Origin of the sequence: Meiothermus sp. (genome assembly GCF_025056915.1) — a bacterium.
Classification (GTDB): domain Bacteria; phylum Deinococcota; class Deinococci; order Deinococcales; family Thermaceae; genus Meiothermus.
Genome location: NZ_JANWVH010000005.1, coordinates 1 through 56,611, shown reverse-complemented (window position 1 = coordinate 56,611; position 56,611 = coordinate 1). Strand labels below are relative to the sequence as shown.

At 62.4% G+C, this 56,611-nt stretch carries 52 protein-coding genes and 1 tRNA gene (1 of these 53 cut by a window edge); 23 read left to right on the top strand and 30 right to left on the bottom strand.

Annotated elements, in window-relative coordinates; genetic code table 11:
• Both NZN28_RS01840 and NZN28_RS01835 read right to left on the bottom strand, forming a co-directional pair.
• Nucleotides 1-974: the 5' portion of a hypothetical protein gene (locus NZN28_RS01840; RefSeq protein ID WP_295395064.1), read on the bottom strand. Its footprint begins 598 nt before the window's first position; the window shows 974 of its 1,572 coding nt (coding positions 1-974); the start codon lies at nt 972-974; its stop codon lies off the left edge, out of view.
• Between the two features lie 132 nt (nt 975-1,106).
• Nucleotides 1,107-1,730: a hypothetical protein gene (locus NZN28_RS01835; RefSeq protein ID WP_295395063.1), complete on the bottom strand. Its 624-nt coding sequence runs from the start codon at nt 1,728-1,730 to the stop codon at nt 1,107-1,109.
• A gap of 242 nt (nt 1,731-1,972) precedes the next feature.
• Between NZN28_RS01835 and NZN28_RS01830 the strand changes: the two genes are divergently transcribed.
• A complete protein-coding gene (locus NZN28_RS01830; protein WP_295395062.1) occupies nt 1,973-3,052 on the top strand; it encodes an N-acetylmuramoyl-L-alanine amidase in 1,080 nt (359 codons plus the stop codon).
• Here NZN28_RS01830 and NZN28_RS01825 read toward each other — a convergent pair.
• Complete coding sequence (locus NZN28_RS01825; protein ID WP_295395061.1) at nt 3,038-3,721, bottom strand: HAD family phosphatase; 684 nt, start codon at nt 3,719-3,721, stop codon at nt 3,038-3,040. The two genes, NZN28_RS01830 and NZN28_RS01825, sit on opposite strands and share 15 nt — an antisense overlap.
• A 309-nt stretch (nt 3,722-4,030) precedes the next feature.
• Between NZN28_RS01825 and NZN28_RS01820 the strand changes: the two genes are divergently transcribed.
• From NZN28_RS01820 to phnE, 3 genes are all read left to right on the top strand, one after another.
• The gene (locus tag NZN28_RS01820) at nt 4,031-4,906 is read left to right on the top strand and encodes a phosphate/phosphite/phosphonate ABC transporter substrate-binding protein (protein ID WP_295395060.1); all 876 of its coding nucleotides are present in this window, start codon (nt 4,031-4,033) and stop codon (nt 4,904-4,906) included.
• 91 nt (nt 4,907-4,997) lie between these two features.
• The gene (gene phnC / locus NZN28_RS01815; RefSeq protein WP_295395059.1) at nt 4,998-5,756 is read left to right on the top strand and encodes a phosphonate ABC transporter ATP-binding protein; all 759 of its coding nucleotides are present in this window, start codon (nt 4,998-5,000) and stop codon (nt 5,754-5,756) included.
• Entirely contained in the window at nt 5,753-7,384 is a 1,632-nt protein-coding gene (phnE, locus tag NZN28_RS01810; protein WP_295395058.1) for a phosphonate ABC transporter, permease protein PhnE, read from the top strand. The genes phnC and phnE overlap by 4 nt, the downstream gene beginning before the upstream one ends.
• Nucleotides 7,385-7,575: 191 nt before the next feature.
• Here phnE and NZN28_RS01805 read toward each other — a convergent pair whose 3' ends face one another.
• Both NZN28_RS01805 and NZN28_RS01800 read right to left on the bottom strand, forming a co-directional pair.
• On the bottom strand, nt 7,576-8,022 hold the full coding sequence (locus NZN28_RS01805) for a DUF2214 family protein (RefSeq protein ID WP_295395057.1): 447 nt from the start codon (nt 8,020-8,022) through the stop codon (nt 7,576-7,578).
• Nucleotides 8,023-8,191: 169 nt separating this feature from the next.
• Complete coding sequence (locus NZN28_RS01800) at nt 8,192-8,881, bottom strand: TetR/AcrR family transcriptional regulator (protein WP_295395056.1); 690 nt, start codon at nt 8,879-8,881, stop codon at nt 8,192-8,194.
• Between the two features lie 196 nt (nt 8,882-9,077).
• Between NZN28_RS01800 and NZN28_RS01795 the strand changes: the two genes are divergently transcribed.
• Nucleotides 9,078-11,885, top strand: a complete 2,808-nt coding sequence (locus NZN28_RS01795) for an NPCBM/NEW2 domain-containing protein (RefSeq protein ID WP_295395055.1) — start codon at nt 9,078-9,080, stop codon at nt 11,883-11,885.
• 51 nt (nt 11,886-11,936) lie between these two features.
• Here the strand turns inward: NZN28_RS01795 and NZN28_RS01790 are convergent, their stop codons facing one another.
• The 6 genes from NZN28_RS01790 to NZN28_RS01765 all read right to left on the bottom strand — a co-directional run bounded on the left by NZN28_RS01790 (nt 11,937) and on the right by NZN28_RS01765 (nt 17,646).
• Entirely contained in the window at nt 11,937-12,884 is a 948-nt protein-coding gene (locus NZN28_RS01790) for an acetyl-CoA carboxylase carboxyltransferase subunit alpha (RefSeq protein WP_295395054.1), read from the bottom strand.
• Nucleotides 12,885-12,925: 41 nt separating this feature from the next.
• Complete coding sequence (accD, locus tag NZN28_RS01785) at nt 12,926-13,780, bottom strand: acetyl-CoA carboxylase, carboxyltransferase subunit beta (RefSeq protein WP_295395053.1); 855 nt, start codon at nt 13,778-13,780, stop codon at nt 12,926-12,928.
• 108 nt (nt 13,781-13,888) lie between these two features.
• Complete coding sequence (locus NZN28_RS01780; RefSeq protein WP_295395052.1) at nt 13,889-14,860, bottom strand: M23 family metallopeptidase; 972 nt, start codon at nt 14,858-14,860, stop codon at nt 13,889-13,891.
• Between the two features lie 312 nt (nt 14,861-15,172).
• Nucleotides 15,173-15,565 (bottom strand): polymer-forming cytoskeletal protein, encoded by a 393-nt coding sequence (locus tag NZN28_RS01775; RefSeq protein WP_295395051.1) that lies wholly within the window; start codon nt 15,563-15,565, stop codon nt 15,173-15,175.
• Nucleotides 15,566-15,716: 151 nt separating this feature from the next.
• Nucleotides 15,717-16,619 (bottom strand): M23 family metallopeptidase, encoded by a 903-nt coding sequence (locus NZN28_RS01770; RefSeq protein ID WP_295395050.1) that lies wholly within the window; start codon nt 16,617-16,619, stop codon nt 15,717-15,719.
• 259 nt (nt 16,620-16,878) lie between these two features.
• Nucleotides 16,879-17,646 (bottom strand): nucleoside phosphorylase, encoded by a 768-nt coding sequence (locus NZN28_RS01765; protein WP_295395049.1) that lies wholly within the window; start codon nt 17,644-17,646, stop codon nt 16,879-16,881.
• Between the two features lie 506 nt (nt 17,647-18,152).
• On the opposite strand from NZN28_RS01765, the gene NZN28_RS01760 reads away from it, so the two are divergent.
• The 3 genes from NZN28_RS01760 to NZN28_RS01750 all read left to right on the top strand — a co-directional run bounded on the left by NZN28_RS01760 (nt 18,153) and on the right by NZN28_RS01750 (nt 20,488).
• Complete coding sequence (locus NZN28_RS01760) at nt 18,153-19,310, top strand: class I SAM-dependent rRNA methyltransferase (protein ID WP_295395048.1); 1,158 nt, start codon at nt 18,153-18,155, stop codon at nt 19,308-19,310.
• A 119-nt stretch (nt 19,311-19,429) separates the two neighbouring features.
• Complete coding sequence (apaG, locus tag NZN28_RS01755; protein WP_295395047.1) at nt 19,430-19,825, top strand: Co2+/Mg2+ efflux protein ApaG; 396 nt, start codon at nt 19,430-19,432, stop codon at nt 19,823-19,825.
• A 51-nt stretch (nt 19,826-19,876) separates the two neighbouring features.
• Nucleotides 19,877-20,488, top strand: coding sequence for a hypothetical protein (locus NZN28_RS01750; RefSeq protein WP_295395046.1), 612 nt, complete (start codon nt 19,877-19,879; stop codon nt 20,486-20,488).
• Nucleotides 20,489-20,504: 16 nt separating this feature from the next.
• Here NZN28_RS01750 and NZN28_RS01745 read toward each other — a convergent pair whose 3' ends face one another.
• Nucleotides 20,505-21,359 carry a hypothetical protein gene (locus NZN28_RS01745; RefSeq protein ID WP_295395045.1) on the bottom strand — a complete coding sequence of 285 codons (855 nt, stop codon included), beginning with the start codon at nt 21,357-21,359 and terminating at the stop codon, nt 20,505-20,507.
• A 294-nt stretch (nt 21,360-21,653) separates the two neighbouring features.
• Nucleotides 21,654-22,616 (bottom strand): L-threonylcarbamoyladenylate synthase, encoded by a 963-nt coding sequence (locus NZN28_RS01740; protein ID WP_295395044.1) that lies wholly within the window; start codon nt 22,614-22,616, stop codon nt 21,654-21,656.
• Between the two features lie 240 nt (nt 22,617-22,856).
• Here NZN28_RS01740 and ftsY point away from each other — a divergent pair, with 240 nt between their 5' ends.
• The 3 genes from ftsY (at nt 22,857) to guaA (ending at nt 26,435) form a co-directional block, all read left to right on the top strand.
• Nucleotides 22,857-23,771, top strand: coding sequence for a signal recognition particle-docking protein FtsY (gene ftsY / locus NZN28_RS01735; RefSeq protein WP_295395043.1), 915 nt, complete (start codon nt 22,857-22,859; stop codon nt 23,769-23,771).
• Nucleotides 23,772-23,780: 9 nt separating this feature from the next.
• Nucleotides 23,781-24,431, top strand: a complete 651-nt coding sequence (locus NZN28_RS01730) for a hypothetical protein (protein ID WP_295395042.1) — start codon at nt 23,781-23,783, stop codon at nt 24,429-24,431.
• A 477-nt stretch (nt 24,432-24,908) separates the two neighbouring features.
• Complete coding sequence (gene guaA / locus NZN28_RS01725; protein ID WP_295395040.1) at nt 24,909-26,435, top strand: glutamine-hydrolyzing GMP synthase; 1,527 nt, start codon at nt 24,909-24,911, stop codon at nt 26,433-26,435.
• A 103-nt stretch (nt 26,436-26,538) separates the two neighbouring features.
• On the opposite strand, the gene secD is transcribed toward guaA, so the two are convergent.
• The 8 genes from secD to NZN28_RS01685 form a co-directional block, all read right to left on the bottom strand.
• Entirely contained in the window at nt 26,539-28,818 is a 2,280-nt protein-coding gene (gene secD / locus NZN28_RS01720) for a protein translocase subunit SecD (protein WP_295395039.1), read from the bottom strand.
• Between the two features lie 182 nt (nt 28,819-29,000).
• On the bottom strand, nt 29,001-29,321 hold the full coding sequence (locus tag NZN28_RS01715; protein WP_295395037.1) for a hypothetical protein: 321 nt from the start codon (nt 29,319-29,321) through the stop codon (nt 29,001-29,003).
• Nucleotides 29,322-29,351: 30 nt separating this feature from the next.
• Nucleotides 29,352-30,089, bottom strand: coding sequence for a hypothetical protein (locus NZN28_RS01710; protein WP_295395035.1), 738 nt, complete (start codon nt 30,087-30,089; stop codon nt 29,352-29,354).
• Nucleotides 30,090-30,164: 75 nt separating this feature from the next.
• Nucleotides 30,165-31,880, bottom strand: a complete 1,716-nt coding sequence (gene infB, locus NZN28_RS01705; protein ID WP_295395034.1) for a translation initiation factor IF-2 — start codon at nt 31,878-31,880, stop codon at nt 30,165-30,167.
• A 37-nt stretch (nt 31,881-31,917) separates the two neighbouring features.
• Nucleotides 31,918-32,208 (bottom strand): YlxR family protein, encoded by a 291-nt coding sequence (locus tag NZN28_RS01700; RefSeq protein WP_295395033.1) that lies wholly within the window; start codon nt 32,206-32,208, stop codon nt 31,918-31,920.
• Between the two features lie 13 nt (nt 32,209-32,221).
• Nucleotides 32,222-33,406 carry a transcription termination factor NusA gene (gene nusA / locus NZN28_RS01695; protein ID WP_295395031.1) on the bottom strand — a complete coding sequence of 395 codons (1,185 nt, stop codon included), beginning with the start codon at nt 33,404-33,406 and terminating at the stop codon, nt 32,222-32,224.
• 73 nt (nt 33,407-33,479) lie between these two features.
• The gene (gene rimP / locus NZN28_RS01690) at nt 33,480-33,938 is read right to left on the bottom strand and encodes a ribosome maturation factor RimP (RefSeq protein WP_295395069.1); all 459 of its coding nucleotides are present in this window, start codon (nt 33,936-33,938) and stop codon (nt 33,480-33,482) included.
• A 278-nt stretch (nt 33,939-34,216) separates the two neighbouring features.
• Nucleotides 34,217-34,303, bottom strand: a tRNA-Leu gene (locus NZN28_RS01685).
• 173 nt (nt 34,304-34,476) lie between these two features.
• Between NZN28_RS01685 and NZN28_RS01680 the strand changes: the two genes are divergently transcribed.
• The 10 genes from NZN28_RS01680 to NZN28_RS01635 all read left to right on the top strand — a co-directional run bounded on the left by NZN28_RS01680 (nt 34,477) and on the right by NZN28_RS01635 (nt 42,953).
• A complete protein-coding gene (locus NZN28_RS01680; RefSeq protein WP_295395029.1) occupies nt 34,477-35,619 on the top strand; it encodes an ABC transporter ATP-binding protein in 1,143 nt (380 codons plus the stop codon).
• Nucleotides 35,612-36,475: an ABC transporter permease gene (locus NZN28_RS01675; protein WP_295395028.1), complete on the top strand. Its 864-nt coding sequence runs from the start codon at nt 35,612-35,614 to the stop codon at nt 36,473-36,475. Before NZN28_RS01680 ends, NZN28_RS01675 begins: the two co-directional genes overlap by 8 nt.
• Before the next feature lie 103 nt (nt 36,476-36,578).
• Nucleotides 36,579-37,358: an ABC transporter permease gene (locus tag NZN28_RS01670; RefSeq protein WP_295395027.1), complete on the top strand. Its 780-nt coding sequence runs from the start codon at nt 36,579-36,581 to the stop codon at nt 37,356-37,358.
• A gap of 34 nt (nt 37,359-37,392) precedes the next feature.
• Complete coding sequence (locus NZN28_RS01665; RefSeq protein WP_295395025.1) at nt 37,393-38,418, top strand: spermidine/putrescine ABC transporter substrate-binding protein; 1,026 nt, start codon at nt 37,393-37,395, stop codon at nt 38,416-38,418.
• A gap of 175 nt (nt 38,419-38,593) precedes the next feature.
• On the top strand, nt 38,594-39,046 hold the full coding sequence (locus NZN28_RS01660) for a cytochrome c (protein WP_295395023.1): 453 nt from the start codon (nt 38,594-38,596) through the stop codon (nt 39,044-39,046).
• A 34-nt stretch (nt 39,047-39,080) separates the two neighbouring features.
• Nucleotides 39,081-39,521, top strand: a complete 441-nt coding sequence (locus NZN28_RS01655; protein ID WP_295395021.1) for a cytochrome c — start codon at nt 39,081-39,083, stop codon at nt 39,519-39,521.
• Between the two features lie 337 nt (nt 39,522-39,858).
• Complete coding sequence (locus NZN28_RS01650) at nt 39,859-40,404, top strand: PadR family transcriptional regulator (protein ID WP_295395068.1); 546 nt, start codon at nt 39,859-39,861, stop codon at nt 40,402-40,404.
• Nucleotides 40,405-40,450: 46 nt separating this feature from the next.
• Complete coding sequence (gene modA / locus NZN28_RS01645; RefSeq protein WP_295395020.1) at nt 40,451-41,302, top strand: molybdate ABC transporter substrate-binding protein; 852 nt, start codon at nt 40,451-40,453, stop codon at nt 41,300-41,302.
• The gene (gene modB / locus NZN28_RS01640; protein ID WP_295395019.1) at nt 41,302-41,982 is read left to right on the top strand and encodes a molybdate ABC transporter permease subunit; all 681 of its coding nucleotides are present in this window, start codon (nt 41,302-41,304) and stop codon (nt 41,980-41,982) included. Before modA ends, modB begins: the two co-directional genes overlap by 1 nt.
• Nucleotides 41,949-42,953, top strand: a complete 1,005-nt coding sequence (locus NZN28_RS01635) for an ABC transporter ATP-binding protein (protein ID WP_295395018.1) — start codon at nt 41,949-41,951, stop codon at nt 42,951-42,953. The genes modB and NZN28_RS01635 overlap by 34 nt, the downstream gene beginning before the upstream one ends.
• Here the strand turns inward: NZN28_RS01635 and NZN28_RS01630 are convergent.
• Nucleotides 42,950-43,129 carry a twin-arginine translocase TatA/TatE family subunit gene (locus NZN28_RS01630; RefSeq protein ID WP_295395016.1) on the bottom strand — a complete coding sequence of 60 codons (180 nt, stop codon included), beginning with the start codon at nt 43,127-43,129 and terminating at the stop codon, nt 42,950-42,952. The genes NZN28_RS01635 and NZN28_RS01630 overlap by 4 nt on opposite strands.
• Before the next feature lie 222 nt (nt 43,130-43,351).
• Nucleotides 43,352-44,434, bottom strand: a complete 1,083-nt coding sequence (gene rodA / locus NZN28_RS01625; RefSeq protein WP_295395015.1) for a rod shape-determining protein RodA — start codon at nt 44,432-44,434, stop codon at nt 43,352-43,354.
• A 651-nt stretch (nt 44,435-45,085) separates the two neighbouring features.
• Between rodA and NZN28_RS01620 the strand changes: the two genes are divergently transcribed.
• Nucleotides 45,086-46,276: a thiolase family protein gene (locus tag NZN28_RS01620; protein ID WP_295395013.1), complete on the top strand. Its 1,191-nt coding sequence runs from the start codon at nt 45,086-45,088 to the stop codon at nt 46,274-46,276.
• 171 nt (nt 46,277-46,447) lie between these two features.
• Entirely contained in the window at nt 46,448-46,786 is a 339-nt protein-coding gene (locus NZN28_RS01615; RefSeq protein ID WP_295395011.1) for a DUF4342 domain-containing protein, read from the top strand.
• 48 nt (nt 46,787-46,834) lie between these two features.
• On the opposite strand, the gene NZN28_RS01610 is transcribed toward NZN28_RS01615, so the two are convergent.
• The 7 genes from NZN28_RS01610 to NZN28_RS01580 form a co-directional block, all read right to left on the bottom strand.
• Nucleotides 46,835-47,161, bottom strand: a complete 327-nt coding sequence (locus NZN28_RS01610; RefSeq protein WP_295395009.1) for a DUF503 domain-containing protein — start codon at nt 47,159-47,161, stop codon at nt 46,835-46,837.
• A gap of 63 nt (nt 47,162-47,224) precedes the next feature.
• The gene (gene fdhD, locus NZN28_RS01605) at nt 47,225-48,088 is read right to left on the bottom strand and encodes a formate dehydrogenase accessory sulfurtransferase FdhD (protein ID WP_295395007.1); all 864 of its coding nucleotides are present in this window, start codon (nt 48,086-48,088) and stop codon (nt 47,225-47,227) included.
• A complete protein-coding gene (locus NZN28_RS01600; RefSeq protein ID WP_295395006.1) occupies nt 48,024-50,288 on the bottom strand; it encodes an FdhF/YdeP family oxidoreductase in 2,265 nt (754 codons plus the stop codon). Before NZN28_RS01600 ends, fdhD begins: the two co-directional genes overlap by 65 nt.
• A gap of 52 nt (nt 50,289-50,340) precedes the next feature.
• Nucleotides 50,341-50,997, bottom strand: a complete 657-nt coding sequence (locus tag NZN28_RS01595) for a GNAT family N-acetyltransferase (protein ID WP_295395004.1) — start codon at nt 50,995-50,997, stop codon at nt 50,341-50,343.
• Between the two features lie 295 nt (nt 50,998-51,292).
• Nucleotides 51,293-52,357, bottom strand: a complete 1,065-nt coding sequence (locus NZN28_RS01590; protein ID WP_295395003.1) for an alpha/beta hydrolase — start codon at nt 52,355-52,357, stop codon at nt 51,293-51,295.
• Between the two features lie 431 nt (nt 52,358-52,788).
• Nucleotides 52,789-55,365 (bottom strand): outer membrane protein assembly factor, encoded by a 2,577-nt coding sequence (locus tag NZN28_RS01585; protein WP_295395001.1) that lies wholly within the window; start codon nt 55,363-55,365, stop codon nt 52,789-52,791.
• Between the two features lie 444 nt (nt 55,366-55,809).
• Complete coding sequence (locus tag NZN28_RS01580) at nt 55,810-56,463, bottom strand: tetratricopeptide repeat protein (RefSeq protein ID WP_295395000.1); 654 nt, start codon at nt 56,461-56,463, stop codon at nt 55,810-55,812.
• Nucleotides 56,464-56,611 lie beyond the last annotated feature (148 nt).

Genomic DNA, 56,611 nt, shown 5'->3' with positions numbered 1-56,611 from the left:
AAGCGAAAGGGCCCCTCCTGCACCTCGAAGGCGTAGCGAAGTTCCGCGCCGGCGGCCAACCCTTGTTCCTGGGTGGCGGGGGTGCCGTCGCGCCAGTCCTGGGCTGCCCAGGCGTAGGGGACGAGGGTAAAGCGCCCCAGGGCAAAAGCTTGCTGGAGGCCGAAGGCATAGCGGCCCCGCTCGCTATCGTGCACGAAGAACAGGGGGCCATCCACCACCTCTCCCCGGCTGGCAAAACCGCTGGGCTTGCGATCGAGTTGCAGGCTGGCCCGCCGGTTTTTTTCCTGGGTGGCCAGGCCCAGCCGCAGGATGGGGTCGGGGCTGCCCAGGCGCAGGCCCAGCAGGGTTAGCCGGGTAGAAAACCTTCCCGAGCGAGTTCCATCGGGCAGGGGAAACTCGCTCAGGCCCACATTCAACCCCTGGTCGAAATCGAAACGAACCGGCAGGGCCAGGGGGGCCTCAGCGCCAGTCGGGGTGAGCCCCAGGCTCTCGCCCAGCGGTTGGTTGGGGTCCAGCCGCAGTTCGCCAAAGCGGGCCAGGCCGAACTCGTAGACCTCGAGCCGACTCTCCTCCAGCACCATCTCGCCGCTCTGGGTATCAAAGCGCAGGGTCTCGGACAAGAGCCGCAGGTTGTCGCCGCAGCGGCAGGTGGTGGCCCGAATCCCGCGGGCCTGCAAGACCTGATCCTTGATGCGGCCCTCTTCGGCCCATATACGGTAGCGAGGGGTTTCCACCGCGATTTGCGGGGCGGTTAGCTCGCCGCTGGCCTGGTCATAGCGCAGGCTGGGAGCCTGCAATCGCAGGCCCTGGGTCTCTAAACAGGCCCCGTCGCTGAAAATGGCCACCTCGCCGTCAAATTCAAGGTTCCCTCCACCGGCGAGCCCCTCCGGGGTCTCGAGGGTGTAGGGTTGCTCGGCGCAGGGGGTTGGGTTGCTCGGGGTGGCCCAGGCCAGGCTGGTAACGAGCAGGGTCAAAAAGGGGAGCAAAGGGGAGAGGGTGCAGCGGAGCCAGAGCGCAGGGGGCCAGGGACGTGGGGGTCTTGTGGCCCCCCGAACACTTGCCCCTGAAAGCGCAGCCTGGTGCTCTAACCTCCCCATTCGCACGCCCTACAGTTTATCGGCGTAGGGGCGCAGGCGGTTCAAGACTTCGGCAGGCACGCGGGTACTGGCCCGCACTTTGCCGCCCTCAAAGGTGAGCAGCAGGGTGCTGTCGGGGCGGTTGCCCCGCAGGGTGGTCGCGCCGTCCCGGTAGGTAAACCCCCCCAGCACCAGGGCCTGGTCTTTGGCGGTGTCCACAATCAGGGTGCTGGCCTCGAGCACAGGGTCGCTCGAGCGCACCTCGCCCTTAAGCACCAGCACATCTTCTTTGAGCAGCAAGCCCTGTTGGGCCGTGAGGGCCTTGAACTCCTTGGAGCTAAAACGCACCCCGTTCATCCGCAGGGTGTCGGGCTTTTGCTGGTACTCGAGGCTCGCTGCGGTAAACTCGCCCTCTTTTGCCTTGAGGGTAGCCCCCTGGGCCTTGATAAAGTCGCCGTCCCGGTACTGGATATAACGGGCCTCCAGCACCAGCCCGCTCCTGTTGTCGGTGATGGTGCCGCCGGTGGGCAGGGTGTAGATACCGGTGCCCACATCCAGCTCCGAGTTGCCCCTGGGCCTCACCTCGAAGCCGGCGAACCTCGAGGCCAACCCTACCAGCGAAAGAAGCGTGAATAACAGAATCCAGTGCTTCATTCCTCCAATCCTAGGGCCTCCAGGATGAACCGAATGAGCAAAACATCAACGCAGCCACAGAGCAGATTCTGACAAAACACAAAAGAGGCCGGGGCAGACGCAACCAAAGCCCACAGCCGAAGGCCGAAAGCGACCCGCCGCTCCCCCGGCACCGGGCGCATATGGCTTTGCTGGGCAAGCCTGTAGCGGCCAAGGTCAAATCTTCAAAAAGAGCGCATGTTTTTCGGCTATACTCCAAACAGATGCGGATATTGGCCTTTCTGATCGTAATTTTGGCGCCCGTTCTGGCGTTTCCCAGGCTGGGGCTGCACGAAGGCTACACCCGCCTGGTGTTCGACCTCGATCGCCAGACGCAGTACCAGATTTCTCAAGCGCCCGACACCCTGACCCTTCGCTTCAGCGGCATGACCGCTGCGGCCAGCGACACCGATGTAAGCTCGCCCCAGGTGGCCTCCTATCAGGTGGTGCCCGCGCCCAACAGCGCCACGGTGTTTGTTCGACTGCGCCCGAACGTAGAGGTCAAGACCACGCTACTCACCGACGGCAATCGGCGGCGCCTGGTGGTGGACGTGGTGAGCGTGGTCCGACCCAGCCAGAATCCCCCTCAGCCGCCCTCCCGCTCAGAGCCCCCCAAACCCCGCACCCAGCCCAAGATTGTGGTGATTGATGCCGGCCACGGTGGCATAGACCCCGGCGCGGTGGGTCTGGTGGTGGAAAAAGAGGTCACCCTCGACCTGGCCCTGCGCTTGCGGCAGTTGCTCGAGAAGGAGGGCATCGAGGTCATCCTGACCCGGAGCACCGACACCCACCTTTCACCGGACAAGGCCACCGACCTGGGCCTGCGGGCCGAGATGGCCCACTCCAAACGCAATCTCTTCATCTCGATTCACGTCAACAGCGCCCCCAGTCCGGCTCAGGGCATCGAGACCTACTATTTTGGCCATACCATTGACCCGAGCCTGCTGGCCCAGGTCATTCGAGAGAACGGCGGCGGTGAGCTGGGCCGCCGCCTGACCCGCGAGGCGCAGAGCGTGGGGGAACGGCTGGTGAGCGACCTGATTGCCCAGTCCAACCTCAAGTTTTCGCGCCAGCTGGCCCACCTGGTGCAGGGGGCCATGCTCCAGGCCACCGGCGCGGTGGACCGGGGGGTGCGTCAGGCCCCTTTCTACGTGATTCGCAATGCCCGCATCCCCGCCATTCTGGTTGAGGTGGGCTTTGCCAACCACCCCGAGGAGGGCCGCCGCCTTCAGACGAGCGAATACCGGCAGGCCCTGGCCGAAGCGCTGGCCCGCGGCATCTTGCGCTTCCTAAACGGTGGGTAGCCGGGTGCGGCCCCACTGCCGGGCGATGGGCAGCAGTTCCCACAGCGGCAGGTCGCAGAGGCAGGTGAGCTGCAAGTTGGCCTGACTCAAGTCCAGGTGCCGGGTGAGGGCGTTGGGAATGGCCACCGTAAAGGCCCCCGCCGACCTGGCCGCCCGCACCCCGTTCTGGGAGTCCTCGAGCACGATGGTCTCCTGGGGGGGTAGTCCAAGCCCTTCAGCAGCCCGCAGAAAGAGGGCCGGGTCGGGCTTGGTCAGGGCCACATCTTCCTTGGTGCGGATCACCCGGAAGTATTGGAGCAACCCCAGGCGCTCGAGGTGCCCCTCGACCCAGGCCCGCCTCGAGCTGCTTGCCACCGCCAGCTTCAGGCCCATCGCCTGCGCCGCCTCCAGGTACTCCAGCACCCCCGGTAGGGGTTCTAGCGACTGGTTCAGCGATTGTTTGCGCTGATCCACCCAGTCTTCAATCCCTTTTTTGTCCAGTGGCGTGCCCAACAGCTTTTCCAGGTGGCCTGCCGGGTCAAAGGGTATCGAGTTGTTGCCGATAAAAGGCAGCCAGTAGTCGAGCGAAAGCTCCTTTCCGTGTTGCCGATATACCTCTTGCCAGGCCTGGAACTCGGTGCTCTCGGTGTCCAGGATGGTGCCGTCGAAGTCAAAGATGAGGCCCTGCATCCTTCAGATACTATCGGCTGAGGAGCGGAATGAATAGAGGCCCCCCTGCGGGGCGGGTTGCGCGCTGGGAACCGGAGGCGCTTCACAAAGCACGTTGGGCTGATCGCGCTCCTCACAGAGTTGGCCGCCCGCCAAAACGAGGGCGCGTCTGGGCCCAGACGCATGTCAGGTACCCAAGCCTGACCAGGCGGCCATGGTTCTGCTCAGGACAAAGCTTTCTGGAACTCGAGGGGCTCAAAAGGTGTGACGCGCACCCAAAAATTTGACCTGATACATTTTTGACAAAAGCTGGTGTAGGCTAGGGAGCGTATGAAACGCAACCTGTTTCTCTTTCTGGCTTTGCTGGTGCTGGGTCTGTCGGTTGGGTTTGCGCAGAATCCGGTCAAGATTCGGATTGGCTTCAACCCCACCCAAAACTCCGACCAGCTCCGTCCGGCAGCCCAGGCCATCGCCGACTATCTGGAACGCCGCTTCCAGGGGGCCATCGAGGTGGAAATCTTCATTCCCACCGAGTATCGCGGCCTGATTGAAGCCATGCGCGGTGGCAACCTCGACTTTGCCTTTTTCCCTCCCGATGGCTACGTGATTGCCAACCAGGATGTGGGCGCCCAGGTGCTGCTCAAGAGCGTGCGCGGCACCAGCCCTTTCTACTGGAGCGCCATTGTGGTGCGAAAGGATTCAAACATCAAGAACCTTCAGGGGCTCGATGGGAAGAGCATCGCCTGGGTAGATAAGAACTCGGCGGCGGGTTACGTTTTCCCCCGCGCGGCGATTGTAGGGGCCGGCTTCGACCCCGACAAGCTTTTTGCCAAGCAGACCTTTGCCGGTCGCCACGACGCTTGTGTGCTGGCCGTGCTGAACAAATCGGTGGATGCCTGCGCCACCTTCGCCAACGACACCCGCAACAAGAGCGGGGCCTGGACGCAGTTCCTCAAGCCCGAAGAAGCGGCCCAGCTGACGGCCATCTTCTACTCGAGGCCCATCCCCGGCGATACCTTCTCGGTCTCAAAGCAGTTCATCACCAAGTACCCGACCCTCTCGAGGGGCATTGCTGCGGCTTTGCAGGGCATCAAAACCCCCGAAAACCGGCTTCTGTTCAACCTCTACCGCATTGACTACATGATTCCCGCTCAGGACTCCGACTACGATGTAGTACGCCAGGCCCGCAAAGTGGCCGGGCAGTAGCCCAACCAATCCTCTGGCCTTGCAGGGCCCCCAGGCATCGGCTGGGGGCTTATGATTTGATGACATGGCGCTACGCCTCGTGAGGGGTCTCATGATTGAAGTACGGAAACTTAGCCAAACCTTCCAAACCGCCAAAGGGCCGCTCACCGTGCTGACGGACGTGAACCTGGAGATTCCCCAGGGAGATTTTGTAGCCGTGATTGGGCGTTCCGGGGCCGGCAAGAGCACCTTTTTGCGCACCCTGAATGGACTGCTGATTCCCACCACCGGCTCGGTGGTGGTGAACGGCACCGACATCACCCGGCTGCCCAAACGCGAGCTGCAAAAGTACCGTCGCACGGTGGGCTTTATCTTCCAGCAGTTCAACCTGGTCAATCGTCTGAGCACGCTGGACAACGTCTTGCACGGTCGGCTGGGCTACCTTCCGACCTGGCGGGGCCTGCTGGGCCTGTACAACGAGGTGGACTACCGGATTGCCCGACAGCAACTCGAGCGCGTGGACTTGGCCGCCAAGGAAAACGCTCGAGTGGACTCGCTCTCGGGCGGACAGCAGCAGCGGGTGGCCATTGCCCGGGCTATGGCCCAGCAGCCCACCCTCATGCTGGCCGACGAGCCCGCCGCCAACCTCGACCCGGTTTTGTCGGAGGAGGTGATGCGCACCCTCAAGCGCTTCAACGAACAGGACGGGGTGACGGTGGTCATCAACATTCACGCCCTCGACCTGGCCCTCAAGTACGCCAAACGTATCGTGGCCTTCAAGCGGGGGCGGCTGGTCTTCGACGGCCCGCCCGCACAGCTTTCCGAGGACATGGTGGACGACCTCTACGAACGCAAGGAGATGCTGGCATGACCGAGTTGCTTCTCTACGCCCTTTTGGGGGCGGGGCTGGCCGTGCTGGCCGGTGTGGCTAAGGGCTCCATGCGGCGCTGGGTCATCGGCGCAGGGCTGGCTTCGCTGGTGGTGTTTGCGGCCTTTCCCTTTAGCCGGGCCCGGGGCTTTTTGAGCCGCGATACCGTAGACCCCACCCTGCTGGCCCTGATGCCCACCTTTCCGCTGCTGGCCCTCATTCCAGTGGGGGTGCTGGTTGCCCTGGTGTTGGCCCGCCGGGGGGGCAAGGCTGCGGGGCTGGGCGGGGCCCTGGGCGGCGTTTTGGTGATGGTTGCGGCGGCTGGATGGTATGCACAACCCGTCCAGATGGTTCGGCTTTTCCCGGTTGAGGGCCTGATGGAGCTGATTCTGGCCCTGGGGGTGGCCGGCTCCATCGCCCTGCTGACCTTTGGCCGCCCCCGGCAGCGTGGGCCCCTTCTGCTGGGGGCGGTGGTGGCAGGGGTGCTGACCTTCATGTGGTTCCACGCACCCCAGGGCGGCGGCGCTTACTTGCCCAAGAGCCTGGGCTACTACAAGCTGCTCTTTCCCACCGCCCCGACCACCCAGCAGGAAATCGCCGACGCCTACAACCGGGCCTTGCCCGAACTCAACGCCATCCGCAAAGAACTGGGCCAGGACGCGCTGAAGCCCATCCAGAGCCTGGCCGACCTGCAAGGGGCCATCCCCCAGCAAGCCTCGAGCGAAGGCTACCGCCTGGTGCAACCCGCCACCACCCAGTACGGCGCCTTTGCCGTTTTCTTCCTGGCGGGGTTGATGCTGGGGGCGGGTCTGATGCAGCTGCGCAATGCCCGTTTGCAGGAGCCCGACGATTGGCGTGCGGGCATCCTGATTGCGCTGGTCGTGAGCTTCCTGATACCGGCCTTTGACGCCACCGAGTTTGACCTGAACAAGCTGGTGGTGGGCTGGCCCTTCCTGCAACAGTTTGCCGACAAGGCCTGGCCGCCCCTGCTGGCCGACTCGAGCGCGGAGCGCTACCCCTTGCAGGAGGTCTTGAGCCAGATTGCGGTCACGGTGCAGATGGCCCTGGTGGGCACCTTCCTGGCCGCAATCTTCGCCACGCCCCTCTCCTTCCTGGCGGCGCGGAATGTGACCTCCGGCTCGCCCCTGATGCGCTCGGTGTTTTACCTGACCCGCCTTTTCCTGAACGTGCTGCGGGGGGTTCCAACCCTGATTATTGCCCTGATTCTGGTGGCGGCGGTGGGTCTGGGGCCCTTTGCCGGCGTGATGGCCATTGCCATTCACTCCATGACCGAGCTGGGCAAGCTTTATTCCGAGGCCATCGAGAATGCGGACAAGGGGCCGGTGGAGGCCCTCGAGTCCACCGGCGCCTCGGGGGTGAATGTGGTTCGCTGGGCCATTCTGCCCCAGGTCTTGCCGCTGTTTGTGTCCTACACCATCTACAACTTCGAAATTAACTTCCGTTCCTCGCTGGTGCTGGGGCTGGTCGGGGCGGGGGGCATCGGTTACTTCATCAACGAAAAGATGGCCTCCGGGCAGTACGACCAGATGATTGTGGGGGTCATTGCCATTGTGATTGTGGTGAACATCATTGACTTTGCCTCTTCCTGGCTGCGCAGCCGACTGGTCTGAACTGAGCATCGGGCCAGCCGGGTTTCCGGCAGGGCTTCGGCCAGAAACATTTTGGAGACCGGCTTTCCTGCGGTTTTTCCGTCACGCTTATCGTGCCCTTCACAGACGTGGCCGCCTGGATAGGCGGCCACTGTTCTCTCCAGGACAAAGCTTTCTCAAAGTCGAATGGCTGTAAACATGTGAAGAGTGCTCTAGCCTCCGAGGCCGCGCCGAAGGGCTACGGCCACCCAGACCATGACCAGCGTCATGAACAACTGCACCCAGCTAATCCGGGCGAAGATTGGGGCAGGGGAGAGGTTGGGCCTTTGTCCACGGGCCAGGGCGATGCGCCATCCAATGAGCGTGGTCATGGGCCAGACCTCGAGGGCCAGCACCAAGAGCAGCAGCCCCATCTTGAGCCAGAAGGTGGGGCTCTCGAGGTAGTAATGGGCCCCCTTGTCGTCGCTTCCGAAAGTTCGCGTCAGGCCGGTGGAAATCCAGAGAATGGCCGCCATGCCCCAAAAGTTGTCGGCGTAAAAGACCTCCTTTAGCGCAGCGGGTTCGGGCAGTTTGCCCAGCGCCCGCGCCCGTGTCCAGATGCCCCAAACCCCTAGCCCAAGGGCCAGCAGATGAAGCGAGGCCACCAGCCAGCCGGTCATGGCCGCTCCGCTTGCGACAGCCCCGCGGCGCTGGGCCAGGCCAGCACTGCTTTTTGGGCGCCTTCGGGTCGGCAGGCATGCATCATGGAGTTTTCTCTTCTCATTTGGCCCTCCTAAGGTTGTAGCATTTACAAAACTTAACGCTGTAAACCATTCCGTCAAAAAAAAGCTAGGGCTGCAAGCCTTTGTCCAGCATCTGGAAATAGTCCTCAACCAACCGCCGCACCTCGCTTTCTTCCCACTTGGGCACAATGCCTTTCATGCTGAGCGCCAGCGAGACGATCCCGTGGATGCCCGACCAGATCAGGTTGGTGGTCTCGGTGGGGTCGCCCAGGCGAATCCGGCCCGCCTTCATGGCCTCGACCACCGCGTTCATCAGGATCAGATAGGAACTCGAGCCTTCGGTTTGCCCCCTGGCATCAAAAACTCTGGTGGCCCACTCGGCCCTCTGCATGAACATCATCTGGTAGTGCAGGGGATGGGAGAGGCCAAACTCGAGGTAAGCCCAGCCCAACGCCCGCAGCCGTTCCAAAGGGTCGGAGTGAGCCGCATAAGCCGTTTGCAGGGCTTGGGTAAACTCGGCGAACCCCTGGGAGCAGACGGCGAACAGGAGGTCGTCTTTGTCTTTGAAGTAGAGGTAGATGGTGGTGGGGGTGTAGCCGATGTTCTCGGCGACCTGGCGCAAACTGAACCCCTCGTACCCTTCGCGCTCAAACATCCGTGTGGCCGCCTCCAGAATGGCCTGGCGGGTCTCCTGGCGAGAGCGTTCGCGGCGTTCGGCGCTGCGCTGCTTGATGCGTGCCTGGCGGGTAAGGGTTTGATTGCTCACGACGTAAATATACTGTACAGCGTTATCCATATCAAACGCCAGGCTCGAGGTCGCCCATATTCAGTAGGCTGGGACTACGTTTCTTGCATGTTGATGGGGATTAACGAAATGGGTAACGGCGAAAATGGCCCAAATCTGGCTAATATCATTAGAAAGGTATTACGTCCTGCCAAAAGTTCCATTAAGTCTAGGACTGTACTTAGGTTGGCGGTAAAGGGGGTATGTTATGGCATTTTGGAGTTGGAATAAACCCTTACTTTTGACGCTGGGGGCAGTGGCTTTGGCTGCATGTTCAAGCCCAAAAAACACCGCTCCAGGGCCCTACGCAGCGGGTCCTGCGCCCTGGACGGACTCAGGCGAAGACAAGGTCATCACGCAGGCGGTGCCCAGCGGCAACGTTTATCTGAGCGACCTGACCTGGCTTTCGGCGACCAACGGTTGGGGCCCGGTTGAGCGAGACCAGAGCAATGGCGAGACCGCACAGGGGGATGGGCGGCCCATCACGCTTAATGGGGTGGTTTATCCCAAGGGTCTGGGAGCCCATGCTTCTTCGGAAATCCTGTACAACCTGGGAGGCAATTGCTCCCGCTTCCGCGCAGCGGTGGGCCTGGATGACGAGGTAGATCACCAAACCCAGTGGGGCAGTGTGGTCTTTCGGGTGCTGGCCGATGGCATCTTGCTTTTCGACTCGGGGATCATGCGCGGCAGTAGCCCCACCCAGACGGTAGATGTGGATGTAAGCGGACGCCAGGAACTCCAGCTGGTCATCACCGATGGGGGGGACAACAACTACTACGACCATGCCGACTGGGCCGATGCCCGACTGGTGTGCGCGGAGGGCGGTGGCGGAAGCAGCCCGGCACAACAGGGTCTTTCCGGAGAATACTTCGACAACAGCAACTTCACCGGAACCCGGGTCGCGCGTATAGACCCCCAAATCAACTTCAACTGGGGTACCGGCAGGCCCATGTCCCAAATTGCACCCGACACGTTCAGCGTGCGCTGGACGGGCCAGGTAGAGGCCCGCTTTAGCGAGACCTATACCTTTACCGCTCGCACCGACGATGGGGTGCGGCTATGGGTCAACAACCGCCTCATCATCGATAGCTGGCGGAATCAGTCGGCCACCAACCGCAGCGGCACCATTGCCCTGGTCGCGGGGCAGCGCTACGACCTGCGCATGGAATATTACGAAAATACCGGCAGTGCAGTGGCGCAACTTTTCTGGAGCAGCCCAAGCCAGCCCAGAGAAATCATCCCGCAGCGCTATCTGTACACCAATGCAACGGCCCAGTCGTTGCTGCCCCCGACCGACCTGATTGCGGTTGGTGTCTCCGAGAGCAGCGTTTACCTCGACTGGTCCGCCGTGAATGGCGCCAGCGGTTACGTGGTTGAGCGCCGCACCGGCAGCACCGGTACTTTTGTACAGGTCGGCACCCCGACGGCCTCGAGCTTCGTGGACAACGGTCTGTCCCCCAACACCCTTTACACCTACCGGGTGAGCGGCACCGCTCCGGATCGAACCCTGGCCTTTGCTACAACCACCGTGACAACCCCCGCAGCCAGCGGGCCTATCCAGGGGGGAGCAGCGGCTCAGACTCGAGGGGTTTTTGGCCCTGTGCGGGACTTCCCGCTGGTGGCCACCCATGCGGCCCTTTTGCCCGATGGCAAGGTGATTGCCTGGTATAGTTACGACCGCATCGGGGTCTACCGCGATATTCAGGACCCCAACGCAACCTTCCACCAGAGCTCCATCGTGACCCTGTGGGACCCCGTGACCAATACCTTCGAGGAGGTCAACAACGCCACCACCGACCTCTTCTGCGCGGGTTGGGCGGTCATGCAGGACGGACGGTTGCTGGTGGCCGGGGGCAACCTCGGCACCCCCAATGGCAGTTTGCACACCAACATCTTCAATCCTGCAACCAAGACCTGGACAAGGGGCCCCAATATGCGGGCTGGACGCTGGTATCCTAGCGTGACACCACTGCCCAATGGTGAACTGCTGATTACGGGAGGCCAGACCGAGACCGGGGCCAACAACACCGTACACGAGGTCTGGCAGACCAACGGCACGCTTCGGCAGCTCAGTGGGGCGACCACCTCGGGGCGCGATTTCGAGCATTACTTCCCCTGGATGCACGTGGCCCCCAATGGACTGGTATTTCACGCAGGCTGGAACCCCACCATGTCCTACCTCAATCCTGCGGGCAGCGGCTCGTGGGGAAGCCAATCCTGGGTGCGCCAGGGGCCCAACCGCTGGTACGGTTCGTCGGTGATGTATGAGCCGGGTCGGATCATCACCATCGGTGGGGGCACCAGGGCAGTCGCGAGCACAACCCTGATTGACCTGACCAGCGGCGTGAGTTCTGTGGCCGGGCCATCCATGACGTACGCACGCACCCACCCCGACGCCACCCTGCTGGCCGACGGTCGGGTCTTTGTAAACGGAGGCAACAACGGCAGTTTGTGGGATCTGCCCTCTTCGGTGTACGCAGGGGAAATTTGGAACCCGAGAACCAACACCTGGACTCTGGCGGCCTCCGCCCAGCGACCCCGAAACTACCATTCGGTGGCTCTGCTGCTGCCCGACGCGACCGTGTGGACCGCGGGCAGTGGTGGGTGTGGCGCAGACTGCCAGCCGGGGAGCAATGGGGCCCTGGCCGGGGTCAACCAGCTCAACTACGAAATCTACTACCCGCCCTATCTCTTCGACGGCAATGGCGCCCTGGCCGCTCGGCCCAGCATCCAGAGCATTCCGAGCAGCGTCCGGTATGGGGAGAGTTTTGTGATCGGTACGCCGGATGCTGGCAGCATTCAGTCGGTGACCCTGCTGGCGCTGGGGGCCTCGACCCATGCCTTCAACTACACCCAGCGGTTCATGACCCTGTCCATACAGTCCAGAGATGCCACCAGCCTAACGGTCGCAGCACCCGCCAACGCCAACCTGGCCCCCCCCAACTACTACATGGTGTTCATCTTCAACCAGGCCGGGGTTCCCTCGGTAGCGCGAATTATTCGGGTTGGCCCGTAAATTTTCGCGTTGGGCGGCAGTGGCAGAAGATTGAAGGGGGAACCCACCCGCTCAACTCTGGTAGTGCCCCAGCCCCCTGAAGCGCCGGTAGCGATCTTCAAACAGTTCTTCGGGGCCCAGGTGTGAAAGCTCGGCCAGCGAGGCCAGCAGGGCCTGCTTGATGTTGGCCAGGGTGGCGGAGGGGTTGCGGTGGGCACCGCCGCCGGGCTCGGGAATGATTTTGTCCACAATGCCCAGGCTCAGAAGGTCGGGGGCCGAAAGCTTGAGGGCCTCGGCAGCCTTGGCGGCTTCTTTGGCATCTCGCCACAGGATGGCGGCGCAGGATTCGGGCGAGATGACCGAGTACCAGGCGTTTTCCAAAATGAGCACCCGGTTGCCCACCCCGATGGCCAGGGCCCCTCCGGAGCCGCCCTCGCCCAGGATGACCGCAATGGCCGGCACCCGCAGGCGGGCCATGCGCTGGATGCTCTGGGCAATCACCCAGGCCTGCCCGCGCTCTTCAGCCGAGATGCCGGGATAGGCTCCCGGGGTGTCAATGAAGGCAACAAAAGGGCGGCTAAAGCGGTCGGCCAGGTCCATCAGGCGCATGGCCTTGCGGTAGCCCTCCGGATGGGGCATGGCAAAGTTGCGCTTGATGTTTTCCTTGGTGTCGCGGCCTTTCTGGTGGCCGACCACCACCACCGAGGTGCCCTCCAGACGGGCCAGGCCTCCCACCACGGCGGCGTCCTCGCCAAAGGTGCGATCACCCGAGAGTTCCACGAAATCGGTCATGATGCCGCCGATGACGTCGAGGGTGGTCGGGCGGCCAGGGGCCCGGGCCAGCTGAACCCTTTCCCAGCGGGACAGGTTGTCGAAGGTTTCCGACTTGAGTTGAGCGAGGCGTTCGCGCAAAACCTGCAACTCCCCCGAAAGATCAACCCCGCTGCTGGCGGCAAACCCCTCGAGTTCGGCGATTTTGGCCTCGAGCTCTTCAATGGGCTTTTCGAACTCAAGCGGCATGAACGCCTCCTTCGGGGCGTTCCCCGGCCCCAGTTCCCCGACTATCCAGCATGGTTCACCGTCCTGGGGTGCAGTAGCTTGAGCACCTGGGCCACCGTCTCCTTGAGCTGGCGACGGTCAACCACCTGATCCACCATGCCGTGCTTCAGAAGAAACTCCGAACGCTGGAAGCCTTCGGGTAAATCTTGGCGGATGGTCTGCTTGATCACCCGGGGCCCGGCAAAACCAATGAGCGCGCCGGGTTCGGCCAGAATCACATCGGCTAGAGCTGCAAAACTGGCCGTGACCCCGCCGGTGGTGGGGTCGGTGAGGATGGAAACGTAGGGCAGCCTACGAGCCCACAACCGATCCAGCGCCAGGGTGGTCTTGGCCATCTGCATCAGCGAGAGGGCGGCTTCCTGCATACGGGCCCCGCCCGAAACCGAGACAATCACCACCGCACGGTTTTCCTCTGCGGCCCGCTCGATGCCACGCGTGATTTCCTCGCCGACCACGCTGCCCATCGAGCCTCCGGCGAATGCATAGTCCATGACCAGCAGAACGCTGGGTACGCCGCCAATGGTGCAGCGCCCGCCCACAATGGCGTCGGGCCGCCCGGCTTCTTTTTGATAGCGCTCGAGGCGCTTGGGGTAAGGCTCGGTGTCCACAAAGCCCAAAGGGTCGGCGGGTTTGAGGCCGGTCATCTGCTCAAAGGTGTTCGCGTCGGCCAGCATCTCGATGCGCTTGCTGGCAGGCAACCGCAGGTGATGCCCGCATTTCGGGCAGACATGCAGGTTGGTCTCGAGGTCCTTCTTGTAAATTTGCGCGTCGCACTTGGGGCACTTGACCCACAGCTCGGGAATATCCCTCGCCTCGCCCTGGGCCCGGCGACGGCGGAAAAGCCGCTCTAAGGCCATAACGCCCTATCTTATACCGCAGAATGAGAATCGAACGAAACCCCCCTTGCTTGAACGGGGTTCAAAGTTTGTTGCAAAGGTCAACACTGCAAAACGGGTTGTTTGAATCTACCGATAAAAATTCCCCACATACGGCAAGGGGTCAACCGCCACCCCGTAGCGATACACCGTGTAGTGCAGATGCGGCCCGGTAGAGCGCCCGGTTGAGCCCACCGCGCCAATCAAGCGGCCTTGCTCGACCTGCTGGCCTTTTTCAGCATAAGAGGACGAAAGATGGCCGTACAGGGTGTGCAGACCGTTGCCGTGGTCAATCAGGATCATCAGGCCAAAGATGGGGTTCCAGCCCATCTCGCTCACCGTGCCGGTGGCGGTGGCGTACACCGGTGTGCCTTCGGGGGCGGCAAAGTCTGCGCCGTTGTGAAATTCAAAAGTTCCCCCGCCAAAGGGGTTGGAGCGGTAGCCGAAGGTGGAGGTGAGGCGGGTTTCGGCCAGCAAGGGCAGGCCGGTGGGTATGTACTGCGCCGGGTCGGGGGTGTGGGGCCCGGAGGCGGGGACTGGGGCCGAGGGCGAACGGCGAAGGATGCGCCCCGGGCGCGGGTCGGGTGGGAGGGGGTTGTTGAGGGCCCGGGCGGTGGCCTCGAGTTCCGCTGCAAAACCCTCGACCTGCGAACGCAGGCTGAGGAGCAACTCACCGAGCTCAATGGGCTCACCGGCGCCTCGGGGCGTGTTCTCGGGTTTGGGGGGCGCCTGGTTGGGTTGAACGGGTTCGGGCACCAGGCGAATGCGGGGGAGACCGGCCTTGACCCGCAGCCGGTTGATTTCGGCCTCGAGCACCTTCAGGCTTTGCTGGAGCTGCACCGCCTCGATGCTGTAGGCATCGCTTCGGCTTTTTTCGGCCTCGAGCTCGAGGCTCAGCTTGCGGGCCAGGGTTTGTAGCTCGGCCAGCCGGCTGCGTTCGTTCGAGCTGCGTTCCCACCAGAAAATCACCGCCGCAATCAACAACACCGGCAGGATGGCCACCACCCACAGCGGTACCGTGAGGGTAACCCTCGAGGCAAGCGGGTGGGGCTCTTTCGCCATGGCCCTATCAGCCTACTGCGGAAATGGGCAGGGCCAGGTGATGCCTGACCGAACGGGGCTCAACCTATGGTCGGTGGCTGTCGGCAGAACCAAAAAGCCCACCGGGTTCTCGAGCTTTGATCGCGCTCTTCACAGACCTGGCCGCCCACAAAAACGAGAAGGGACAACGAGACGTGCCTCACCGAGGTGAGGCAGGCTTGTCTGCGTTGGGTCTGGGCCGAGACGCACGTTTTCGAGTTTCCAGGCCGCCACTGTTCTGTTCAGAACCAGGCTTTCTTGAACTCGAATGGCTCATGATATGTGAAGAGCGCTCTAGCTTTGGCCGGCCTTCGTGCTCTGGGGCAGGGCCCTGGGTTCCCCGGTCTGGCTGCGGCCCACAAATACCGCGCCTGCTTCCACATCGAGCGACATGGCCCGCACATCCCCTTCTACCCGCGCACTCTTGGTGATGTGCAACTTGCCACTGGCAATCACCTGGGCGTTAATCTGCCCGTGCACAATGATGTTGTTGGCCTTGACCTGCTCGCCTTCAATGTGGGCGTTGTTCCCGACCTCGAGGTCACCCTCAACGATGATCGAACCCTTGACCTTGCCGTCAATGCGGGCGCTGCCCGCTGCTTTCAGGTTGCCTTCAATCTCGCTGCCCTCGCTCACATAGGTGAGCGCAGCCGGGTTGGGTTTTCGTCCTCCGCCTAGCACCGCCATAGTTTACACCCCTGGTTTGGTCTGCAAAACGGTTGCCTTCAACCTAGCCTCGATAAACCAGCCCATCATACCCGGTGGAACGCTGTGTTTTGTCTGCCGATGGGGGACGACCAGGCCGGTGAGGGCTCGAAAAGGCTTACTGATGCGCTGGCTAGTCCAGATACCCGGCGGGATTTACTTCGTCTCCATTGCGAAAAACCGTGTAATGCAGGTGGGGGCCGGTTGAACGACCCGTAGAGCCCACCAGCCCCACCAGGTCGCCGCGCTCGAGGCGCTCTCCGACCCTTACCGAAACCGAGGATAGGTGGCCGTACAGGGTGCGGTAGCCGTAGCCGTGATCCACCACCACGGCCAGGCCGAACGGCCCTTTCCACCCGGCCTCAACCACCTCGCCGGCCCCGGTGACCCGCACGGCGGTGCCATAGGCGGCAGGGAAATCAATGCCGTTGTGGAACTCAAAACCCCAGCCAAAAGGGTTGCGACGGTAGCCGAAGTACGAGGTGATGCGGGTTTGCCCCCGAAGGGGGTAGCCGTAGGGCGTGGCGGCCTCGCGCTTCAGGGTTTCGGTCAGGGCAGGGGAGACCTCGCTGAGTTTGTTGCTGAAGGCCGCCGTTTGCTGGCTGGCGTACCTGAGCACCTCCTCGAGCTCGGCTGGCGCCGAAGCACCGCCGCGCCCCCCGCCTTCGTTGCGGGTGGGCACCAGCCTGATTTTGGGCATTCCGGCCCGCTCACGCAGGGTATTGATCTCTTTTTCCAGCACCTGCAACTGCTTCAAAATGCTCTGGGCATCCTGGCTCAGGGCGTTGTTGCGGGTACGCTCGGCGGCGAGCTGGTTGTTGAGCTTGCGGGCCTGATCCGACAAACTGACCAGCTGAATTTGCAAACTGCGCATCTCCGCCGTGCGCTGCCAGAGCCAGACATTCAGACCGCTCCAGGCCAGCAGCACCAGCACAACCAGCACCGGAATCCACACCGGCAGGGAGAAGGTGCGCGGGGCTGCGCCGGTTCGGGCCAACCACAGGGTGTATCGCACGGGGTGACGGCGAAGCGGCATCAGGTGCTATAAGTAACGCAGTCATGTAACAAAAGTCAAGGGCGCTTTAACCCGTTACGTTAAAGTTCTCATCCAGGCCGTGGGGTGAAAACGGCATAAGCAGGTCATTTTCTTGAACCTATGGGGGTAGCAAAATGAGAACCAATCCCGGAGCTAGAAGCGTTACATGAAAAGGTCTATTTTGTGGCCCGTACTTCAATTTGAAGCGCCGCGTCTTCCAAGCCTGGTTTCTGCACCCTCAACCCGGCACGGCTCCCCCTCAGGCGAAGCGCTCGGCGACCGCCAAAGCTACGTCAATGGCCCTTTGCACGGCCTGGTCCTTGGCTTCCAGAACCACCTGCTCGGCCCGGGTGCGCTGGGCGATGATGCCGCAGATGCAGGCCGCCGCAAACCCGTAGACGTTGCCCATCTTGAACAGGGTTCCGGCTTCCATCTCGTAGTTGAGCACCCGGAGGTGGCGGTACTCTTCGGTGATGCCTTGCAGGGTGCGCAGCAGGTGCGGGTTGGCCGAACCGGTGCGCTCCTGGCCTTCGTAGAAGGTGTCGACCGAAGCGGTGATACCAAGCGCATACTCCACCCCCAGCCGCTCTGCGGCTTCGACCAGGGCAACCGTCAGGAAAGGGTCGGCGCTGGCGGGATACTCGAGCGGCGCAATGTCGTTTGCGGCCCCCTGGCGGCACAGGGCCGCCTTGGAGATCACCACGCTGCCGGGGAGCACATCTTCCTGAATGGAACCGCTGGTGCCGACCCGGATGATGGTCTTGATGCCCACCTGTATCAGCTCGTTGACCACAATGCTCAGGCTTGGCGCTCCCATGCCGCTGGTGGCGGAAAGGACGGGGCGACCGTTGGGCAGGAAGCCCAGATAGCTGTTCAGACCCCGGTTTTCTGAAAGAATCCGGGTCTGGCTCAGCCGGGTCTGTGCAATCTGGGTGGCGCGGTTGGGGTCGCCGCTCAGAATGGCCAGGGTGGGTGGGGTTTCGCCCAGGTCTTCGGGCCCAAAGCCGATGTGGTAAAGCCTTGCCATGCGCTCATTATCGCACCTCATGGCCGATTCAGCCCGTGGCCACGGGCCGACCTGGGCGGATGCCGCGTCGCTTCACCCGGCCAGGCCCCATTGTGGCCGCCGTTGCCCGTAAGGCCATCCGATGTAAAAATTCCGTTGGCAGCATTACTCAAAGCGCAACCAGGACGGTAGGCCCATTCCAACACTCGCCCGCCTTTGGCCTTGCCCAATGCTCCGTTGGCTTACACCGGCCCGCAAGGACCGGGGCATGGCCTGACTCGACGACCCTTGCGCTGCCATCGCAACCCACCATCGAAGCTGAACACGCCCTGAGCAAAAGCCCGGCTCGAGCCCAAAAAAGGATTTTTCTTAAGAGCGCTCTTCACCTATTACGATTCGAATTCGAGAAAGCCTGGTTCTGAACAGAACAGTGGCCGCCTGGAAACTCGAAAACATGCGTCTCGGCCCAGACGCATCCGCGTTTTCGTGGGCGGCCACGTCTGTGAAGAGCGCGATATGCTCAGGGGGTGGACTGCGTCATCGCCAAGGTGGGCAAAGACAAAAAGGTGCGCAACTTTTATCCCGGACTGTTTGCCGACGAACTCGAGTCGGCGCCCGACAGGCCGGGGGTGGTGCGGGTACTGTCCCACCAGAACGACTTTCTGGGTGTGGGCTATTACGACCCCAGGAGCCGCGTGGCCCTGCGGGTCTACCGTTTTGAGGAGGGGCCCCTGGATGCGAAATTCTTTCTCCATCGGTTTGCGCGGGCCAGGGCCAAACGCGCCAGGCTGGGCAATTTTCACCGCCTGGTTCATGCCGAAGCCGATGGCTTGCCGGGGCTGGTGGTGGACCGCTTTGGCGAGATACTGGTGGTGCAGGTACGCAACCGGGCCATGGAGGCGCTGCGCGAGACCTGGTTGCCCGCACTGATCGAGGCAGCAGCGCCAGTGGGCCTTTACGAGCGCTCCGACACGGACAGCCGTCGGCAGGAGGGGCTGCCTGAGCGGGTTGGGGTCCTCTATGGAGAAGTGCCAGCAGTGCTGAATGTAGACGAGGATGGGCTGGTTTTCCAGATTCCCATCGCCCTGGCGCAAAAAACCGGCTACTACCTGGACCAGCGCGAAAACCGCAGGCGGCTGGAGCAGATGGTGCAGCCAGGTCAGCGCGTGCTGGACGTGTACAGCTACGTGGGGGCCTTTGCGCTGCGGGCGGCCCGCAAGGGAGCCTATGCCCTGGCGGTGGACAAAGACCTCGAGGCCCTGGGGGTGCTCGACCGAACCGCCTTCAGGCTGGGCCTGCCGGTGGACATCCGCCAGGGAGACGCGCTAGAAGTGCTGGATAGCCTGGCCCGCAGCAAGACCCCCCCCTTCCAGCACGTGCTGCTGGACCCTCCGACCCTGGTCAAGAAGCCGGACGAACTACCCAGGGTAAAGCGGCTGCTGGTGGATTTGCTGCGGCCTGCGCTGCGGCTGCTGGACGTGGACGGGTGGCTCTGGCTCTCGAGCTGCGCCTACTACCTGGGGGTGGACGAGCTGCTCGAGGTCACCCGCCGGGCCGCCGCCGACGAGGGCCGCCGCTTGCGGGTGCATGCCATTCAATACAACCCCCCCGACCACCCCTGGAGTCTGCACGTGCCGGAGTCGCTTTATCTCAAGACCATCCTTTTCCAGGACGACCCCTTGTAGGGTGGTCGTAGCACCTTTGGGGACAGCCCTCCCATGGTGCTTTTCGTGGAAGTGTCCGCTGTTCCAGGTGGCCACGTCTGTGAAGGGCGCGATTTGTGCGAGCGGTCTAAACTGGAGTCATGGCACGGGATTTGCCTATCCGCAACGATATTCACGTGGCTGTTCGGGTGGTGTATGCCGAACCGCACTCGAGGCCGGGGCAGCACGTGTTTGTCTACTTCATCACCCTGGAAAACCGGGGCACTGAAACCGTTCAGCTTTTGAGCCGCGAATGGTTCATCTACGACGGCAACGGCGAGGTAGGGCACGTGCAGGGCGAGGGGGTGGTGGGTGAAAAACCCATCCTGGAGCCCGGGCAAAGCTACGAGTACAACAGCTTTTGTCCCATTGCGCACCCACCGGGTTCCATGCAGGGCTACTACACCTTCCAGAACACCCTGGGCCAACTGTTCCGCGTCGAAATACCGGCCTTTGCGCTGAGGCTTCCCGACACAAGCCCGCGCACCCTCAACTGATTGGGTCAAAGCTGTTCGCCCTGGTTGGGGGCGGCTGCTAGGCTGGTGAACATGAGCTCGTATCCCTGGCAGGTTCGATGGCCGCTGTTTGTGCTTTCCCCCGAGCTGCACCTGGAGGACGCCCAGGGGCGCAATCTGCTAACCTTCAAGCAGAAAATCTTTACCCTGCGGGAGGCCACCTCGGTCTTTGCTGACAAAAGCAAAAGGCAACTGCTCTACACCCTCGAGGCCGACCGGGTGATGGGCTTTGGAGCCAAGCACATAATCCGAGACGCCAGCGGGCAGCTTCTGGGCAGCTTTGAAAACGACGGCTGGAACTCGCTTTGGCGCACCCGCTATTTCGTCAAGGATGCAGAGGGCAACGTGATTTACCACGTGCAGGAAGAAAACCCCTGGATCAAGGTATTCGAAGGCATAGCGGGGCTTATAGACGACATCCCCCTGATTGGGTGGGTGGTGGCTGGGGCCCTGCTCTACTTCCTCAACCCCACCTACCTGGTGGCCGACTCCTACGGCCAGAACCGCTACCGCATCCGCAAGCAGCGCTCCATCTTCGAGCGGCGGTTTTTGCTGGAGCCCATCGAGGCCGTACCGGAAGAATGGGAAGCCTTTACCCAGCTGGCCGTCATGCGGCTGGTGCAGTTGGAGCGCCATCGGGGTTGAAGGCGCTTGGGCCGGTTCAGTCAAAATGCTCGTAAAAGGCCCGGTACTGCACACGGTAGAGCTGTTGATGCAGTTCTCGGGCCAGGCCAGGGTGCTTGTGTTGGGCCAGCCAGGCGACCAGGTTCTCAATCAGCTCTTGGGCCTCCAGATGGTATAACTCACGTCTCAGGCGCATTTCGACCAGCCCAGCCTGAAAGCCCAGGTGGGCCTCGAGGGCTTGATGAACCAGATTCCAGATCGCCTCGTGGTGGGGGTTGGGAGATGCCAGGCTACTGGAGGGCCAGGGTTTGAGCGGTTGGAGGTTCAGGTTGAGCCTTTCGGGGACGCGCTGGGTCCAGGCAATCAAAATCTGGCGGCTGGGTTCAAAGCCTACGGGCGGCTCGGCTCCCAGGCGAACAATGCCGTCCTGAAACAGCGTGATGTGCAGGATGGCCCGGTCTTCCAGGGCCAGAACCCCGGAGAAATGCCGGCGCTGAAATTCCCTCCACAAACGGGCAGGGGGCGCCTCGAGGGGCTGTCCCGACCGCACAATGACCCCATCTACTGCCGCCAGAGCCAGGGTCTGCCGGGCCTCGTCGAAGGGATAGACCGAAAACGTGGCTTGGAGGGCGGTCTGCTGAATTTTGGCAGCCCCCTCGCCAGGAGAATGCTCCTTCCAGGCCAGGTAAACCAGCGCCCCCTGGTGGTACAGCAGCCGGGCCAGCTCACCCCCAGGCAGCTCCACAATCACCAGACCGGAAAACCCGGCCCAGGCCAGAGCGTCCTCGAGCCAGCCCCAACGCTTCCCTGCAACCCGCTCTACCGGCAATTTGCCCCGGATCAACAGGCGTAATACGGAAAGAATGTCGTTTGACGAGGGTTGCGCCGCCAACTCAACCTCCCAAATGCCCGTCGGATACAACCAACTACTCGTCAATATATAACCTCTGCTGCGTGCGAAGGCTCACTTTTGAACGGGCAGTCGTGTATTTCCCTTCCGAACAGGGTTTTTGGGCGATCGGTCTGCTCCCCCTTCACCTCCGCTTTGGGGTGCCCTGCGCCCTTACGCAAGGCAGCGAGGCCGGGGGCACAGAGAACGCTGCTGAAGGGTTCAAAAGCGCACTTGTATTGATTGGCCGACCCTTGGGCAGCCATCACCGCCGCTTTCAGGGCAGTGGAAAGCGGGTCAGGAGGGGGCCGCTGTGCTAGAGGCCCGTCTTAAGCGGTCCATAATGGCCCGGCCCAGCCCCTCCTCGGGCACCGGCTCGGCGTAGATGGCCTCCAGGCCGAGCCGGTCTAGCTGGTGCAGGGCTTCAAACAAATGAGCGGCGGCTTCTACCAGGCTGCCGGTTGGAGACAGAACCTTGACCACCTTGAACCCCTTGGGCACGTGCTGGAAGGCCAGGTAGCCGGCCTTTTTGCGAACCTCGAGCGGGATGGTTTCGGGGGGCGCAATGCATATTGGGGTGTGGGGGGCGTAGTGCTGCGGTAGCTGGCCCGGTACCAGCGGTTTATCGAGGCTGCGAACCTGCAACTCCACGGAACCCAGGATGCTTTCCAGCTCCTCCACGGTCACCGCACCATAGCGCAGCAACACCGGCCTTTCGGCGATGAGAACAATGGTGGATTCGACCCCCAAGGCGGTTCTTCCCCCATCCAGGATCAGGTCAACCCGCTCCCCCAGCATTCGCTCGACGTGCTCGGCGCGGGTTGGGCTCAGGTAGCCAAACGGGTTGGCGCTCGGCGCGGCCACCGGCACCCCCGCCCGCCGGATCAGCTCCAGGGCCACCGGGTGCGCAGGCATCCGCACCGCCACCGTGGGCAGCCCCGAGGTCACAAGGCCCGGCACCCGCTCCGACCTGGGCAAAACCAGCGTGAGGGGGCCGGGCCAGAAGCGCTCCATCAGCTTTTCGGCCATTGCCGGAACCTCCCGCGCCACCTCGGCCAGCATGGCCCGGTCTGATACATGGACAATGAGCGGATCGAAGCTGGGCCGCTGTTTGGCCTCAAAGATTTTGGCCACCGCCGAAGCGTCGAGGGCATTGGCCCCCAGGCCATACACGGTCTCGGTCGGAAAGGCCACCAGGCCGCCCTGGCGGATTATCTGCGCGGCACGCTCGAGGTTCTCGGGGGTAGGTGGCACAACCATACAACCCCGACATGATAGCAGAGCGGGGGTGTTTGCGGGGGTGCTGGCTCAGGGAGCAGCCTGTGCTCCCACGATGCGGGGTTCGAATCGGCGTCATCCGGCCATGCCCTGTTGCAACGACCCTGCCCCATGTGCTGCTCAATGGATTGGCCCCCAGAGGGGTATCGCCCGCTGGTACCCACTTCGAGAAGGGCCAATGCTGTGCACCGGGTGGCTGGGTGCGAAGGTAAACTGTTTTCTATGAGCTGGTTTCAGCGCCTCAAGGAAGGCCTCAGCAAAACCCGTGACAACCTTACCAAAGCCATTCCCTGGAGCCAAAGCCCCGAGGAGGTGCTGGAGGAACTCGAGTTCGCCCTTATTTCAGCCGATGTGGGGGTTGAGGCTACGCAGGAGGTCTTGGAGGAAGTCCGCCAGTCGGGCAAAAAAGACCTGCGGGAGGCCCTCAAGCAAGCCCTCACGGTGCAGCTCGAGCCCGACCGCTTCCGGGCCAAAATCCGCAAGGCCGGCTTCAACCCCAGCGCCAAAAAATCCACTGTGGAACCCCAGGGGAAGGTCATTTTGATGGTGGGCGTGAACGGGGTGGGCAAGACCACCACCATCGCCAAACTGGGGCAGTACTACCGAAGCAAGGGCAAAAGCGTGATGTTCTGTGCGGGCGATACTTTCCGAGCGGCGGGTGGGGCCCAGCTGGGCCTGTGGGGTGAGCGGCTGGGCATTCCAGTCATTCAGGGCCCCGAAGGCTCAGACCCTGCGGCCCTGGCTTTTGACGCGGCTTCGGCCCGCAAGGCCCGGGGCCTTGACCTGCTGCTGGTTGATACCGCAGGCCGCCTGCACACCAAGCACAACCTGATGGAGGAGCTGGCCAAGGTCAAGCGCTCCATTGCCAAGGCCGACCCCGGCGAGCCCGCCGAGGTCTGGCTGGTGCTGGATGCTGTCACAGGGCAGAACGGCCTCGAGCAGGCCAAAAAATTCAACGAGACCGCCGGTCTGACCGGGGTCATCGTGACCAAGCTCGACGGCACCGCCAAGGGGGGCGTCCTGGTGCCCATTGTGCGGGAACTGGGTGTGCCCATCAAGTTTATCGGCGTGGGCGAAAAAGCCGACGACCTGCAGCCATTCGATGCGGGCGAGTTTGTCGAAGCGCTGCTGGACTGATTACCCCCGGTGGCAAGCATCAACCTTTACGAGCTATTCCGTCCCCTGGCGTCTGGGCCCCATTCCGGCGAGATAGGGGGCGTTCCCTACCTGCTCCAGCCCAGCTTCCCCCTGCTGCTGGCGAACACCGCCTTTGGCTATGCCGAGGCTGCCCAAAGGGGTATCGAAGCGCGTTTCCAGGCCATCGGGGCGCCGCCGGCCTTCACCCTGCCCGAAGCCCACGACGCCAGCGCTTTGCTGGAGCATGGCTACCAGCCTTCCGCCGTTTTCGAGCTCTGCCTGCCCGAACCCAGCCCCCGCGCCTACTGGACGGAGCAGGTGCCCTGGTCGGAAGCCTGGAGCATCGCCCGCATTCTTACCGAAGCCTACCACGCCCCCGAGTGGCGGTTTCCTTTCTCCCATTCCGTAGGAAAGCTGCTTCAGAACCCTCACAACCAGGCGTTTGTGGGCTATCTGTATGGGGAGGCGGTGGGCGCTATCCTGGTTTCCAGGGAAGCCGGGCTTCTGGCAGGGGTCGTGCCCAATCGGCTAGGCCGCGGGGTTGGCGCAGCTTTGCTGGGTCGCATTCACCCCAGGCCCTTCTTGCGGCTGGCCGGAACCGAAGCAGAATGGCCGGGCCAGGTGCAAAGCCGCTTCGTGCGCTACGCCTTAGCGGGCTGAACCCAGACAACTTGAGGGGCCGTCCTCGATAAAAGCCACAATGCCCCGCAAAACGCAGGCCCAAGCAACGGCCCCCGATGGGATGGGCCAAGCCCTCAAGAACCGGGGCCAGTTCACCGGATGACCGCCACTCTCTTCTTTCACAAGATGGACGGATAAGTGACCTCTCGCATCCTGGCCGAAACCTTTGCTATTGAGGCGGAATCTGGCTGCCATTTGTGGGTGGTAGGCGATGCTCCTCGATTGGGTACGGGAACGCCTGTCCACCAAATCAAGAGCGTGAACGCTGCTTCAACTGCGGAACCCCTGGCCAGCAACCCTTAGCAAACCGTAGCTCGAGCGGGAGAGCGTGCTCTGGTTATCCGGGACGGCGCCCTCGAAATTGAAGGTCGGTGGGTTCGCCAAACAGAGGGGAGCTCTCTGGCTTTCAGCCTATAGCCCTCGACGCTCACGTTTCCCTGGCCTTATGCTTCTGGCATGAGTGTGGTTATTCTCGACTTTGGTTCCCAGTACACCCGCCTGATTGCCCGTCGCATCCGGGAGTTGCGGGCGTACTCGGTCATACTGCCGGGCACGGCCAGTCTGGAGCGCATCCGGGCCGAGAACCCCCAGGCCCTGATTCTTTCGGGCGGGCCGGCCTCGGTGTTCGACCCGGCCAGCCCCCGGCCTGCGCCGGGGGTGCTCGAGCAGGGCTGGCCCATCCTGGGCATCTGCTACGGCATGCAGTACCTGAGCCAGCACTACGGCGGCAGGGTTGAGCGGGCCGGACGGCGGGAGTATGGCAAGGCCCGCCTGATCTTTCACAGCGGCCCCCTTTTTGCCGGGCTGGAGGGCGAGTTGCAGATGTGGATGTCCCACTCCGACGCTGTAACCGAGCTGCCCCCGGGCTGGAGCGTGATTGCCCGAACCGACGAGAACCCGGTGGCCGGTATTGCCGCACCGGACGGACGCACCTTTGGGGTGCAGTTTCACCCCGAGGTGGTTCACAGCCCCAAGGGGATGCAGGTGCTGGAGAATTTCTTGGAGATTGCCGGGGTGGAACGCAACTGGACGGCAGAGCATACCCTTGAAAACCTGATTGCCGACATTCGCGCCCGGGTGGGCGACGACAAAGTGATGCTGGCGGTTTCGGGCGGGGTGGACTCCTCCACGCTGGCCCTGCTTTTGGCCCGGGCCATTGGCGAGCGGCTCACGGCGGTCTTTGTGGATCACGGCCTGTTGCGCTTGGGCGAGCGCCTCGAGGTCGAGCAAGCCCTGCGTCCGCTGGGCCAGGCCCTGCGGGTGGTGGATGCTTCCGAGCAGTTTTTGTCGGCCTTGCGGGGGGTGTCCGACCCCGAGCAAAAGCGCAAGATTGTGGGCCGGGAGTTTATCCGGGTTTTCGAACGCGAGGCCCGGCAGTTGTCGGCCCAGGGCTACAGGTGGCTGGCCCAGGGAACGCTCTACCCCGATGTCATCGAGTCGGCGGGCAGCGGCGAGGGGAGCGCCAACATCAAAAGCCACCACAACGTGGGCGGGCTGCCCCCGGATTTGAAGTTCGAGCTGCTCGAGCCCTTCCGCTACTTGTTCAAGGACGAGGTGCGCGAGCTGGCCTTGCTGCTGGGCCTGCCCGAACCCATCCGCCTGCGCCACCCCTTTCCGGGGCCGGGCCTCTCGATTCGCATTCTGGGCGAGGTGACGCCCCAGAAGCTCGACATCCTGCGCCGGGCCGACGATATCTTCATCTCCAGCCTGCGCGACTGGAACCTCTACGACCAGGTTTCCCAGGCGGCGGCCATCCTGACCCCCATACAAAGCGTGGGGGTGATTGGCGATGAGCGCAGCTACGGCTACGTGCTGGGCTTGCGGGCGGTTTCCACGGTTGACTTCATGACCGCCGACTGGGCCCGCCTGCCGCTGGATTTTCTGGACGAGGTGGCCCGCAAAATTACCCGCCAGGTGCCCGAAATTGGCCGGGTGGTCTACGACATCACCAGCAAGCCTCCGGCCACCATTGAATGGGAGTAAACCCCAGCTCGAGCCCGGTTTTTCACCTGGAGCCACCTAGCCATTACAACCACAAAAAAATACCTTCCCTGTTTCAGGGAAGGTCGAAACACCAGGGGTTGGGTCAGGCCGAGCGGGCTTTGCTGGCGGTTTTGCGCTGCTGCTCGCGGGTCTTGTACCAGACCACCAGGGCCGAGACCACGTAAATGGAAGAGTAGGTGCCCACGATGAAGCCCACCAGGATGGCCAGCGAAAAGTCCCGCAGCACCGGGCCGCCCAGGAAGAGCAGGGCCAGGATGGGCAGCATGGTCGAGAGGGAGGTCATGACCGTGCGGGAGAGGGTCTGGTTGATGGAGGCGTTGACAATCTGGTAGTAGGTGTGACCCCGCATCAGTTTTAGGTTTTCGCGGATGCGGTCGGAGATGATGACCGAGTCGTTGATGGAGAAGCCCACAATGGTCAGCAGAACCGCCACCGTGGGAATGGAGAATTCCAACCCCAGCAAACTGTACATCCCGGCCACAATCGCCACGTCGTGCCCCACCGCAATCACACTGGCCGCGCCAAACACCCAGTCGAAGCGGAAGGCCACATAAATCAAAATCAGGGCCAGCCCCACCAGCACCGCCAGGATGGTGTTCTGGCGCAGCTCGGCCCCGATGGCCGGGCCAACCGTCTCGGACTGGAGAACGGTGGCCTTGAGCCCCTCCTGGAACTTCTTCTCCAGTTCGATGCGCTGTTCTTCGCTCACCTGCCGCACCCGCACCGAAAACTCATTGCCGCTGACGCTGGAAAGCGAGGTGATGACCGACTCGGCCCCCTTGACCTCGGCAATCCCGGCGTTGTCCAGGAAGCTGCGGATTTCCTCTGCGCGGGTGCTGTCGGGCACCCGGATGGTAAAGGCGGTGCCGCCGGTGAAGTCAATGCCGAAGTTGAAGCCTTTGGTCAGCACAATGCCGGTGGCAAGGACGGCCAGGCCCAGCGAAGCCACGGTCACGTAGCGGGCGATGCCCAGGAAGTCAATCTGGGTGCCCCACAACCAGTAAGGGGGCCTGACCTCGCGGCGGTCGCCAATCATCTCCAGCAGCCAGCGGCTAAAAACCAGGTTGGAGAAGACCGAGGTCACCACCCCCAGGGCCAGCATCACCGCGAAGCCCCGCACCGGGCCGGTGCTGTACTGGTAGAGCGCAGCCGCAGCCAGCAGGTGGCACATGTTGACGTCCAGGATGGTGATGATGGAGTGCGAGAAGCCACCCGGAATGGCCTGGCGGAACTTCTTGCCCATCTTGAGCTCTTCCTTGATGCGCTCGAAGGAGAGCACGTTTCCGTCTACCGCGGCCCCCAGGGTCAGAATCAGACCGGCGATGCCCGGCAGGGTCAGGGTGGCTCCCAGCAGGGAGATGGAGGCCAGCAGCAAGACGGCGGTGTAAACCAGGCCCAAAGCCGCTACCAGCCCCAACCAGAAGCCGTAGTAGGCGAAGATTAGGGCAAAAAGCAGGATGGTGCCGATGATGCCGGCCTGGATGCCGGCGTTGATGGCATCCTGGCCCAGGGTGGGGCCGATGGCGCGGGTCTCGGCCACCTCGAGCTTCACCGGCAGCGAGCCGGAGCGCAGCACCAGCGCAATGTCGGAGGCCTCCTGCACGCCCGAAAGCCCCTCGATGACCGCACGCCCCCCGGCGATGGCCTGGCGGATGCTGGGCGCGGTGAAGACCTTGTCGTCGAGCACCACCGCGAGCTGGCGGCCCACGTTGGCCCGGGTGGCCTCCTCAAATTTTTTGGCGCCCTCGGGGGTAAACTCCATGTCTACCTGAGGACGGCCAAACTGGTCGAAGGAGGCATTGGCGGTGCGGAGGTCGGCCCCGGTGAGCAGGGGCGGCCCCAAGTCTTCCAGCTTGATGAGGTTTTTCTCGAGCTCGGCCCGGCGAGCGGCCAGGGCGGCCCCGCTCAGACCCGAGTCGCGCAGTTGTTCGTTTATCTGGGCTACGGTGGTGCCGGTGGCCCCCTGGTTCACGATGCGAAACTCGAGCCGGGCCGTCTGGCCAATCAGGCTCAGGGCGCGCTGCTGCTGGTCTTGCTTGAGGCCCGGCAGTTCCACGATGATGCGGTCGTTGCCCTGCACCTGAACCAGAGGCTCGGCCACCCCAATCGCGTTGACCCGGTTTTCGATCACGGTGCGGGCCACGTCGAGTTCGGTCTTGGCCACGGAGGGGTCGGGGTTGGGATTGACCACCTTAAGGGTGATGCGCAGGCCCCCTTGCAGGTCGAGGCCCAGCCGAATCAGGCCGTCGCGCGGCAGCAGGGGGTTTTGCGGGTTGCGGGCTTCCCAGGGGCGAAAAAGCCCCACGATGGCTGCCAGGAGCAGCCCAATCAGAAAAACGGCTTTCCACAAGCGGTAGGTCATGGTGCTTCCTGTGTTGGGACTCGAGGGCTAGGCAACCTCGAGGGTCAAGAGTTCTGAAGTCTGGGAGTCAACTGAAGATGTTGAGGATCCTTTGCCTGTAAATCCTCGGCTTTGTAGAGCTTTAGGCCTTCAGTCTTTAGCTATGGGCTTTATGCAACGCTTACTGACGAAGGGCTTGGACGTTAGCCACCGTCGGTTTGTAGACGAGCGTACACCAAATAAAGCCGCGGATGGGAGGTCGGGTTTGAATATGCAGGGATTTGTAAAAAAATTGGGGCAAGGCGGTAGCGGGTGGTTAGCCCAAGGGCTACGGCCATCAGGCCCGCGCCCAAGGGGTTGAGTTTGGTCTTGGCCTCGAGCAGTGATTGGGGGAGGGGAACGGCAGTCCAGCCCTGGCTCAGCCCGCTTCCAGCCTTGACCTTGCTGGGCGACCAGAAGAGCCCTGGCCCCAGGGCTACCAAGGCCAGGGTAGCGAGGGCAGTCCAGCGTAGCCAATGCTTCATAAATACGACCAGGTTACTTTATAACGCCGCTCAGGGTTTGACCAGTTCTAGCCGCACCGGCAGGGGGGGCGTTTGCAACAGGTCGCTGATGCGCTCGGTCTCCTGGGCCGAGCTAAAGCCCTGGATGGACACCGCGCCGCCGGTGATGGGGCCCCGAATGGTGGGGGCAATCAGAACCCGCCCGTCCAGCACCAGGGCCAGCCGGCGGCCCACATGCGCCGAGGTGAGGTGGGCGAACCGGGCGGCTCCTTCGCGGCTAAAGCGCAGGGTCAGGGCCGGACGGCCCGACTCCCCCTGGGTGGCCTGTACCCTGTCCAGGTCGCGGTTGGTCAGGGCGGGGGCTTCCAGGTCGGTGGGTCGGATTTGAGCAAGGGAGCGGTTGGAGGCGCTTGGTTTGACCAGCTGAAAGGCCAGATTGCCCCGCTGGGTGAGTAAAGCCTCGGCCCGCGTTCGCAAGGGGGCCTCGAGTGGAGGCAATCGCACGGTCAGGGTGCTGCCCGCGACCTTGACCCGAAAGCCCCGCACCCCCAGGTTTTGTAGCCGACGCGATACGATGCGCTGGGCCTGGGCCAGGTTCTGGGAGCTGGTGTTTCCCACAGCCCGCAACCCAACCGTCTCCAGACGGGCTTCGGTGGCCTGAGCCTGCCTGGCGCGGTACTCGTTCAGGTCGCGGAAAAACGTGGACAGGCTCACAAAGAACACCACCAGCAGAAACACTGGAATCAGGGTGAACAGCAGGTTGAAAAGCCACCGGGCGAAGTTTTTCATAAGCACCAGCGCAGCCGGAAGGGGCTTTCAGGGGTGCGTGGTTGTCGCGGAAGCTTCCATGCTCCGCCAGCCCGACTAGTCGGTAGCGACCTCGACCTGCTGGCTGGCCTCGAGGATGTCGCCCTCCTGAAACTCGGTGAAGCCATCCAGCAAAATGCCGCACTCGAAGCCCTGGGCCACCTCGCGGACATCGTCCTTGAGACGCTTGAGGCCCTCAATTTTGCCCTTCCAGATTTCTTTGCCTTTGCGCAAAACCCGGATATCGGCGTTGCGGGCAATCTTGCCCGAGGTGACCATGCAGCCCGCGATGGTGCCCCTAGACAGCTTGAAGATGGCCCGTACCTCGGCAGTGCCCAGGATTTCCTCCTTGAACACCGGTTCCCGCTGCCCCTTGACCATCTTGCGAAGTTCGTCAATCAACTCGTAGATGATGCGGAAGCTTTGCAGCGGAACCCCTTTTTGTTCGGCCATTTTTTTGACCGAGCCGCTGGGATTGACATTGAAGGAAAGAATGGCCCCCCGGGCGGTAGAGGCCAGCAGCACATCCGATTCGCTGGGGGCCCCGACCCCCGCCAGCAGCACGTGAATCTTGACTTCCTCGGTGGACTCCTTGGCCAGGATGTTCTGGATGGCCTCGAGGGAACCCTGGGTATCGGTGCGCAGAATCAGATTAATTTCCTTTTGTTCGGCCTCCTGCATGGAGCGCATCAGGTCGGCCAGGTTGCGGGCCCGGCTTTGCTCGGGGGCGGCCTGGCTGGCCTTGCGCTCGAGGATGCGCTCCTCGGTGATTTCCTTGGCCGCTACCTGGTCGGGCACCCAGGTGAAGGTCTCGCCCGCGACCGGCAGCTCTGAAAACCCCAGCACCTGCACCGCGCTGCCCGGCCCGGCCTCGCTGCGCCGGGTGCCCTCGGCGTCGGACATGGCCTTGATCTTGCCCCAGTGTTCACCGGCTACCACAAAGTCGCCAATCTTGAGGGTGCCTTGCTGAACCAAAAGGCTCACCAGCACCCCAGCCTGTTTGTCGACCCGAGCCTCCAGAATGACCCCCTGGGCTTCGGCCTTGGGGTCAGCCCGCAGGTCTTCAAGTTCGGCAATCAGCAGAATGGTCTCGAGCAGGTCAGAAACACCCTGGCCGGTCTTGGCCGAGATGGGCAGCACCTCAACGTCCCCGCCGTACGCTACCGGCACCATCCCAAGCTGCATCAGGTCCTGGTAGACCCGGTTGATATCGGCGCCCGGCAGATCCATCTTGTTGGCCGCAAAGATGATTTTGGCCCCGGAGGCCTTGGCGTGGGCGATGGCCTCCTTGGTCTGGGGCATGACCCCTTCGGTTGCAGCCACTACAATCACCGCAATGTCGGCCACCTTGGCCCCGCGCTGGCGGATGGTGGTAAAGGCTTCGTGGCCGGGGGTGTCAATGAACACCACGGTTCCGGCTTTGGTCTTGACCTCGAAAGCCCCCACATGCTGGGTGATGCCGCCGGCTTCCTTTTCGGCGATGCGGCTCTTGCGCAGGTAGTCGAGCAGGCTGGTTTTGCCATGATCCACGTGCCCCATAATCACCACCACCGGGGGGCGATGGGGAATGGCCTTGCGGGCCTCTTCCGCCTTGCGGGCAGCCTCGGCCACCTTTTGTTCACCGATGAGTTCCTTGACGGCGCTGGCGGTGTCTTCCTCGAGGGTGCTGGCGTGGGACTTGTACGCCACCCCCATATCGTCGAGGATTTTCAGCAGCTCGTCGTTGGTCATGCCAAGTTCTTTAGCGAGCTGATAGATTCTGATTTTTGCCATGCTGACCTCCTGGTTGATCTGTCGCAGGTCGCATGTCTCAGGTCGAAGGGTTGCCGACCTGTGACGCCTGACTTGTTACGCTTCCAAGAATAATGTGCAGGGCCTGCGAAAGTTCCTGGGCTTTGGTCCCTGCAAAGCGACGCAGCTTTTTCTCAGCCCAGCACTCGGGGTGGTCGGGGCACACATAAGCGCCGCGTCCGGGCTTGCGTCCGGTGGGGTCTAGGACGGGGCCGGCCTCCGTAAGCACAATCCGCAACAGTTCGCGCTTGGGCCTGCGCTCTCGGCAAGCAACGCACTGGCGCATGGGGATGTGTTTAGCGGATGGCATGCGACCCTCCTACCTACTCACCGTCCTTGAACAGGCTCTCGAAGCGGCTCTTGGCGTCTTGCGAGACCTTGGTGCCCTCTTCTTTTTCGGCGGCTTTGAGCATGGCTGCGTCGAGGTCGGTGATTTCCTCCGCTTCCTCGAAGTCAATCTCGTAGCCGGTCAGCTTGGAGGCCAGGCGCACGTTTTGACCGGCCTTGCCGATGGCCAGGGAGTGCTGATCCTTGGCCACCACCACCGTGGCGCGACCCTTTCCATCCTCGGTGGCGGCGGGTTCGGTCACGATTTCCCCCACCGTGGCCGGGGAGAGCGCATTGCGGATGAACTCTTTGGGGTTGGCGCTCCACTGGATGATGTCCACCCGCTCCCGGCCTAGCTCGGCGGAAACGGCCTGGATGCGCTGACCCTTGTGTCCGATGCAGGCCCCGATGGGGTCCACGTTGGGGTTATGGCTCATCACCGCCACCTTGGAGCGGCTACCGGGTTCGCGGGCCACCGCCTTGACCTCCACGATGCCCTCGGCAATCTCGGGCACTTCCTGGCGCAGGAGGTAGCGCAGAAGCTCTTCGTGGGCGCGGGAGACCACCAGGCTCGGGCCCTTGGAGGAGCGCTGCACCTGCTTGAGGTAGACCTTGATGCGCTGACCGGGGTGATACCGCTCGGTGGGGATTTGCTCCTTGGGGGGCATCAGGGCTTCGCCCCGGCCCAGCTCCACATAGACGTTGCCGCGGTTGTCCACCCGGGCCACACTGCCGGTTACCACCTCGCCTTCTTTGTCTTTGTACTCGTTGTGGACACGGGTGCGCTCGGCTTCCTTGAGGCGCTGGGTGAGCACCTGTTTGGCAATCTGCACGGCGATGCGGCTGAATTCCTCCGGGTCTACCGGGAACTCCATCTCCTCGCCGATGGACACCTCGGGGTCGTACTTTTGCGCGGTGGCAAGGTCTATCTCCTTGTCGGGGTCTTGAACGGTTTCGACCACGCGCTTGATTTCCAGCACCTCGAGGCTGCCCTCCTGGGTGTCTAGGTGAACCTCCACAATGGGGCCTTTGCCCTCTTCTTCCACGTCTTTCTGGCGAAAACCCTTCTGTCGCAGATAGGCCAGCCGCAGGGCCTCCTCGAAGTTTGAGATGAGCTCTTCGGCGGTGACCCCGCGCTCGTGGGCTACCTGGGAAAGGGCGTCTACGAAATCTTTGTTCACTGAATTTGCCTCCTTTATAAAGCCTGGGTTTCTGGGGGCGGCGCTTGAGCCTGGATGCTCTGCCCTGGCCGCCTTATCTCGGTTTATCCGGCCACTCTGCCAGCTGGGCTTTGAAGGTGCCAAGTTTGAGGGTGCGGATTTCGCCTTTTTCAAGCACGAACTCCACCGTATCGCCCCGAACCGGCCCCACCCGTCCGGTAAAGCTGCCGTCGGTACTGCGCACCCTGACCTTCAGCCCCACAAAGCGCTCGAAGTGGCGGGCGGTGAAAAGCGGGCGGTCGGCGCCGGGCGACTCCACCTGTAGCAAGTAGCGCTCGGGCAAGAGGGCCTCGAGCCGATCGAGCTCGGCCCCCAGGGCGCGGTTGGCCCGCTCCAGGTCCGAGACCGTGATGGGTGCCTCGTCTTTGCGCTCGAGGCGCACCAGCAACACCCGGCTCTTGCCGCCCTTGAGGCTGGCCTCGAGGACGTCGTAGCCGAGGGGCGACAGGACGCTTTCGGCCAGTTTATCCCACAGAGGGAGGCCGCTGCCCACAGCGGCGGGCCCTTCGGGTTGGGGATTATCCGGCTCCACAGGATCACCTCCTCCCCAAGAAAGAAGGGTGGGTTTGCAACCCACCCCCGGATCTTGGGAGTTCCTATCACCAAACTTTATATCACTGTTTGATGAGAGGGTAAAGTGAGCCGGGTTGCGATGGCTTTTTTCGGCTGCCGGTTTGACCCAGCCGCTTTTCGCTTGGTTTTTGCCAAGCCCTCCAGGCCTTGCGCCGGTGGCGGATCAATGCAAAAGCCCCTCGGGTTCGAGGGGCTGCTTGGTGCCGGGAACAGGACTTGAACCTGCACACCCTTGCGGGCGCATGACCCTGAATCATGTGCGTCTACCAATTCCGCCATCCCGGCTCAGGGCAAAAAGAATACTAGCCAGTTCCGCTTTATTCGTCAAGGGGTATGGGCGGGCAGCCATCCATCTGGGGAGCGGGTATCGGGCTGGCTCGAGCCCTGCCCGCATTTTTCCCATTCCGGAAGGCTTCAAAAAGTTGCTCACAGGCCAGGCAACGCGTAAACTCTGCCCTGTGGAACCCACCCTGTTTCGCAGCCGCCGCGACCGAAAACTGGGCGAAAATGTGGCCGTGCGCCTCGAGGGCATCACCAAGCGCTTCGGGGAACAAAAAGCGGTGGACAACGTGAGCCTGGAGATTCGGGACGGCGAGTTTTTTAGCCTGCTGGGGCCTTCAGGTTGTGGCAAAACCACCCTGCTGCGCATGATTGCGGGCTTCGACACCCCCGACGAGGGCCGGGTCATCATTGGGGGCAAAGACATGACCGGAGTGCCCCCCTACCTGCGCCCGGTCAACACCGTTTTCCAAAACTACGCGCTTTTCCCCCACATGACCGTGGAGCAAAACATCGCCTTCGGTCTGCGCATGAAAAAAATGCCCAAGGATGAAATTGCCCGGCGGGTGCAGTGGGCTTTGGAACTCATCAACCTGCCGGGCTATGAGAAGCGCCGCACCGACCAGATGTCCGGCGGGCAGCGCCAGCGCATTGCCCTGGCCCGGGCCCTGGTCAACGAACCGGAGGTGCTGCTGCTCGACGAGCCCTTATCGGCCCTCGACCTCAAGCTGCGCCAGGAACTGCGGGTAGACCTGATGAACCTGCAAGAACGGCTGGGTATCACCTTCATCTTCGTCACCCACGACCAGGAAGAGGCCCTGGTGATGTCCGACCGCATCGCCGTGATGAACAAGGGCCGCATCGAGCAGCTAGGCCCCACCGAGGAAATCTACGAGCTTCCGAAAACCGCTTTTGTGGCCCGCTTCATCGGCGACTCCAACCTGATTCCGGCCCAGGCCCTGGAGCCGCGCCGGGTGCGCACCCCCATCGGCGAGTTTGTGCTGGACGACGAGGACGCCCTCACCCCGGGCCAGCAGGTGCTGCTCTCCATCCGGCCCGAAAAAATCCGGCTTTTCCGGGAGAAGCCGAGCCTGCCCAACGTGTTTAGGGCCACGGTGGACGACATCATCTACACCGGCTCGGAGAACCAGTATGTGCTGCGGGTGGACGGCCAGCGGCTGATGTGCGACACCCTCAACCAGGACATCCAGGAGCCCGGCCACGAGGAGTTCACCTACGAGGAGGAGGTCTGGGTGGCCCTCACCCCGGAAAAACTGGTGGTGATCCAGGGCGGCCTGGAAGGGAGCAACCCCTATGCGTGAGGCCGCAACCCCCTGGGAGCGCCTGCGTCAGATGCTCCTGACGGTCGGGCCGGGGGCGCTGTGGCTGGGCCTGTTTGTCCTGATTCCTACCCTCATTATGCTGGTGGCCTCGCTGATGAGCCGGGGCAGCCTGGGCCAGCTGGTGCCGCCACTGGGCCTGCACAACTACCTGCGCTTCTTCTCCGATCCGCTTTTTGTGGAGATTATCGGGCGCAGCCTGTGGATTGGCTTCTGGTCTACAGTTTTCATCATGCTGCTGGGGTACCCACTGGCCTTTTACATCGCCCAGAGCCGTCACAAAGAAGTGTTGCTGCTGCTGGTGGTGATTCCCTTCTTCACCAACTTCCTGATTCGGGTGTATGCCTGGATTGTGGTGTTTCAGAAGGAGGGTCTGCTGAACGGCCTGATCACCGCCTTTGGCCTCCCGCCCGCCGAGCTGCTGCCCTCCACGCTGGCGGTGTATGTGGCCACGGTCTATACCTACCTGCCTTTTTTTGTGCTGCCGCTGTATGCCGCTGTGGAGCGGATTGACTGGAGCCAGCTCGAGGCCGCCTACGACTTAGGGGCCCGGCCCATCCGGGCCTTCTGGGAGGCCATCTTTCCCCAAACGGTGCCGGGGCTTTTTGCGGGCTTTTTGCTGGTTTTTATCCCGGCAGTGGGTACTTTTGTGATTGCCGATTTGCTGGGCGGGGGCAAGGTCACGCTCATTGGCAACCTGATCCAGCTCCAGTTCGGCTCGGCGCAGAACTGGGCCTTTGGCAGCGCGGCCAGCATGGTGCTGATGGCCATGGTTTTGCTGGGCCTGTGGCTCTATGCCCGTACCCAGGGGGAGAGGGGGCTGGACAAACTGGTATGAGGCCCAGCGTCGGATGCCAAAGGCCAAAAGCCCTTCCCGTGGGTGGGGCGCTCTGCTCCGAGCGATGGACTTTCTCGCAGTCACGTGCGCGTAGGAGGTCGGCATGAAGCGCCTGCTCTCTATTCACGCCTGGCTGGTGTTCGCCTTTTTGTACCTGCCGATTGTGGTGATTGTGGCGCTCTCCTTCAACAAAAGCCGCTTTGGGGTGCGCTTCACCGGCCTGACCTTCGATTGGTATATTCGGCTTTTCAGCAACGAGCGAATTCTGGAGTACCTCACCAACACCCTGATTGTGGCCGTGGTTTCCACGATAGTTTCTACCATTCTGGGCACCCTTCTGGCGGTGGGGCTGGTGCGCTACCAGTTCCGCTTGCAAAGCGCTCTGCGCTACTTGCTGTATGTGCCGGTGGTGGTGCCGGATGTGGTGATGGGCATCTCGCTGCTGCTGTTGTTTGATGTGGTGCGGGATGCGATTGGCTGGCCTAGGCTCTCGCTCTTTACCATCATCCTGGCCCACATCAGCTTTCAGATTGCCTACGTGACCCTGGTGGTTCGGGCCCGGCTGATGCTGCTCGACCCGACCCTGGAAGAAGCCGCCAAAGACCTGGGCGCGACCCCTTGGCTGACCTTCCGCGAGGTGACGCTGCCCCTGATTATGCCGGGGGTGGTCTCGGGGGCCCTGCTGGCCTTTAGCCTTTCCCTGGACGACTTTGTGGTGACCTTTTTCACGGCTGGGCCCGGCTCGACCACCCTGCCGCTCTACATCTATTCCTCGGTCAAGTTGGGGGTTAGCCCCGAGATCCATGCCCTCTCCACCTTGATGGTGGGGATTACAATTTTGGTTCTGCTTCTTGGGACACTGTTCTGGAGAAAACGGGCCTGAGCCTTGCACCAGGGCCGGACAGGGGAGGTGGCGAGTGCACAGAGTTTGGTTGATAGCTTTGCTGGTGTTGCTGGTTGCGGGCTGTGGCCAGCAGAAAAAGGAGCTTCGGCTTTTGAACTGGTCGGACTATATGCCCCGCGAGGTGCTGGAAGAGTTTGAAAAGCGCGAGGGCATTAAGGTGGTGGAGGACACCTACGACTCCCCCGAGGCCATGCTTTCGAAGCTACAGGCGGGGGGTGACAGCGAATTTGACCTGCTCATCACCCCCGACTACACCGTAGGCTCACTGGCCCGGGCTGGCAGCCTGCAAGAGCTGGACAAGACCCAAATTCCCAACCTGAAGAACCTTGACCCACAGTTCGCCGACCCCGCCTTTGACCCGGGCGGCAAGTACAGCGTGGTGTACCAGTGGGGCACCACCGGGCTGGCCTACCGGGAGGACCTGGTCAGCGGGCCGGTGGAGAGCTGGGCGGTGCTCTTTGACCCCCAGAAGCAGGTGGGGCGGTTTTTGCTGCTCGACGAGATGCGCGAGATGATGGGGGCTGCGCTCAAGTTTAAGGGCGAGTCGGTCAACACCACCGATGCGGCCAAGCTGGCCGAGGTGCAGGCGCTGTTGCTGGAGGCCAAGCGCCGCTCCCTGGGGTTTGCGGGGGGCACCAGCATCCGAGACCGCTTGATTTCGGGGGATATTGCGGTGGGGCCTGCTTATTCGGGCGATATCCTGGCGGCGCAGCCCGAGAACCCCAAGCTCAAGTATGTGATACCGGTGGAAGGGGCCACGCTCTGGACCGACAACCTGGTGATTCTCAAGAAAAGCCCCAACCAAGAGCTGGCCTACCGGTTCATCAACTTTTTGCTCGAGCCCGAGATTGCAGCGCAAGTGTCCAACTCGATTGGCTATGCCACCCCAGTGGCCGCAGCCATGGACCGCATCGAGGAAAAGGACAACCCGCTCATCTATCCAACCGAAGAAAAACGAGCCCGCCTCGAGCTGCTTGCCGACCTGGGCGACCAGGCCGATGCGTACAACAAAGTCTGGTCAGAGGTGAAGTCGCGCTAGGGCCACGTTTTTCCAACCAGAGGCTTCCTGGAGTACCCGTTACACCGTGCCGGACGGCGTTGCACCTGGCGTTCGGTGCGGCCTGATTTCGTCCGGAATTTTAGAAAGCGTTAACCAACGCTCTTTTCCGGCGAAATCTTACTTTCGCTGGGAGGGGCAGGGCTATACTCGAGTCGTGAGAACACTCCTGGGCTTCCTGACCCTTTTTAGCCTGGCGCTGGCCCAAACCGGGCCCCAGCTCTACCAGCAGAACTGCGCCTTTTGCCACGGTGAGAATGGTCAGGGACGGGTGGGCGCCTTCCCGCCCCTGGCCGCCCACACCACCGAGCTGATCAAAACCCCCGAGGGCCGCACGCACCTGATCAACGCCTTGCTTTATGGGATGCAAGGCCCGGTTCGGGTCAAGGGGAATACCTACAACGGGGTCATGCCGGCTTTCGGGCAACTGACCGACGAGCAGATTGCGGCCGTCCTGAATCACATCCTCAATGCCTGGGGCAACGACAAGCTGTTGCCCCGTGACCACCGGCCCATCACGCCAGCCGAGGTGACCAACGCCCGCAGTGTGGGCAATCGTCCAACCCCCCAGCAAGTTGGCACCAACCGCGCACGTATAAACGTCCCGTAGGCCATTGGCGTACAATCCTTGGTGGAGGTACCACATGAAGCATCTTTTTGTGGCGCTCGCTCTGATGTTGACTGCCGCCTTCGCGCAAAGCGGCCCCACCCTGTACCAGCAATGCCAGGGGTGCCACCAGCCCACGGGTGCAGGCATACCGGGGGTTTTTCCCCCGCTGGCCGGGCATGTGCCCGACATTCTAGCCGCCAAAGGGGGCCGGGCCTGGCTGATCCAGCTATTGCTCTGGGGCATGAGCGGCGAGATTACCGTCAAGGGAGCCAAATACAACGGGGTCATGCCGGGGTACCGCCAGCTCAGCGATGCCGAAATTGCAGCTTTGCTCAACCACATCTCGACCCAGTGGGGCAACAAATTTCCCGCTGGTCAGCAGCCCTTCACTGCCGCCGAGGTGAAGGCGCAACGCGCCAAGACCCTTACAGCAGCCCAGGTGAATGCAGCCCGTAAGGCACTCGGACTGAAATAGCCGGGAAACAAGACTCGGGCACATCCAAATACCAACCTCAGGCGTACCTGTAACCTCCCTGGATACACAAGACGGGAGTGGGGGCCCGGGGGCAGGTGGTGGGTCTCCAACACCTGCCTTCTACCTCTGAACCCTGCTTTCACACCCCTGGAGTATTCAAGCAAGGACGTAAGGCATGGCCAACCTCTTCAAGAAGCTAGAAACCTGAATTCGCCAGTGCTTATCCCGCTCAGTACTGGTGCGGCTCCCTATGCAGGCGGCTACCAGGCTTTTATCGAAGTGGAGAGGCTCATAGCCTGGGAAGAGCGCTCTCACTTTTTGTTAGGCTGTGAGGGTGATGGGCGAGGCAGCCATTCCCAAGCTTTCCACCACCGATTGGGCCGTTCTGGCGGCTTTGCTCGAGCAGCCTTCGCACGGGTTTCGAATTGCCGCGCTGTTTGCGCCTGAAGGGGAACTGGGGGAGATCTGGCGCATCCAGCGCACCCAGGTCTATCGGGCGCTGGAGCACCTGGAGGCCAGGGGGCTCATTGAGGCCTTGCGGCAGGAAGAGGGCGATGCGGGGCCGCCCCGAACCCTGTTTACCGCTACCTCCGGTGGCCGGGCGCTGGCGCTGCGCTGGCTAAACACGCCTGTGGCGCAGTTGCGGTATGGTCGCTCCGACCTGCGGCTCAAAATCGCCTTTTTGATTCGGCTGGGACTCGACCTGGCCCCGCTGCTGAAGGCTCAAAAGGGTGTGTTTGCCCAAATCCTGGAAAACCTGCGCCACCAACCAGGCGCCGAGGGGGTCCATCTGGTCTCGGTTTTGTGGCGAGAGGAGATGGCCAAGGCCAGTCTCGAGTTCATCGAGCGGCTTCTGGCTCGGAATGTGGACTTGTCCAAATAGGCCCTGTCCCATATAGTTACACTGTAACTAATAGGGAGACTGGATTGTGATTCGTTTTCTCGGCTTGTGCCTGTTGCTTGGGTGGGGCCTGGCCCAGAGCAACACGGTTCGTGTGGTTGCGGCGGCGGACTTGCTGTATGCACTGACCGAAATTGCCCAGGGTTTTGAGCGCCAGAACCCCGGTATCAGGGTCGAACTAAGCTTTGGTTCCACGGGCAAGCTCTACACCCAGCTCCTGCAGGGCCTGCCTGCCGACCTCTACTTTGCCGCCGACGAGGCTTTCCCCAGGCTTTTGGAAGAAGCCGGACGCACCGTGCCGGGGACCCTCAGGCTGTATGCGGTGGGCCGGATGGTTATCTGGGCCTCCAACAGCCTGGTTCAGCAAGGGCTCGACCCCCGAAAGCTGGGGCCGCGGGTTCTGCTCGACCCCAGGGTGACCAGGCTGGCCATGGCCAATCCGGTTCATGCCCCATACGGACGGGCGGGGGTGACGCTTCTGGAGCGCTTTGGTCTCCTTCGCCCGACCCGAACAGCCAGGTGGGAAGAGATGACGGCGGGGATACCCGCCTACTACGACATAGGCCCTCTACGGCGGGGTAAGGCCAGTTTCGAGTTCGTCTACGGCGAAAACATCTCCCAGGCCGCTCAGCTGGCCCTGACCAGCACCAACATCGGACTGATTGCCCTTTCCATCGCCAAAAGCGAGGCCATGGAGCAGGCCGGGGTGTTCTGGCTCGCGCCTTTGAGCAGCCATCTGCGCCTGAACCAGACCTACGTGATGCTGCGCGGGCAGGATCGCCCGCCGGTTCGGCGCTTCTACGACTACATCGCCACCCCCGAAGCCCACCGGGTGTTGCGCAAGTACGGGTTTTTGTTGCCAGGGGAGAAGCTGGAGTAATGGATGACCCGGTATTCTGGCAAACCCTGCGCCTGACCTTTGAGGTCAGCCTGGTAACCACGGCCATACTTCTGTTGCTGGGCCTGCCGCTGGGCTGGGTGCTGGCCCACAAGCGCTTTCCGGGCAAACGGGTGCTGGAGTCCATGGTGCTACTGCCCCTGACCCTGCCCCCCACCGTGCTGGGGTTTTACCTGCTCTTGCTGCTCGGGCAGAACGGCCCCATCGCCCAGACCTTTGGCTTCACCTGGGCCTTTCGCTTTGAGGGGCTGGTGGTGGGCTCGGTGCTCTTTAGCCTGCCCTTTGCGCTCAACGGCTACCGGGAAGCCTTCCGCAGCTTAGACCTGGACCTGATTCAGACCGCCCGCACCCTGGGGGCGGGGTGGCGGCGGGTCTGGCTCGAGGTGATTTTGCCCATCACCTGGCCGGGCATTTTGTCGGGCTCGATTCTGGCCTTTGCCCACACCCTGGGCGAGTTTGGGGTGGTGCTGATGGTGGGGGGTAGCATTCCTGGCAAAACCCAGATGGTAAGCATTTACATCTACGACCAGGTACAGGCCCTTCAGTTTGGGCGGGCCGCGGAGGCTTCGGGGGTTTTGCTGGGGGTCAGTTTTGCGCTGGTGTATCTGGTGCGAACCCTGGAGGACGTGTGGAGATTGCGTATGCCCTCGAGCACCCGGTAAAGCTCAGGCTCCGCCTTCGTGCGGAGGGCCTCACGGTGCTGCTGGGGGAGAGCGGGGTGGGCAAAACCAGCCTGCTGAAGGCGCTGGCCGGTCTGATTCCGGCCAGCGGCCAGCCCTTTACCGGGCTGCGGGCCGAAAAGCGCCCGGTGGGCTACCTGCCGCAGCATTTCGCCCTGTTTCCGCATCTGAGGGCCTGGCAGAACGTGGCCTTTCCCCTGGCCCATCTACCCCGCCCAGCCCGCAGGCCCAAAGCCCTGGACTACCTCGAGCTAATGGGCATTGCCGAGCTGGCCGAGCGGTTTCCGCGGCAGCTATCGGGAGGGCAGCAGCAGCGGGTGGCGCTGGCGAGGGCCCTGGCCCGGGAGCCTCAGATTCTACTCTTAGACGAGCCGACCAGCGCCCTGGACGCGGCCACCCGCGAGGAGGTGTTCGGCGGGGTGCTGGAGCGCCTGAGGGGCTTGCAGATTCCCATCCTGGCCGCCACCCACGACCAGTGGCTGGCCCAGCGGGCCCACCGGGTGGCCGTTCTGACGCGGGCCGGGCTGGCGCAGGAGGGCAGCGCCGAGGAGGTGTTTGGCCGCCCGGCAACGCTCGAGGTGGCCCGGCTGGTGGGCTTCCGCAACCTGTGGGAGGGTACGGTGCTGGGCTTGCAGAAAGACCGGGTGCGCCTGGAGACCCGGCTGGGCCCGCTCCAGGCGACCCGCCCCGACTGGGCCCGGGTGGGGCAGCGGGTCTGGGTGGGCATCCGTTCGGAGGAAGTTTTTACCCTAGACGGTCGCGAGAACTGCGTCCGGGGCCGGGTTCGGCATCTTTATTCGCAGGGCTTGCGGCTTCGCGGTGAGCTGGTGGTGGGGGAAGTTGGCCTGGACTTCCTGTTGCCCCGCTACAAGCAGGCCCAGCTGGGGCTGGCTGAAGGGCGGGAGCTCGAGGTCGCCCTCGAGCCGCGCTTCTTGCACCTGATACCGGGCTAAGACTGCTTCTGCTCCGGCTTGCTCTCCTCAGGCTTTTTATCGTCGTCGCTCAGGCCTTTGCGAAACTCCCGGGCCGACTGGCCCAGCCCCCGGGCCAGCTCCGGAAGTTTGCGGGCGCCAAACAGCAAAACCACAATCAGCAAGATGATGATGAGCTCGGTAGGGCCTAAAGGCATACACTTCCTCCTTCGCTTCAGTATACGCCGAGGGGCTTGAGTCCAACTGTAAACCCAGGCCGTAAGGGGGTGAAAAGATTACAGAAGTTGTCGGGGGTCAAAGGGCATGGGTTGCTCGCTTTCGGCTTCGCCTGGGCATGCGGCCTTCGGCACTCGGCTTTCGGCAGCCAACCTGACCCTAAAAAAATCTTGCAAGACGAAGGGCCCTCCCCGCTTTCTCGCTCACACCTCACGGTAGCGATCCCGGTGCATTAACAGGGCCAGGCCCAACCCCAAATACACCATGACCAGGCTGGAGCCCCCTTTGGAGACCAGAGGCAGGGTGAGCCCTGTGACGGGGGCCAGCCCCAGGGTGACCGCAATGTTGACCACCACCTGAAAGGCCAGCATCGAGAGCACACCGGTTATCACCAGCCGGTCCTCCATTCGCACACATTCCAATATCATCCGGCCCAGACGAAAGAAAAGCAGGGCATACAGCAGCATCAGGCTGACCGCGCCCATAAAACCCCACTCCTCGGCCAGCACCGAGTAGATGAAGTCGGTCTGGCGTTCGGGCACAAACCCCAGTTGCGTCTGGGTGCCGGAGCCAAAGCCCTTCCCCATCAGCCCCCCGGAGCCAATGGCAATGGTGGACTGGATCTGCTGAAAACCCTTGCCGCGGGGGTCTTTGGAGAGGTCGAACAAAATTTCAACACGGTCCCGCTGGTACTGGCTGAGGTTGGGCCAGACCACCGTAGGAATCAGTACCACCACCGCGACCAGCCCCAGCACTATGTGCTGCACCGGCATCCCGCGTACAAACAGAATGCCCAGCAGGCCTGCGATCAGCACCAGGGTGCCCCCCAGGTCGGGCTGGATGAACACCAGCCCCAGGATGGGCGCAGCCACCACCATGGGCAATACATAATCCAGGGGCCGTTCCAGGGGCCGAGCGGCCAGCACTTTAGCCAGCACCAGAATCAGCCCAATCTTGGCCATCTCGAGGGGCTGAAAACTGATGGGCCCCAGGTCAAACCAGGCCTTGGCTCCGTTAATCTCGCGCCCCACCAGCAAGACCAGCACCAGCATTGCCAGCGAAACCGCGTAGAGCGGGAAAGCCCAGGCGAGCACCTGGCGGCGTGAGAACATCTGCGCCAACAGGCCCACCGATAAAGCAATCGGAAAGGCCACCAGTTGCTGCACCCAGACCCCGCGGCTGGGGGCTGCGCTGTAAAGCGTGACCAGCCCGACCAGGTTAATCAGCAACACCAGGCCAATCAGCACCCAGTCGTAGGCAAATACCGGCACTCGGCGCAGCGTCACCCCCTCAGTCTATCCAGGACTTGTGAGATTTGTCAGTTTTGGATGGTGTTTCTACAAACCTATTCCAGCCTGACCCCTGGCTCGCCAACAGTGCTAAACTTTGGCTCGAGTGATTGGGAGGATTAGAGACATGGACGAAATCATTACCATTGGCGCGGCGGTGGTCATCGGCTTGTTGCTGGTCATGTTCATTTTCTTTGTAAAGGACAAGGGTTTGCCCAACAAAGACCACTAGCGCATCACCCTCTCACCCCGCAGGAAGGGCTGGGAAGGGTATCGGACAGGCCCCCCATTGGCTGGTAGTGTGGGGGGCCAGGATGGCCACCCCACCTGGCCTCCCCTGCAAGGTCGGGGAGGAACCGAGCGCGTCCGGGCCTGAGTTCGCTCACCGTTCGGGTGGGGTTATATGGTCTTTTGTGCGACGCAGAAATCAACAGCTTTTTTCAGGAATGAACCAGGTGAGATTGGGTGGTGGGTGGTCCATTGTGAATAAACCACCTGCCTTCCGCCACCAAATCCCTGGCCCCGCCCGAACCGCTTCTACCCAACGGTGGGCTGGCTGCCTGCGCTCCGGGGACGTCTTTCGAGCCTCCCCCTTACGCCTTTCTGCCGGTGGTCGGAAATAGCGTAATATATCGCCAGGAGGCAGCGATGCGCGAAGTGTGGGTGGTTTCGGCGGTACGAACCCCGATTGGGCGGTTTGGTGGGGCCTTGAAGGATTTTTCTCCGGTGGATCTGGGGGCGCATGTGATGAAAGCAGCCCTCGAGCGAGCAGGCGTAAACGGCGCCGACCTGGATCTGTTCGTATTCGGCCAGGTTTTGCGGGCCGGGCATGGACAGCTGCCGCCCCGACAGGCGGCCTTCAAAGCAGGAATCCCCAACACGGTGGACGGTTATGCGGTGGACATGGTGTGCGCCTCGGGAATGCAGGCCGTAGCCAACGGTGCGCTGGCCATCAAGAATGGCGATGCCGAAGTGGTGCTGGTCGGCGGGATGGAGTCCATGACCCAGACCGGTTTTTACCTCTCGAGCCGGGCCCGCTGGGGCTACAAATACCTGGCCGGGGCACCGGAGCAGTTGCAAGACATCCTGCAGCGGGATGGGCTCTCCGACCCCTTTACCGGGGAGGCCATGGGCGACCAGACCGAGCGCCTGGCCGCCGAATTTGGCGTCACCCGTGCCGAGCTGGACGAGGTGGCGATGCACTCCCACCAGCGGGCGGCCAGGGCCCAGGAAGCCTGCTATTTCAGCAAGGAGATCGTGCCCCTCGAGGTCAGAACCCGCAAGGGGGTGGAGCAAGTCGAAAAGGATGAAGGCGTGCGGCCCGAGACCACCCTGGAATCGCTGGCGGCCCTGCGCCCAGCCTTCAAGAAAGACGGGGTGCTCACGGCAGGCAACGCCTCGCAAATTTCCGACGGGGCAGCAGCCCTGGTGCTGGCCAGCTCCGAGGCCATACGGAAACATGGCCTGAAACCCATCGCGCGGATTCTGGGCAATAGCTGGGCCGCCGGTGAGCCCTGGCGCTTCCCCGAGGCGCCGGTGCCTGCGGTCAAAAAGCTGCTGGAAAAGCTCCGGCTTGGGATTTCCGACTTCCAACTGTTTGAAAACAACGAAGCCTTTGCCCTCAACAACCTTTTGTTCCACCGCCTGCTGGGGGTTTCCCTGGAAAGCCTGAACGTGCATGGCGGCGCGATTGCCCTGGGGCACCCCATTGGGGCCTCGGGAGCCCGAATCCTCACCACCCTGATTCATGCCCTGCACACCCACGGCAAGGAACGCGGCCTGGCGGCCATCTGTCATGGCACCGGAGGGTCTACTGCCCTGGCGGTCGAGGTCGCATAGGTGGAGCGGTTTTCCGACCAATCCCGCTTGCCTTTATTCACCCCACCCGATGAGGCGCAACGAGTCCGCCGTGCCGCAGATTGGTGGGCGCCGCTCGACCCACCGGAAGCGGCCTGGCCTGACCATTTGGTTGGATGCCTTTGTGTAAACTGCGGCTGACAGGAGGGCGCTATGCAAGAGAACGCCGAAAGCAAAACCTGGGTCGAGGAAATTCAGGTGCAGGGCAGCGAGCTGGTGAGCAAAGTACAGGAGCTGCTGCGCGACGCGACGGCCACGCGGGTGACCATTTGCAAGCCCAACGGGGAGGAGCTTATCTCGCTACCGCTCACGGTGGGGGTGCTGGTGGGGGGCTTGCTCACCCTGGCGGCCCCACGCCTGGCCGCCATCGGGGCTATTGGGGGCCTTATCGCCCAGTTCAAGCTCAAGGTGGAGCGCCGCAGCGACGGTCAGGTAGAGGTGCGAACCCTCGAGGAAGAATCCAAAACCGAGTTTCCCGACCAGCCCGCCTGAGCCCGCCGGGCGCAGCGCAATCAACAGGCGAAACGGCCTACCTGGACCTCAAGAAACCCGCTGGGGCACGAGCTCGTCCAGGCTCACCTCCTCCACGCTCCAGGAGACTTCCACCACCTGGTACTCGGCCTGGGCGGCGATAAAGGCAGCGGCCTCGCGAAGTACGGTTTCGACCCAGACCCCGTCGTAGCCAATCAGGCTAAAGCCGACCACCTCCCAGTCGTGGTCGTCCTGGCCGGCCAGCCGCGCCGCCGAGACCGGGAAGCGCGAGCGCAGCCGCTCGATGGTCGGCTTGACCAGGGCCCGTTTTTCCTTGAGGCTTTTCACCCAGGGCATCTCGAGGCGTGCGGTGTAGAGGCCCAGGTAGGCTTTCATACCTAGATTGTGCCATATCCAGTGTGACATCGAACCGGGAGCGAGTGTTTCCTACTGGGAGAGCTACGGCAAATGCTGGCCTACCTCGAGCCGCTCCAGGCCGCTATAGACATTGAACGAACCCCGCAAAAAACCGATCAGGGTCAGGTTGAACTCCTGGGCCAGCTCCACTGCCAGACTGCTGGGGGCCGAGATGGCCGCCAGAATGGGGATGCCGGCTGCCAGGGTTTTCTGGGCCAGCTCGTAGCTGGCCCGCCCGCTGACCAGGACGATGTGCGCTGAGAGGGGGAGCCGGTTTTCCAGCAAGGCCCAGCCTAAAAGCTTGTCCAGCGCGTTGTGACGGCCCACATCCTCGCGCACGGCAAGCAGCTTGCCAGAGGCATCAAACAGCGCAGCCGCGTGCAGGCCCCCGGTTTGCCGGAACAGCCCCTGGTGCTGGGCCAGGATGCCCGGCAAGCGGGCTATCACTTCGCTCGAGACCCGAAAACCAGGCTCCAGGGGCCGGTAGCGCAGGCGCAGGTTTTCCAACCCCGCCTTGCCACAGACCCCACAGGCCGAGCTGGTGTAAAAGTGGCGCTCGAGGGGGGCCAGGTTCGGTAGCGTGTCGGAACACAGCTCGATGTTCACAATGTTGTACTGCTGGGGTTCGCCGGGGTCGGTACAGTAGGCCATGCGGCGAATTTCATCCCGGCTCCCAATCACCCCTTCAGCGAACAAAAACCCGGCGGCCAGTTCAAAGTCGTGGCCCGGCGTTCGCATGGTCACGGCCAGGGTGCGCGTCTGGCCCAGGCCCGAGCGCAACCGTATCTCCAGCGGCTCCTCGGTCGCGAGGTGGTCGAACCTGGCAAGGGCCCGTCCGTCCTCAATCCGCAGCATCCGGATGGGGGTCTTGGCGCCCTTGCGGTGGTTGGGTTTGGATATAGACATACGCCTCTTTGTAGGCCGGAATTTTGGCTTGCCTCGAGCGCAGCGCCGGGTCAATCAGCACATTGCCTTCAGGCCAGTGTACCTGCACGCTGCCGGGGAATACATCGGCGGGAAAAACCTGTCCAACAAGCACCCCAAAGCGGTTGTGCAGCCAGATGCGCTGGCCGGGCTTCAGGCCGTGCTTTTCCAGATCCGCCGGGTTCATCAGCACGGCATCGCGGGGAGCGCCGTTGATGGGGTCGGTGGGTTCGTGCACCATGCTGTTGAACTGCTTGCCGCGCCGGGTGACCAGCCGAAACGCACCCTCTGGGACGGGGTTGGCTGGCAGTTTGACCGGTCTGAACCGGGCCCGCCCGTCTGGGGTTGGGCAGACCCCCTCCGGGCAGAGATGGGGGCCGCCATACTGGAAGGCATCGCCCTTCTTGTGCAGGTGCTGGATGCCTTCGTAAAGCGGCACCAGCCGGGCAATCTCGGCCCGCACCGCGGCGGTATCGGCAAAGCGCACCTTCTCCGAGAGCTCGGGCTTGCACATCCGCGCCACAATCTCCTGGAATACCTGCCCTTCCCAGCGGGCCTCGCCGATGCGCGGGCCGGGGATTTCCGGACTAAAGATGACCCGTCGCTCGGTGCTGGTCTCTGTAGAGCCGCCGGGAATCTCGTAGCGGGTGGTGGCCGGAAGCAGAATCACCTCCTCGGCGGGTTCGACCAGCATCTGCGAGGAGAGCACGATGTCCTGGTGCACGCGCAGCGGCACCCGGGCCAGGTGGGCCTCGGCCTGGGCAGGGCTGGGCAGGGTTTCCAGAAAGTTGCCGCCTATGCTCCAGAGAACCTCGAGGCCCCCCTCGAGCATTTCCGTAACGGTCAGACCTGGTTGCTTCGGCGCTGGAAAGCCCCATTGCTGGGCCAGGGCTGCCGCCGTCTCGGGGTTGATGGGAATGCCCCCAGGGAAGACAGAGGCATAGGCCCCCATCTCGGCCCCGCCCTGCACGCCCGAATGACCCCGGATGGGCATCAGGCCACAGCCTTCGCGCCCCAGGTAGCCCCGGGCGAGCCCCAGGTTAATAATGCTCTGCACGGTATCCTCGCCTGTGGTGTGCTGGGTGATGCCCATGCTCCAGACCAGCACGGCCTTGTCGGCTTTGGCCAGCAGCAGGGCGAACTCGAGCATCTCGGCTCGGCTGGCCCCGGAGAGCCGCTCGAGCGCCTCCCAGGGCGTTGCGTTTACCTGGGCCTCCAGCGCCTCAAAGCCCTGGGTATGCTCGGCAATAAAGCTGTGGTGGAGCCAGTTTTGCTCGATCAGGTGCTTGAGCGTTCCGGTGAGAAAGGCGCTGTCGCCCCCAGGCTGCACCCGAAAAAAGCGGTCGGTAATCCGGGTGCCAAACAGCGCGCTCTCGGGGTCGGAGGGAATCCAGTAGTGCTGCATGGCCGGTTCCAGGTAGGGGTTCACGCAGACCACCTGGGTTCCGGCCTTTTTGGCGTAGTAGAGGTATTTCATCATCACCGGCTGATTGACCGCCGGATTGGAGCCCAAAAACACCACCAGGTCGGTGCCAATCAGGTCGCGGTAACTACAGGTGGTGGCGGCCACGCCCAGCGACTCCTTGAGCGCCACCGTGCTGGGGCTATGGCAGATGCGCGCGGCGTTGTCAATGTTGTTGCTGCCCAACGCCCGCACCGCTTTTTGAACCACATAGTAGGTCTCGTTGGGGGTGCCCCGGCTGGTCAGGTAGAAGCCCATCCTGTCCGGCGGGGTTTTGCATAGCTTCCAGGCTATGCGATCCAGGGCCTCATCCCAGCTGATGCGGGTGAACCCGGGCTCCCCTTTGCGGCGGCGCAGGGGGTAGGGCAGACGGCCCAGCGCGCGCAGCTCGGCAGAGCTTTTGCCGCGCAGGCCCTCCACATCGGACAACCGCCCTATGTCCAGCGGGCCCATCGTATTGAGCCGCAGGAGCCGCAGCCGGATGTTGCAGAGGTGAACCCCCTGGATGGTCCAGTCGCGGAGGCCGCTGGTGCCCAGGGCGCAGCCGTCGCAGACCCCATCTTGCAGGATGCGCCAGGCATACTCCAGGTTGTCGGCGTTCTCGGCCAGGGCCCGGAAAACCTCGAGGAAGTTGTTGGGCTTCTGAAACCCCAGCCCAAAAGGCCGCAGGCTGACCCAGGTCTCGGGGCTCCACCCTTTCTTTACCGGCTTGAGCGCCACACCATGCCTCCACTGAATGGCTCTATTCTAAGGCTCTTTCCATTGGGGGCGGCTATGTGTTCAACAAATCCGTTGAATAGGGCCGCCAGTTGCCTTCCCAGTCGTAGTATTCCAACGCCCCCAGGCGCTTTTTGTAGTCATACTCGGAGGGTTCCAGGTAGGCATAGCCAGGGTAATAAAACTGCTTGCCCCACTCGAGCGAAAGCTGAATGCAGCGCAAAATCATCAGGATGCCCAGGCTGCGGCGGGCGCAGGCGGGGTCAAAGCACTGGTAGACGCTGGAAGTGGCCTGCGCCCCTTCGTCCAGATAGCTGATGCCCACCAGACGGCCCTGGTGGTGCAGGGTCAGGCTGTGGCAGCGGCAAGGGATACGGGCCGGACGGCGCGAAACAAAGTTGTAGATGCGTTCGGGGATGCTATGGGTGAAGCGGGTCTTGTGCCGTTCAAATAAGGCCTCTACCTCCGAGTTCACAAAAGCCGGTTGCAGTCTGAACACCAGGTCTTGATTTTTCTTCCATACCCGCCGCTGGCTCTGGCTCAGGGTGTGGTGGGCCAGCCGTACCCGCAGGGGTAGCACGGTGTGGTTTCGCAGATGGCTATAGCGAAAGAAATACACCCCAAAGTGCCGCCAGCCCTGCGCCCAGAGCGCATCCATTTGCTCGGCTGCGACCTCTGCGGCCACAAAATACTCATCCAGGTGGGGCGGCATGGAATATTCAGGCTGCACAAGGAGTCAAGCTACCCCTCACAATACCCTGAACTTTGAAACCAGAAGCACAATGACCAGGCCAGAAAGAATTTTCCGGGCGCAGCCAGGAATCGGAAATACAACCCCCAAAACTCACCACCCCTTCGCCGCCGCAGATTCCTGGTTGGCTACTACCAACAGAAGTGAGGCGACGGTGGTGGGCAAAACCTTCTGCTGCTCGAAGTCGCTACCCCAGCAGGGAAGATTTCCATCCAGCGGGGACTTTTGCCGTAAAGCCCCGACCTTCTGTGGCAAGCTACACTGCCTTGAGGTGAGCGTGAAACAGCGGGTCGAACAGTTCGGGTTTTTCCATGTGGGGCGAATGGCCGGTGTCCGGGAACACTTCCTCGCGGTAGGAGCCCCCCCGGGCTTTGTACTGCTCGAGCACATAGCGGGTCTGGCCCACCATCGGCTGGGGGGGGTGTACCTCGTCGCCGGGCCAGCCGGGAACCAGCCCCAGTTTGCCCAGGGTGCCCAGGTTGAACAGGCTCATATCGCTCACAATCTGGTCGTCGGCACCGCGCACCCAGAGAATGGGGGGTTTGACCGCTGCCGATAGCATCTTCTCCACGCTGTCGCCGATGTACTTGGGCGAGATGGCGTTGGCCGGCCCCCACCTGCCAGGGGCCACATTGGGCCAGTGCGGCGAGGCCTCCAGGTCGCCGGGATACTTATCAGGCCCAATCTTTTCGGAGAGAACGGCGGAAAGCAGGGCCTCTTCACGGGGGTGCCGGAAAGGGGGTTTCCAGTAAAAGCTGTTCATGACGGTGCGGGGAGAAGCCTGATACTCCGTGCCGCGATACCCCTCGGCAATCAGTTTGGCGAACTCGGGGTTGACAATGCCGCCTCCGGAGCCGGCAAAGTCGGGGGCGCAGGGGGTGCCCTGAAGGTCTTTGGTGCCGCCAAAGCCAAAGGGCGAGCCCGGTGCAACTACGGTAGCCGTATAGATGCGCTCCGGTGCAGCCGCCAGCAGCGCCCAGACCACGCTGCCCCCCAGCGAGTGCCCTGCCACATGAAAGCGGGCATAGCCCAGCACGTCCATCAGGCCGAGCAGGTCGTCCGCCCAGTCCATGCAGCCTCGAGTGGCATCTACCAGCTGGTCTTCAGTATCTCCGTAGCCCCGCAGGTCGGGCGCAATGGCGCGGAAGCCCGCGGGCAGGGCCAGCATGGTCTCTTCCCAAAAGGTGCTGCTGCTGGCGTTGCCGTGAATCAAAAGCACCGGCACGCCATCGGCGGCCCCCCGCAGCAGAACGTGCAGGTTCAGTCGCGGGGTCTCGATCATCTTGGACAAAATGCCCGGCAGGTTAGGGATGGAACCCATGACACCCTCCTTCACAGTTGAGTCGGCTCATGTTACCGGGTTTCTGTTACAAACTTGTTACCGACAGCGGGCGTCAATGAGATAAACATCAGAATTAGCTGGAGCCTGGACAACCAGGACAGGCAACTCCAGCCTGCGGATATCGCGCTCTTCACAAACGTGGCCGCCCACGAAAACGAGAAGGGACAAAGAGACGTGCCTCACCGAAGTGAGGCACGCTTGTCTGCGTTGCGTCTGGGCCAAGACGCATGTTTTCGAGATTCCAGGTCGCCCCTGTTCTGTTCAGAACCAGGCTTGCTCGAACTTGAATAGCTCATGACATGTGAAGAGCGCTCAGGCGTGACCTTCCGGCAGATTCTTTCCTTCTGCGAACGAAACCAACGCCCCACACGACCATGCAGCCGTGTGGGGCATCAAGTGCGGGACGGCTCTCAGAACCCAAGGCCCAGCCGCAGCGCAAAACGCCCCGTGGGGTTGCGCTGACTGAAGCCATAATCCAGTCGGATGGGAGGCAGGATGGCTCCGAGCAAGTCGAGGTTGATTTGCAAGCCGACCCCTGCGCCCAGGAAAAAGGCGTCAAGGTCGCCGGTAGCCGGCCAGATGCGGCCAAAGTCGGTAAACACAAACCCGTAGATGTTGGTTCCTCCGGCAGGGCTCAGGCCAAAATCGTAACCGTACTCAACGGTGCCATTCAAGACGGTGGTTCCCTTATCCAGAAAGCGGGGATCATATCCGCGCAGGGTGGAGATGTCGGTGGAGTTGCCGCCCAGGCTAAACTTCTGACTGTCCTGTGCGGTTCCTAAAATGGTTCCAAAAGACAGCCGCAATCCAATGGCTTGACGGGCCGCCTGGTCGAGCTGGAAATAGTTTCGGCCCGTCACCACCACCGGCACATACTGGGTTACGTCACTGCCTTTAGGAAAGGTAATGCCATAGCCTGTGCTGACGTTGACCGAAAAGCCCTGGGTGGGGAAGGTGGGGCTATTCAGGGTGCTGTAGGTAGCCCCGAGGTTGAGGGTAATGGCCTGAAACTCCCGCACTTTTTGCTCGAACTGGTTCTGGGCATCCTGTAGCAAAGCGTTGCTGCAAGCGGTGTCCTCGGCAACCGAAGGATTGGCCTGGTTGCCTGAATCCGCCACTTTGACCAAGCAGCGAGGGCGGTTGGAATCGTTGACTTCCAGGGCGGGGATGTTCCATTCCCACCCCAGGCTGGCCGAGAGGCGCAGGTTGGGGAAGTCGCGGCTGAGGGGGCGGGATATGGTGAAATTGATGCCGGATTTGCGTTCGGTGTACTGCCAGTTTGAGGTCTGGTCGTTGGCATCAATCACGCCGTCGCCGTTCAGGTCGGGGGTGTTGCCGTTGTACTGCTGTTGCAGGGGAAAGTTGATGTTGGCCTGCGGCTGGCTGTACACATTGACCCCAAACGAGGTGCGCACGTCTTTGAAGTCGGCGAAATCCACATAAATCCAGGGAATGCGGTAGGACGCACTGAAGGTGAGGAGCTGGCCGGCATCGTTGGGGTTGATGCCCAGGGTCACGTTGTACTGGTGGGCCAGCCCCCACAGGTTGGTGTCGCTGATGCCGATGCTGCCCTCCCAGCCCGTCAGACTGCTCCAGGAGATTCCAGGAATGAAGCTACCGGTTTGGGCTTCGCGGAAGCTCATCACAATGACGATGTCTTCGGGCTTTTCGCCCTGCTGGGGCCGCACCGCTGGAGGTTCGCGGAGCAAGCCGGTGCGAAGGATGTTGGTAATGCCCTGCCTCAGGGCGTTCACCGAAAAGAGACTACCGACCGGGGGCATTTCGCGCAAAAACACACTGGGGTCGGTGCGGGTCAGGGCCGGTTCAATGCGATAACCGGCAATGCGAAGCTCGCGCAGGCGCTGCACATAGACGCCATCCCGGAAGGAGATATCGGGCTGGCCCACCAGGTCAAAGCCGGCATCGCGGTATTCCCGCAGGACTCGAGCGAAATCTTCTGTGGCCAGGGTTGGGTTGTATTCATCGCCCGGCTTGAGGCGCAGGCGTGGCAGCAATTTGTCGGTGGGAATGGCGGTATTGCCTTCGATCCGAACCTCGCGGATGGCCCCAAAACGCTGCTCGCCGGCCTGGAAGGTCAGGCGCACCCCGTCCTGGCTCACCCGTTCGGGCCGGAAGTCAATTACCCGGCTGATGCTTCGGGATAGGCTATTGACGCCGTCGAGAATCCGGTCGAGGTTGAAGGGATCGCCCACCTTGAGGCCCAGCGAACTGATATCCACCCCTCGAGCGTTAATCTCGGCGATTTTGAGTTCGCTGAAAGCCACTCTGAGCACGCCTTCCGAGAGGGTGGTGCGCACCAAGTCCACCCCGCTGCCCCGGAAACCAGCCGCCGCGTATACATCGGCGGTACGGCCCACAGCATCCCGAAAGCGCTCGAAGGAGAAGCGCCCATTCTCCACCACCGGTTGAAAGAGGGGCTCGAGCCGTTCCTTGGGCACATAGGTAGCAGCGCCCACCTCCACCGACCTCAGTTCGGGGTTTTCCTCCACGTTGAAGTTGAGTTCCACCCCACCCGGCACATCCTTGGCCTCAGGGGTCACCCGGGGCTCGAAAGGGAAACCTTCGTTGCGGTAGATGCGGGCCAGGGCGAGGGCCGCCTCGGCGGACTTTTTGGGATTGAAGACCGAACCGACCCCTATGGCCTGCTCGGTTTCCAGGTAGCGCAGCACATTGGCCTCCGGAAAGGCCCGGGAAGATGCGGAGACCTTGGTAATGGTCGGGTTGGTTGTGACCTCAACCACCAGCTTGTTGCCTTCCAGACGAACCCGGGCCTCCCGGAAATAGCCCGTGCCCAAGACGGCGGCCCGGGCCTGCTCCAGATTGCCGGGTTCATCGCCCACCCCAAAAGGCAGGGAGATGCGCACCAGCGCGGCCAGGACGCTATCGGTGCCCCGCACCTCCACTTCTTCGATAGGGGCTGCCAGGGCTATCCCCAATAAAATCACCAGGGGCATTAATCGCTTCATGCTGCCAACCATATGCGAAGCGCGTGAAGCAAGAGTGAGAGCAAATTTTAGCAACCGCTCGGCAGCCAAGGCGCCGTTTTGTTCAAAAGGCATACCCTTCCAGCTTACTACCCCGAGCCTGGGTCATCCCGAACCCTCCACGTGTGCAACAGGCTTCTATGACCTGCCTTCCCTCACCTTTTTGAGGCGGATGGCGACAAGACCTGAACCTGCATACCCTCCCTGTCCCTCTCTACGCGGTAGGGAGGGGCCTGAGGGCGAACCTGCGGGAGTGTGCGGTTGCGGCGAAGGAAGCCATCAGGCCTTGTCACAATCTCGTCCGCTGGAATGATTGGGCCAGCTCCTATTCGAGGGACGTTGTGCACATGTGCCTACCTTGAAAACTGTGAGAATAGGGGTGGGCGATTGCCTGGAGCCACCGTGCTCAAAGCCGCAACAATGGGCTTATCGGCTTATGTACGACCACAACCAGTAAGCGGTGAAGGCCAGGGATAAAAGGAAAAACCCAACCGGAATAAAGGAAAAGTTCCGCCGCTGCACCCGTGGTTTGGGCATGCTCGGGGTATGGCCTGTGAAGGCTCGTTTGATTGCGCTGGCATCGGCCTCGTTGAACATGGGTCTGCCAGAACGCCAGTCTCGAGCGTTCTTCCAGTCGTCGCGGGCGTGGGCTGGTTCCTCGGGGATGGTCGGCGTGGGGGGCCGATAGACGGTTTTGGGCGCATGGGGCCGCCGGTCCATTTGCAGCTCGAGGCGGTCGCCCAGCCGTTGCAGCTCGAGGTCGTTCGGGGCCAGCCGCAGCGCCTGGTTCAGGGCGTACTGGGCCCTGTCCAGGTCGCCCAGCTCTACCAGGGCTTTGATGTGCAGCAAGAGCAGCGGCAAGTTTTCGGGGTCTTCGACCAGCCCCTCTCTGGCACTGCTGGCGGCCTGCTTGTAGTCACCCAGCATCAAAAAAGCCTCGGCCCTGACCCGCCAGTAATCAGGCCAGCCCAGATCCATCCAGGAAACCCTGTCCAATACCCGTAGAGCCAATACAGGTTCTCCCCTGGAAAGGTGTTGCAAGGCACGCTCAATTCCGGTGGTGGCATCCAGTTGGTTCATGAATAGCCTCAACCTCTCCCTGCCTTTACCTTAGCAACCAGGGGTGTGAGGTTCGGTGATTTCTAAACGTCCGGCGGGCGACGCTCGTTATCGCGCTCTTCACAGACGTGGCCGCCCGCGAAAACGAGAAGGGACAAAGAGACGTGCC

Coding starts and splice junctions, on each gene's coding strand:
- NZN28_RS01585 (WP_295395001.1), bottom strand. CDS start 55,365: ATGAAGCGATTAATGCCCCTGGTGATTTTATTGGGGATAGCCCTGGCA.
- NZN28_RS01780 (WP_295395052.1), bottom strand. CDS start 14,860: ATGGCGAAAGAGCCCCACCCGCTTGCCTCGAGGGTTACCCTCACGGTA.
- NZN28_RS01830 (WP_295395062.1), top strand. CDS start 1,973: ATGCGGATATTGGCCTTTCTGATCGTAATTTTGGCGCCCGTTCTGGCG.
- NZN28_RS01715 (WP_295395037.1), bottom strand. CDS start 29,321: ATGAAGCATTGGCTACGCTGGACTGCCCTCGCTACCCTGGCCTTGGTA.
- NZN28_RS01650 (WP_295395068.1), top strand. CDS start 39,859: ATGGGCGAGGCAGCCATTCCCAAGCTTTCCACCACCGATTGGGCCGTT.
- NZN28_RS01670 (WP_295395027.1), top strand. CDS start 36,579: ATGAAGCGCCTGCTCTCTATTCACGCCTGGCTGGTGTTCGCCTTTTTG.
- modB (WP_295395019.1), top strand. CDS start 41,302: ATGGATGACCCGGTATTCTGGCAAACCCTGCGCCTGACCTTTGAGGTC.
- ftsY (WP_295395043.1), top strand. CDS start 22,857: ATGAGCTGGTTTCAGCGCCTCAAGGAAGGCCTCAGCAAAACCCGTGAC.
- NZN28_RS01580 (WP_295395000.1), bottom strand. CDS start 56,463: ATGAACCAACTGGATGCCACCACCGGAATTGAGCGTGCCTTGCAACAC.
- NZN28_RS01740 (WP_295395044.1), bottom strand. CDS start 22,616: ATGGTTGTGCCACCTACCCCCGAGAACCTCGAGCGTGCCGCGCAGATA.
- NZN28_RS01655 (WP_295395021.1), top strand. CDS start 39,081: ATGAAGCATCTTTTTGTGGCGCTCGCTCTGATGTTGACTGCCGCCTTC.
- secD (WP_295395039.1), bottom strand. CDS start 28,818: ATGACCTACCGCTTGTGGAAAGCCGTTTTTCTGATTGGGCTGCTCCTG.
- NZN28_RS01775 (WP_295395051.1), bottom strand. CDS start 15,565: ATGGCGGTGCTAGGCGGAGGACGAAAACCCAACCCGGCTGCGCTCACC.
- NZN28_RS01675 (WP_295395028.1), top strand. CDS start 35,612: ATGCGTGAGGCCGCAACCCCCTGGGAGCGCCTGCGTCAGATGCTCCTG.
- NZN28_RS01595 (WP_295395004.1), bottom strand. CDS start 50,997: ATGCCGCCCCACCTGGATGAGTATTTTGTGGCCGCAGAGGTCGCAGCC.
- NZN28_RS01610 (WP_295395009.1), bottom strand. CDS start 47,161: ATGAAAGCCTACCTGGGCCTCTACACCGCACGCCTCGAGATGCCCTGG.
- NZN28_RS01800 (WP_295395056.1), bottom strand. CDS start 8,881: ATGGATAACGCTGTACAGTATATTTACGTCGTGAGCAATCAAACCCTT.
- NZN28_RS01790 (WP_295395054.1), bottom strand. CDS start 12,884: ATGCCGCTTGAGTTCGAAAAGCCCATTGAAGAGCTCGAGGCCAAAATC.
- NZN28_RS01835 (WP_295395063.1), bottom strand. CDS start 1,730: ATGAAGCACTGGATTCTGTTATTCACGCTTCTTTCGCTGGTAGGGTTG.
- fdhD (WP_295395007.1), bottom strand. CDS start 48,088: ATGTCTATATCCAAACCCAACCACCGCAAGGGCGCCAAGACCCCCATC.
- NZN28_RS01765 (WP_295395049.1), bottom strand. CDS start 17,646: ATGGCAAGGCTTTACCACATCGGCTTTGGGCCCGAAGACCTGGGCGAA.
- phnC (WP_295395059.1), top strand. CDS start 4,998: ATGATTGAAGTACGGAAACTTAGCCAAACCTTCCAAACCGCCAAAGGG.
- NZN28_RS01710 (WP_295395035.1), bottom strand. CDS start 30,089: ATGAAAAACTTCGCCCGGTGGCTTTTCAACCTGCTGTTCACCCTGATT.
- NZN28_RS01770 (WP_295395050.1), bottom strand. CDS start 16,619: ATGCCGCTTCGCCGTCACCCCGTGCGATACACCCTGTGGTTGGCCCGA.
- infB (WP_295395034.1), bottom strand. CDS start 31,880: ATGGCAAAAATCAGAATCTATCAGCTCGCTAAAGAACTTGGCATGACC.
- NZN28_RS01615 (WP_295395011.1), top strand. CDS start 46,448: ATGCAAGAGAACGCCGAAAGCAAAACCTGGGTCGAGGAAATTCAGGTG.
- apaG (WP_295395047.1), top strand. CDS start 19,430: ATGGCACGGGATTTGCCTATCCGCAACGATATTCACGTGGCTGTTCGG.
- accD (WP_295395053.1), bottom strand. CDS start 13,780: ATGGCCTTAGAGCGGCTTTTCCGCCGTCGCCGGGCCCAGGGCGAGGCG.
- phnE (WP_295395058.1), top strand. CDS start 5,753: ATGACCGAGTTGCTTCTCTACGCCCTTTTGGGGGCGGGGCTGGCCGTG.
- NZN28_RS01805 (WP_295395057.1), bottom strand. CDS start 8,022: ATGACCGGCTGGCTGGTGGCCTCGCTTCATCTGCTGGCCCTTGGGCTA.
- NZN28_RS01700 (WP_295395033.1), bottom strand. CDS start 32,208: ATGCCATCCGCTAAACACATCCCCATGCGCCAGTGCGTTGCTTGCCGA.
- NZN28_RS01630 (WP_295395016.1), bottom strand. CDS start 43,129: ATGCCTTTAGGCCCTACCGAGCTCATCATCATCTTGCTGATTGTGGTT.
- guaA (WP_295395040.1), top strand. CDS start 24,909: ATGAGTGTGGTTATTCTCGACTTTGGTTCCCAGTACACCCGCCTGATT.
- NZN28_RS01750 (WP_295395046.1), top strand. CDS start 19,877: ATGAGCTCGTATCCCTGGCAGGTTCGATGGCCGCTGTTTGTGCTTTCC.
- NZN28_RS01620 (WP_295395013.1), top strand. CDS start 45,086: ATGCGCGAAGTGTGGGTGGTTTCGGCGGTACGAACCCCGATTGGGCGG.
- NZN28_RS01825 (WP_295395061.1), bottom strand. CDS start 3,721: ATGCAGGGCCTCATCTTTGACTTCGACGGCACCATCCTGGACACCGAG.
- NZN28_RS01820 (WP_295395060.1), top strand. CDS start 4,031: ATGAAACGCAACCTGTTTCTCTTTCTGGCTTTGCTGGTGCTGGGTCTG.
- NZN28_RS01795 (WP_295395055.1), top strand. CDS start 9,078: ATGGCATTTTGGAGTTGGAATAAACCCTTACTTTTGACGCTGGGGGCA.
- NZN28_RS01590 (WP_295395003.1), bottom strand. CDS start 52,357: ATGGGTTCCATCCCTAACCTGCCGGGCATTTTGTCCAAGATGATCGAG.